The organism is Pararoseomonas baculiformis, assembly GCF_017813395.1.
GTDB lineage: Bacteria > Pseudomonadota > Alphaproteobacteria > Acetobacterales > Acetobacteraceae > Roseomonas > Roseomonas baculiformis.
Map to the genome: position 1 here is coordinate 167,080 of NZ_JAGIZB010000005.1, position 56,432 is coordinate 223,511.

51 protein-coding genes and 1 riboswitch (2 of these 52 only partly in view) are annotated in these 56,432 nt (G+C 69.9%); of the genes, 19 read left to right on the forward strand and 32 right to left on the reverse strand.

Going from position 1 to position 56,432, the window contains the following annotated elements:
* Nucleotides 1–155, forward strand: the end of a protein-coding gene (locus tag J8J14_RS06910; protein WP_209378738.1) for a GNAT family N-acetyltransferase. The gene continues 319 nt to the left of window position 1, outside the view; the window shows 155 of its 474 coding nt (coding positions 320–474); its start codon lies off the left edge, out of view; it ends in the stop codon at nt 153–155.
* Here the strand turns inward: J8J14_RS06910 and J8J14_RS06915 are convergent.
* A complete protein-coding gene (locus tag J8J14_RS06915; RefSeq protein ID WP_209378739.1) occupies nt 139–843 on the reverse strand; it encodes a hypothetical protein in 705 nt (234 codons plus the stop codon). The two genes, J8J14_RS06910 and J8J14_RS06915, sit on opposite strands and share 17 nt — an antisense overlap.
* A gap of 105 nt (nt 844–948) precedes the next feature.
* Here J8J14_RS06915 and J8J14_RS06920 point away from each other — a divergent pair, with 105 nt between their 5' ends.
* Nucleotides 949–1,821: an SDR family oxidoreductase gene (locus J8J14_RS06920; protein WP_209378740.1), complete on the forward strand. Its 873-nt coding sequence runs from the start codon at nt 949–951 to the stop codon at nt 1,819–1,821.
* Nucleotides 1,822–1,887: 66 nt separating this feature from the next.
* Nucleotides 1,888–2,676 carry an SDR family NAD(P)-dependent oxidoreductase gene (locus J8J14_RS06925; RefSeq protein ID WP_209378741.1) on the forward strand — a complete coding sequence of 263 codons (789 nt, stop codon included), beginning with the start codon at nt 1,888–1,890 and terminating at the stop codon, nt 2,674–2,676.
* A 10-nt stretch (nt 2,677–2,686) separates the two neighbouring features.
* Here the strand turns inward: J8J14_RS06925 and ligD are convergent, their stop codons facing one another.
* The 6 genes from ligD to J8J14_RS06955 all read right to left on the reverse strand — a co-directional run bounded on the left by ligD (nt 2,687) and on the right by J8J14_RS06955 (nt 10,566).
* A complete protein-coding gene (gene ligD, locus J8J14_RS06930; RefSeq protein WP_209378742.1) occupies nt 2,687–4,225 on the reverse strand; it encodes a non-homologous end-joining DNA ligase in 1,539 nt (512 codons plus the stop codon).
* A gap of 46 nt (nt 4,226–4,271) precedes the next feature.
* Complete coding sequence (locus tag J8J14_RS06935) at nt 4,272–5,303, reverse strand: LLM class flavin-dependent oxidoreductase (protein WP_209378743.1); 1,032 nt, start codon at nt 5,301–5,303, stop codon at nt 4,272–4,274.
* Between the two features lie 126 nt (nt 5,304–5,429).
* Nucleotides 5,430–7,061: an NAD(P)/FAD-dependent oxidoreductase gene (locus tag J8J14_RS06940; RefSeq protein WP_209378744.1), complete on the reverse strand. Its 1,632-nt coding sequence runs from the start codon at nt 7,059–7,061 to the stop codon at nt 5,430–5,432.
* 98 nt (nt 7,062–7,159) lie between these two features.
* Nucleotides 7,160–7,726, reverse strand: a complete 567-nt coding sequence (locus J8J14_RS06945) for an HD domain-containing protein (RefSeq protein WP_209378745.1) — start codon at nt 7,724–7,726, stop codon at nt 7,160–7,162.
* 303 nt (nt 7,727–8,029) lie between these two features.
* A complete protein-coding gene (locus tag J8J14_RS06950) occupies nt 8,030–9,214 on the reverse strand; it encodes a BaiN/RdsA family NAD(P)/FAD-dependent oxidoreductase (RefSeq protein ID WP_209378746.1) in 1,185 nt (394 codons plus the stop codon).
* Entirely contained in the window at nt 9,211–10,566 is a 1,356-nt protein-coding gene (locus J8J14_RS06955; protein WP_209378747.1) for an aldehyde dehydrogenase family protein, read from the reverse strand. Before J8J14_RS06955 ends, J8J14_RS06950 begins: the two co-directional genes overlap by 4 nt.
* Nucleotides 10,567–10,699: 133 nt before the next feature.
* Between J8J14_RS06955 and J8J14_RS06960 the strand changes: the two genes are divergently transcribed.
* On the forward strand, nt 10,700–11,035 hold the full coding sequence (locus J8J14_RS06960; protein WP_209378748.1) for a GIY-YIG nuclease family protein: 336 nt from the start codon (nt 10,700–10,702) through the stop codon (nt 11,033–11,035).
* A 361-nt stretch (nt 11,036–11,396) separates the two neighbouring features.
* Nucleotides 11,397–12,455, forward strand: coding sequence for an isocitrate/isopropylmalate dehydrogenase family protein (locus J8J14_RS06965; protein WP_209378749.1), 1,059 nt, complete (start codon nt 11,397–11,399; stop codon nt 12,453–12,455).
* 6 nt (nt 12,456–12,461) lie between these two features.
* Here J8J14_RS06965 and J8J14_RS06970 read toward each other — a convergent pair whose 3' ends face one another.
* From J8J14_RS06970 to J8J14_RS06980, 3 genes are all read right to left on the reverse strand, one after another.
* Nucleotides 12,462–13,385, reverse strand: coding sequence for a LysR family transcriptional regulator (locus tag J8J14_RS06970; protein ID WP_245215505.1), 924 nt, complete (start codon nt 13,383–13,385; stop codon nt 12,462–12,464).
* Between the two features lie 98 nt (nt 13,386–13,483).
* A complete protein-coding gene (locus J8J14_RS06975) occupies nt 13,484–15,046 on the reverse strand; it encodes an ABC transporter substrate-binding protein (protein WP_209378751.1) in 1,563 nt (520 codons plus the stop codon).
* Entirely contained in the window at nt 15,025–15,177 is a 153-nt protein-coding gene (locus J8J14_RS06980) for a hypothetical protein (protein WP_209378752.1), read from the reverse strand. The genes J8J14_RS06975 and J8J14_RS06980 overlap by 22 nt, the downstream gene beginning before the upstream one ends.
* Nucleotides 15,170–15,275, reverse strand: a riboswitch (TPP riboswitch). It overlaps the preceding gene by 8 nt.
* 105 nt (nt 15,276–15,380) lie before the next feature.
* Between J8J14_RS06980 and J8J14_RS06985 the strand changes: the two genes are divergently transcribed.
* Complete coding sequence (locus tag J8J14_RS06985) at nt 15,381–16,445, forward strand: NAD-dependent epimerase/dehydratase family protein (protein WP_342452406.1); 1,065 nt, start codon at nt 15,381–15,383, stop codon at nt 16,443–16,445.
* Nucleotides 16,446–16,521: 76 nt separating this feature from the next.
* Nucleotides 16,522–17,643 carry a hypothetical protein gene (locus tag J8J14_RS06990; protein WP_209378753.1) on the forward strand — a complete coding sequence of 374 codons (1,122 nt, stop codon included), beginning with the start codon at nt 16,522–16,524 and terminating at the stop codon, nt 17,641–17,643.
* Here J8J14_RS06990 and J8J14_RS24900 read toward each other — a convergent pair.
* Entirely contained in the window at nt 17,631–18,473 is an 843-nt protein-coding gene (locus J8J14_RS24900) for an acyltransferase (RefSeq protein WP_245215506.1), read from the reverse strand. The genes J8J14_RS06990 and J8J14_RS24900 overlap by 13 nt on opposite strands.
* A 158-nt stretch (nt 18,474–18,631) precedes the next feature.
* On the opposite strand from J8J14_RS24900, the gene J8J14_RS07000 reads away from it, so the two are divergent.
* From J8J14_RS07000 to J8J14_RS07015, 4 genes are all read left to right on the forward strand, one after another.
* A complete protein-coding gene (locus J8J14_RS07000; RefSeq protein ID WP_209378754.1) occupies nt 18,632–20,248 on the forward strand; it encodes a glycosyltransferase family protein in 1,617 nt (538 codons plus the stop codon).
* 164 nt (nt 20,249–20,412) lie between these two features.
* A complete protein-coding gene (locus J8J14_RS07005; RefSeq protein WP_209378755.1) occupies nt 20,413–21,054 on the forward strand; it encodes a DUF4214 domain-containing protein in 642 nt (213 codons plus the stop codon).
* Between the two features lie 20 nt (nt 21,055–21,074).
* Nucleotides 21,075–22,166, forward strand: coding sequence for a hypothetical protein (locus J8J14_RS07010; protein WP_209378756.1), 1,092 nt, complete (start codon nt 21,075–21,077; stop codon nt 22,164–22,166).
* On the forward strand, nt 22,163–23,257 hold the full coding sequence (locus J8J14_RS07015; RefSeq protein ID WP_209378757.1) for a glycosyltransferase family 4 protein: 1,095 nt from the start codon (nt 22,163–22,165) through the stop codon (nt 23,255–23,257). Before J8J14_RS07010 ends, J8J14_RS07015 begins: the two co-directional genes overlap by 4 nt.
* A gap of 39 nt (nt 23,258–23,296) precedes the next feature.
* Here the strand turns inward: J8J14_RS07015 and J8J14_RS07020 are convergent, their stop codons facing one another.
* The 3 genes from J8J14_RS07020 to J8J14_RS07030 form a co-directional block, all read right to left on the reverse strand.
* A complete protein-coding gene (locus tag J8J14_RS07020; protein ID WP_209378758.1) occupies nt 23,297–24,616 on the reverse strand; it encodes an NtaA/DmoA family FMN-dependent monooxygenase in 1,320 nt (439 codons plus the stop codon).
* A 65-nt stretch (nt 24,617–24,681) separates the two neighbouring features.
* Entirely contained in the window at nt 24,682–25,614 is a 933-nt protein-coding gene (locus J8J14_RS07025) for a LysR family transcriptional regulator (protein WP_245215507.1), read from the reverse strand.
* Nucleotides 25,615–25,693: 79 nt separating this feature from the next.
* Nucleotides 25,694–26,131 (reverse strand): DoxX family protein, encoded by a 438-nt coding sequence (locus J8J14_RS07030; protein ID WP_209378760.1) that lies wholly within the window; start codon nt 26,129–26,131, stop codon nt 25,694–25,696.
* A 175-nt stretch (nt 26,132–26,306) separates the two neighbouring features.
* Between J8J14_RS07030 and J8J14_RS07035 the strand changes: the two genes are divergently transcribed.
* From J8J14_RS07035 to J8J14_RS07045, 3 genes are read left to right on the forward strand one after another with little or no spacing between them, the layout of a single operon-like run.
* Nucleotides 26,307–27,275, forward strand: coding sequence for a ring-cleaving dioxygenase (locus tag J8J14_RS07035; RefSeq protein ID WP_245215508.1), 969 nt, complete (start codon nt 26,307–26,309; stop codon nt 27,273–27,275).
* Between the two features lie 56 nt (nt 27,276–27,331).
* Nucleotides 27,332–27,949 carry an alpha/beta hydrolase gene (locus J8J14_RS07040; RefSeq protein ID WP_209378761.1) on the forward strand — a complete coding sequence of 206 codons (618 nt, stop codon included), beginning with the start codon at nt 27,332–27,334 and terminating at the stop codon, nt 27,947–27,949.
* 13 nt (nt 27,950–27,962) lie between these two features.
* The gene (locus tag J8J14_RS07045) at nt 27,963–28,940 is read left to right on the forward strand and encodes a pirin family protein (RefSeq protein ID WP_209378762.1); all 978 of its coding nucleotides are present in this window, start codon (nt 27,963–27,965) and stop codon (nt 28,938–28,940) included.
* A gap of 7 nt (nt 28,941–28,947) precedes the next feature.
* Here J8J14_RS07045 and corA read toward each other — a convergent pair whose 3' ends face one another.
* The 6 genes from corA to J8J14_RS07075 all read right to left on the reverse strand — a co-directional run bounded on the left by corA (nt 28,948) and on the right by J8J14_RS07075 (nt 33,057).
* Nucleotides 28,948–29,937 (reverse strand): magnesium/cobalt transporter CorA, encoded by a 990-nt coding sequence (gene corA, locus J8J14_RS07050; RefSeq protein WP_209378763.1) that lies wholly within the window; start codon nt 29,935–29,937, stop codon nt 28,948–28,950.
* 152 nt (nt 29,938–30,089) lie between these two features.
* Entirely contained in the window at nt 30,090–30,797 is a 708-nt protein-coding gene (gene mtnC / locus J8J14_RS07055) for an acireductone synthase (protein ID WP_209378764.1), read from the reverse strand.
* Nucleotides 30,797–31,336 (reverse strand): 1,2-dihydroxy-3-keto-5-methylthiopentene dioxygenase, encoded by a 540-nt coding sequence (locus J8J14_RS07060; protein WP_209378765.1) that lies wholly within the window; start codon nt 31,334–31,336, stop codon nt 30,797–30,799. The genes mtnC and J8J14_RS07060 overlap by 1 nt, the downstream gene beginning before the upstream one ends.
* A complete protein-coding gene (locus J8J14_RS07065; RefSeq protein WP_209378766.1) occupies nt 31,333–31,980 on the reverse strand; it encodes a methylthioribulose 1-phosphate dehydratase in 648 nt (215 codons plus the stop codon). Before J8J14_RS07065 ends, J8J14_RS07060 begins: the two co-directional genes overlap by 4 nt.
* A gap of 78 nt (nt 31,981–32,058) precedes the next feature.
* Nucleotides 32,059–32,322, reverse strand: coding sequence for a twin-arginine translocase TatA/TatE family subunit (locus J8J14_RS07070; RefSeq protein WP_209378767.1), 264 nt, complete (start codon nt 32,320–32,322; stop codon nt 32,059–32,061).
* Between the two features lie 207 nt (nt 32,323–32,529).
* Nucleotides 32,530–33,057, reverse strand: coding sequence for a CHAP domain-containing protein (locus J8J14_RS07075; RefSeq protein ID WP_245215509.1), 528 nt, complete (start codon nt 33,055–33,057; stop codon nt 32,530–32,532).
* Nucleotides 33,058–33,241: 184 nt separating this feature from the next.
* Here J8J14_RS07075 and J8J14_RS07080 point away from each other — a divergent pair, with 184 nt between their 5' ends.
* Both J8J14_RS07080 and J8J14_RS07085 read left to right on the forward strand, forming a co-directional pair.
* Complete coding sequence (locus J8J14_RS07080) at nt 33,242–33,703, forward strand: carboxymuconolactone decarboxylase family protein (RefSeq protein ID WP_209378769.1); 462 nt, start codon at nt 33,242–33,244, stop codon at nt 33,701–33,703.
* Between the two features lie 2 nt (nt 33,704–33,705).
* Entirely contained in the window at nt 33,706–34,596 is an 891-nt protein-coding gene (locus J8J14_RS07085) for a sigma-70 family RNA polymerase sigma factor (RefSeq protein ID WP_209378770.1), read from the forward strand.
* A gap of 56 nt (nt 34,597–34,652) precedes the next feature.
* On the opposite strand, the gene J8J14_RS07090 is transcribed toward J8J14_RS07085, so the two are convergent.
* The 12 genes from J8J14_RS07090 to J8J14_RS07145 are packed head-to-tail and all read right to left on the reverse strand — an operon-like array spanning nt 34,653 to nt 48,308.
* Complete coding sequence (locus J8J14_RS07090) at nt 34,653–35,135, reverse strand: hypothetical protein (RefSeq protein WP_209378771.1); 483 nt, start codon at nt 35,133–35,135, stop codon at nt 34,653–34,655.
* On the reverse strand, nt 35,132–35,692 hold the full coding sequence (gene gspM, locus J8J14_RS07095; RefSeq protein WP_209378772.1) for a type II secretion system protein GspM: 561 nt from the start codon (nt 35,690–35,692) through the stop codon (nt 35,132–35,134). The genes J8J14_RS07090 and gspM overlap by 4 nt, the downstream gene beginning before the upstream one ends.
* Complete coding sequence (locus tag J8J14_RS07100; RefSeq protein WP_209378773.1) at nt 35,689–36,786, reverse strand: PilN domain-containing protein; 1,098 nt, start codon at nt 36,784–36,786, stop codon at nt 35,689–35,691. Before J8J14_RS07100 ends, gspM begins: the two co-directional genes overlap by 4 nt.
* Complete coding sequence (locus tag J8J14_RS07105; RefSeq protein WP_209378774.1) at nt 36,783–37,385, reverse strand: type II secretion system protein GspJ; 603 nt, start codon at nt 37,383–37,385, stop codon at nt 36,783–36,785. The genes J8J14_RS07100 and J8J14_RS07105 overlap by 4 nt, the downstream gene beginning before the upstream one ends.
* Entirely contained in the window at nt 37,382–37,756 is a 375-nt protein-coding gene (locus J8J14_RS07110) for a prepilin-type N-terminal cleavage/methylation domain-containing protein (RefSeq protein WP_209378775.1), read from the reverse strand. The genes J8J14_RS07105 and J8J14_RS07110 overlap by 4 nt, the downstream gene beginning before the upstream one ends.
* Entirely contained in the window at nt 37,737–38,171 is a 435-nt protein-coding gene (locus tag J8J14_RS07115; RefSeq protein WP_209378776.1) for a GspH/FimT family pseudopilin, read from the reverse strand. Before J8J14_RS07115 ends, J8J14_RS07110 begins: the two co-directional genes overlap by 20 nt.
* A 5-nt stretch (nt 38,172–38,176) precedes the next feature.
* On the reverse strand, nt 38,177–38,638 hold the full coding sequence (gene gspG / locus J8J14_RS07120) for a type II secretion system major pseudopilin GspG (RefSeq protein WP_209378777.1): 462 nt from the start codon (nt 38,636–38,638) through the stop codon (nt 38,177–38,179).
* Nucleotides 38,635–40,068: a hypothetical protein gene (locus tag J8J14_RS07125; protein ID WP_209378778.1), complete on the reverse strand. Its 1,434-nt coding sequence runs from the start codon at nt 40,066–40,068 to the stop codon at nt 38,635–38,637. Before J8J14_RS07125 ends, gspG begins: the two co-directional genes overlap by 4 nt.
* The gene (locus J8J14_RS07130; protein ID WP_209378779.1) at nt 40,056–40,667 is read right to left on the reverse strand and encodes an SCO family protein; all 612 of its coding nucleotides are present in this window, start codon (nt 40,665–40,667) and stop codon (nt 40,056–40,058) included. Before J8J14_RS07130 ends, J8J14_RS07125 begins: the two co-directional genes overlap by 13 nt.
* Nucleotides 40,664–41,272, reverse strand: coding sequence for an SCO family protein (locus J8J14_RS07135; protein ID WP_209378780.1), 609 nt, complete (start codon nt 41,270–41,272; stop codon nt 40,664–40,666). Before J8J14_RS07135 ends, J8J14_RS07130 begins: the two co-directional genes overlap by 4 nt.
* Before the next feature lie 14 nt (nt 41,273–41,286).
* A complete protein-coding gene (locus tag J8J14_RS07140) occupies nt 41,287–43,155 on the reverse strand; it encodes a YncE family protein (RefSeq protein WP_209378781.1) in 1,869 nt (622 codons plus the stop codon).
* Between the two features lie 23 nt (nt 43,156–43,178).
* Nucleotides 43,179–48,308 carry a cupredoxin domain-containing protein gene (locus J8J14_RS07145; protein ID WP_209378782.1) on the reverse strand — a complete coding sequence of 1,710 codons (5,130 nt, stop codon included), beginning with the start codon at nt 48,306–48,308 and terminating at the stop codon, nt 43,179–43,181.
* Nucleotides 48,309–48,760: 452 nt separating this feature from the next.
* Here J8J14_RS07145 and J8J14_RS07150 point away from each other — a divergent pair, with 452 nt between their 5' ends.
* The 3 genes from J8J14_RS07150 to J8J14_RS07160 all read left to right on the forward strand — a co-directional run.
* Nucleotides 48,761–54,112, forward strand: coding sequence for a M10 family metallopeptidase C-terminal domain-containing protein (locus tag J8J14_RS07150; protein ID WP_209378783.1), 5,352 nt, complete (start codon nt 48,761–48,763; stop codon nt 54,110–54,112).
* 275 nt (nt 54,113–54,387) lie between these two features.
* Complete coding sequence (locus J8J14_RS07155; RefSeq protein ID WP_209378784.1) at nt 54,388–54,927, forward strand: prepilin peptidase; 540 nt, start codon at nt 54,388–54,390, stop codon at nt 54,925–54,927.
* Nucleotides 54,912–56,432: the 5' portion of a GspE/PulE family protein gene (locus J8J14_RS07160; protein ID WP_209378785.1), read on the forward strand. It continues 174 nt past the right edge of the window; the window shows 1,521 of its 1,695 coding nt (coding positions 1–1,521); the start codon lies at nt 54,912–54,914; its stop codon lies off the right edge, out of view. The genes J8J14_RS07155 and J8J14_RS07160 overlap by 16 nt, the downstream gene beginning before the upstream one ends.

Below are 56,432 nucleotides of genomic sequence, written 5' to 3' on the forward strand. Positions count from 1 at the left end.
GCGCAGGGGCCGCGGGCCATCGCCGCTTCATGCTGCGGGCCTATCTCGGGGCGGTTCCCTTCTACGAAAGCCTGGGCTACCGCGCCGATCGCCCTGGGGAACGCTCCCTGGGGCATGGCATTTCCATGCCCGTGCTGTTCATGCGGAAGGACTGACCCCGCCGCGCACGGCGTAGGAAAGCCCGGCGAAGTCGCGCAGGCGCTGCTCCACACTGGCAAAGGCGGCCCGGCTCGTCTCCGGCACGGGCGCGTCCGGGGTGCGCGTCCGGTGATCCAGCCAGCGCGCCACCGTGCCGGCGCCGCGACGATGGGCGGCGGCGACCAGCCCTGCCTGGGTGATGGGAAGGGGTTGGCCGTCCATGGCTGTCACGGTCCGGCCCGCCGCGCCCAACGCGCCATTGGCGGATAGTTGCTGCTCCGTGCGCTGGAGATACCGCGTCATCGCCGCTTCCTGCGCCGCCGGGCTGGCCAGGAAATCAGACTCGCTCCGCACGCCCGATGCGGCCGCCTGCGCGGTCCAGCCGCCTTCCGCATCCTGCCAGCCGATGTCGCGGAGCGCGACGGGCAGCATCTGATAGCGGCCCAGCGCGCCGGAGGAGAGGTTGCGCGCCGCCCAGCCGGCCCCGGCGCTTTCCTGCGCGGCGATCCGGCCGCGGAAGCCGCTCTCGCCTCCCCGTGCGGCGGGCCGTGCCTCCGCCACGCCGGAGTTCCGGGCCGGGGCGGGATGAGGCTGGAACGGGGCCTGTGCCCGGGCCAGGGTGCCCTTGAAATCCGCCGTCTTGGCGATTGCCTTCACCCTGCGCGCGGGACGCATGGCCGCGCCCTGGACCGGTTCGATGCTCATGACCCGGACGTTGCCACACATAGGTTAATCAGCAGGTTAAATACTCCCTTGCGGGCAACCCCGGCGCCGCGCTCCCCGTTCAGCGGGCGCGCAAGGAGCCGACTTATGTCCGACAAGCCCAAGCCCCCCCAGCCGCCCCAGCACCAGGACCACCAGCCCGGCATTGAGGCCGAGATGACGCCGCGGCCTCGTTCCTCGATGGAGAACTGGAAGGCCTCGGGCAAGCTGGAAGGGAAGAGGGCGCTGATCACCGGCGGCGATTCCGGAATCGGCCGCGCCGTGTCCATCGGCTTCGCCAAGGAAGGCGCCGATATCGTCATCCTCTACAAGGACGAGCACCAGGACGCCGCGGAGACGAAGCGCTTGGTCGAGGCCACTGGACGGCGCTGCGAAGTCCTGGCCGGCGATGTCGGTGATTCCAGCTTCGTGAAAAGCGCGATCGAGCGCGCCGTCGGTTTCCTTGGCGGCCGGATCGATATCCTCGTGAACAACGCCGCCGAGCAGCACGAGTGCCAGTACCTGGCCGATATCAACGAGGCGCAGGTGGAGCGGACCTTCCGCACGAACATCTTCGGCTATTTCTGGATGGCGAAATACGCCCTGCCGCACATGCCGGATGGCGCCGCCATCATCAACACCACCTCCGTCACCGCCTATCGCGGCAGCCCGCAGCTGGTGGACTATTCCAGCACGAAGGGCGCCATCGTCGCCTTCACGCGCAGCCTTTCCGAGCAGCTTTTCGAGAAGCGCAAGATCCGCGTGAACGCCGTCGCCCCCGGCCCGATCTGGACGCCGCTGATCCCCGCGAGCTTCGATGAGAAGCGCACGGCGGAACATGGCAGTTCCTCCAAGATGGGCCGCGCGGGCCAGCCGGACGAGGTGGCGCCCTCCTACATCTTCCTCGCCTCGGAAGCGGACAGCTCCTACATCAACGGGCAGGTGCTGCATCCGAACGGTGGCGACGTGGTGAACGCCTAGCCCGACGCTCTCGCGCCGCGATGAGGCGGAACGGCCATTCACCGCCCCCAGAAAAGGAACTCCACCATGGCTGAGACCATCAAGCCGCTCGCCATCGTCACGGGCGCATCCACCGGCATCGGCCGCGAGCTGGCCAGGGAAGCCGCGCAGCACGGGTTCGACCTGCTGATCGCCGCCGACGAGCCGGAGATCGAGGCGGCCGCCACGGAACTGCGCACGCTTGGCGTGCAGGTGGATGCGGTGCAGGCCGATCTTTCCACCGAGGAAGGCGTGGACAAGCTCCTCGCCGCCACGAAGGGCCGCACGATAGAGGTCCTCATGGCGAATGCCGGGCGCGGCCTTGGCAAGGGCTTCCTGGACCAGGACTGGAGCGAAGTGCGCAAGGTGGTGGACACCAACATCACCGGCACGATCTACCTGATCCAGAAGATCGGGCAGGAGATGCGCGCGCGGAACGCGGGGCGGATCCTCATCACCGGTTCCATCGCCGGCTTCATGCCGGGCAGCTTCCAGGCCGTCTACAACGGCACCAAGTCCTTCCTGAACTCCTTCTCCTGGGCGATCCGGAACGAGTTGAAGGACACCAACATCACCGTCACCTGCCTGATGCCGGGCCCGACCGACACCGAGTTCTTCGAGCGCGGCGACTTGATGGACACGCCGGTCGGCCAGGCGAAGAAGGACGATCCCGCCATGGTGGCGAAGACGGGCTTTGATGCGATGATGCGCGGCGACGGGGACGTGGTGAGCGGCCTCAAGAACAAGCTGCAATCCGCCGTGGCCAATGTCCTGCCCGCTGCCGTGACGGCGGAGATGCATCGCGGCATGGCTGAGCCCGGCCACGGCAAGAAATAACTCCCTCTCCTCAGGGCAGCTTTCCTGGCAGCGGCTGGGCGGAGGCGGAGAAGTCCTTCCACGGATCCGCCTCCTTGAGCCGCATCGGCGCCGTGCGGATGGTGAAGGCCTTCGGGTCCAGCCCCGGCCTCACCTCGGACCAGTCCAGCGGCATGGAGACGGTGGCGCCAGGCCGCGCGCGCGGCGACCAGGCGGCCACCGCGGATGCGCCGCGCGCATTGCGCTGGTAATCCAGGAAGATCCGCCCGGGGCGATCATTCTTCGCGCTGCTGGTGGTGAAGCGGTCCGGCGCCTCCTCCTCCAGCCTCGCGCAGATGCGCCCGGCCGTGTCGTGCAGCGCCTTCCAGCTCACCCCCTCCACGGGCACCACGACATGCAGCCCCTTCCCGCCCGTGGTCTTGCAGAAGGGCACGAGCCCCAGCGCCGAGACACGCTCCCGCAGCATCAGCGCCGCCTCCACCACGGCGCCGAAGGGCAGGTCCTCCGCGGGGTCGAGATCCAGGATGAGCCGGTCCGGCCTGGTGATGGCGGCGCTGCGCGCGGGCCAGGGATGGATCTCCAGCGCGCCCCATTGCGCGAGCCCGACCAGCGCCTCCGGCCTGTCCACCTGCAACAGGGAGGAGGTTTCGCCGCGCGGTTTCACCTGGCTCAGCAGGCGCGAGACGCCGCGTCCGCCATGCCGCTGGAAGAAGCGCTCTCCCCCGATCCCGTCCGGTGCGCGCAACAGGGAGAGGGGGCGGCCCTCGATCCAGGGGAACAGCCGCGGCGCCACCTGTTCCATGTATTCCGCCAGTTCGCGCTTGGTGATCCCGTCCTCCGGCCAATAGAGCTTTTCCGGATGCGAGAGGGTGACGCCCGCCACCGCCACGCGGGATGATGAGGCCGGGCGCTTCGGGGGTGGTGCCGCGGCGGCGTCCTTCTTCCGGGGCGCGGCCCGCTTGCGCGGTGGCCCCGGCGTTGCGGCGGGCTTGCCTCCCAGCGCCTCCATGTCCCGCCCCGTGGCGACGGAAGTGGTGAGGTTCGCCAGCAACGCATCCCTGTCGCCGGGGCGTGCCTCCCCATCCTCGTCCTTGATGAGAAGCCAGTTATGCTTCGCCTCGCCCCCGCGCGGGCGCATCCGCACGAGATGCCAGGCACCCCGCAGCCGCTCTCCGTGCAGGGTGAAGCGCAGGCTTCCCCTTTCCAGATCCGCCGCCGGGTCCTCGGAAGCCGGTTCCCAGCGCCCGTGGTCCCAGAGCATCACGATGCCGGCGCCATAGCCCTCCGCGATGCGCCCCTCGAACCTGCCATACTCGACCGGGTGGTCCTCCACCTCGACCGCAAGGCGTTTGTCCGCAGGGTCCAGGCTGGGGCCGCGCGCCACGGCCCAGGATTTCAGAACGCCGCCCAGTTCCAGCCGGAAATCATAGTGCAGCCGCGTGGCATCATGCTTCTGCACGACAAAGGAGAGCATCTTCGCCCGGCGCCGCTTCGGCGCGGCGCCCTCGGGCTCCGGGCTGCTGCGAAAGTCGCGCCTGGCGCGGTAGGGGGCAAGGGGATCATCGGCCATGACGCCTTCGGAACGCTGATCCTGCCGCGCCGGTTCCGGCCGGTGCTCAGGCCAGCAGGTCGCGCACCATCGGCATCACCTTGCTGCCATAGAGCTCGATGCTGCGCATCATTCTCTCATGCGGCAATGTGCCGGCGCTGTACTTCATCTCGAAGCGGGCCAGGCCCAGCGTTTTCACCGTCGCGGCGATCCGGCGGGCGACGGTCTCCGGTGCCCCGGCATAGAGGGACCCGCCCTCGATTTCCCGCTCGAAATCCCGGCGTTGCGCGGGCGGCCAGCCGCGTTCCGCCCCGATCTGGTCGCGGGAGCGCTTCCAGTGCGGCCAGAGCTCCTCCTTCGCCTGCTCATCCGTTTCGGCGACATAGCCATGGGAATGCACGCCGATGGGCTGCGGCGGCTGCTCCAGCTTCTCCAGCGCCTGGTGGAACAGGTCCACATAGGGGCGGAAGCGCGCGGGATCGCCGCCGATGATGGCCAGCATCAAGGGCATGCCGTGGCGCGCCGCGCGGATGACGGATTGCGGGCTGCCACCCACGCCGATCCAGGCCTTGAGCAGCCCCGCTTCGACGGGCGGGAAGACGCGCTGGTCCTTCAGCGGTGGGCGGATGCTGCCCTGCCAGGTCACGGGCCCTCCGCGCCGCAGCGCCGCGAAGAGGTCCAGCTTTTCCTCGAAAAGCGTCTCGTAGTCCTGCAGGTCGAAGCCGAAGAGGGGGAAGGATTCCGTGAAGGAGCCGCGCCCCAGGATCACCTCCGCCCGGCCGCCGGAAACGGCGTCCAGCGTGGAGAAGCGCTGGAACACCCGGATCGGGTCGTCCGAGCTCAGCACAGTCACCGCCGTGCCCAGGCGGATGCGGCTGGTGCGGGATGCGATGGCGCCCAGCAGCACCTCGGGCGAGGAGACGGCGAAATCGGCGCGGTGGTGCTCGCCCACGCCGAAGAAGTCGATCCCCAGCCCATCCGCCAGCACCGCCTCCTCTACCAGGTTCCGGAGCACCTGGGCATGCGGCAGCAGCGCGCCATCCGGCCCGGCCGTGACATCGCCGAAGGTGTCGAGCGCGAATTCAAGGGAAGCGGCCACGTGATGTCCTTCGTCCGTGGGGTGCGTCATTCGCCCGCTGACCTATTCACCGCCCATCGCCGGGTCGAGACGCCTCTGCCCCGGTGGCGTCAATCACCCTCATTGACGCAGGTGATGCGGGCGTCCTCAGGCGGCCAGGACGCCCGCCGAAAGGCTCGCCGCCACCGCTTCCGCGATGCGGATGCCGTCCACCCCGGCCGAGAGGATCCCGCCCGCATAGCCCGCCCCCTCGCCGGCCGGGAACAGGCCGGGCGTGTTCAGGCTCTGCCCGGTCTCGTCGCGCCGGATCCGGAGCGGCGAGGAGGTGCGGGTCTCCACCCCTGTCAGCACAGCGTCGCCCATGGCGAAGCCCTTGATCTGGCGGTCGAAGGCCGGCAGCGCCTCGCGGATCGCGGCCACGGCGAAACCGGGCAGGCACTGGGAGAGATCCGTCGGCGTCACGCCCGGCTTGTAGGAGGGGATGACCTCGCCCAGCCCGGTGGAGGGGCGCCCGGCCAGGAAATCCTCCACGCGCTGCGCGGGTGCCCGGTAATCGCCACCGCCGGCGACGAAGGCGCGTTCCTCCCAGTGCCGCTGGAAGGCGATGCCGGCGATCGGGCTGCCGGGATAGTCGCGCTCCGGCGTGATGCTCACCACGATGCCCGCATTCGCGTTGCGCTCGTTGCGCGAATACTGGCTCATCCCGTTGGTGACGACGCGGCCGGGCTCGGAGGTCGCGGCCACCACCGTGCCGCCGGGGCACATGCAGAAGGAATAGACGGCACGGCCCTCGGCCGCGGGCGTCTTGCAATGATGCACGATCTTGTAGTCGGCCGCGCCCAGCAGCGGGTGCCCGGCCTGCGGCCCGAAACGGCAGCGGTCGATCAGCCCCTGCGGGTGCTCGATCCGCACGCCGATGGAGAAGGGCTTCGCCTCCATGAACACGCCGGTCTCATGCAACATGGTGAAGGTGTCACGCGCCGAATGCCCGACCGCGAGCACGACATGGTCCGCCTCCAGGAAGGAGCCGTCCGAGAGGTGCAGGCCGCGCACGCGCCGGTCCGGCCCCAGCTCCAGCCTTTCCGCCCGCGTGCCGAAGCGGTACTGCCCGCCGAGGGATTCGATATGCGCGCGCATCTTCTCGACCATGGAGACGAGGCGGAAGGTGCCGATATGGGGCTTGGAGACATAGAGGATCTCCTCCGGCGCCCCGGCCTTCACGAACTCCTCCAGCACCTTGCGGATGCGGTTCGCATTGTCGCCGATGCCGCTGTAGAGCTTGCCGTCCGAGAAGGTGCCTGCCCCGCCCTCGCCGAACTGCACGTTGGACTCCGGGGTCAGCACGGAACGGCGCCACAGGCCCCATGTGTCCTGCGTGCGTTCACGCACCACCTTGCCGCGCTCTAACAGGATGGGCTTCAGGCCCATCTGCGCCAGGATGAGCATGGCGAAGAGGCCACATGGCCCCGCGCCCACCACCACGGGCCGCAGCCGCGGCGGCGCCGGCGGGGCGGGCGGCAGGCGGTAGGCCGTCTCCGGCGTCGGGGCCACGTGCTTTTCCCCGGCCATGCGCGCCAGCACCGCGGCCTCGTCCCGCACCGCCACGTCCAGCGTGTAGATCAGCGTGATCGCGCCGCGCCGGCGGGCATCATGGCCGCGGCGGAAGACGGTGATGTCCAGCAGATCCGCGGCAGGGATGCGCAGCCGTGCCAGCACGGCATCGCGCAGCGCATCGTCGGCATGGTCGAGGGGAAGCTTGATCTCGGTGAGGCGCAGCATGGCAGGGCGGGATATAGGGCTTGCGGGTGTGGAATAACACTCGCGCGCCGGATCCGGGGCCGCGCATTTCCCCGGACCGGCGACGAGGGCGGCTGGCCTCAACTGGCCGGGACGCTCCCGGCCAGCGCGTGCATCTCGGCCACGGCATCCGCGATCATCCGCGGCAGTCCTCCATCCAACCGGCGGGACATGACCCGGGAGATGGAGGCGTAGTACCAGAGCGTGCCCTCGCGCCCGCCCGTGAAGCGGGAGAACACGGCCTCCGCGCCATGGACCCGGATATCGGCGACGATGGCGCGGGCGTTGTGAAGCTTGTCACAGCCCGAGACGAGGAGCGCGTCGGGGCTCACCTCCTCCAGATGGGCGAGATAGGCCTCCTTCCGGGCGCGCCAGGGCGGCTTGGGCTGGGTATCCGCATCGGTGCAGGCCCGGACGATGCCCGCGACGCGCGGCCCGAAGCGCTCGCGGATCTCGGCCTCGTGCTCGGCCCCGCAATCCTCGATGAGGTCGTGCAGCAGGCCGGCGCAGGCCTGCTCCTCGTCCCCGCCCTGTTCCATCACCAGGGCCGCCACCGCGAAGAGATGGCTGGCATAGGGGATGGCGGTTCCCTTGCGCAGCTGGCCGGCATGGAGCCGGATGGCGAGCATGGCGGCCTCGGCCAGCATGGATGATGCCTGATTTGAGCCTGTCAGCGTCAAAGCTTCCTCTCTTTTCGTGTTGATGTTCTGGGATCGGTTCTGGTGCGGCGCTGCGTCCCAAGGTCCCGGGCCACTGGCCTCGCGGGCTTCCCCGCCGTTCCGTGCGGCTGGGGAAAGTGGGATGGAGCGTTCCGAATCGGCATCGCGTACCGGATTGTCGTCCCGCCACGACCATGCCGCCACCGCATGGCCGGCATGGCGGGATTGCCGCCATCGCGCGGCCCGGGGCGGAGCGGGATAGCTGCCGAAAAGAGGCGCCCCTGGAGCCGCCTAGACCGACATCCCCGCGCACCATCCGGACGACCAGGCCCATTGGAAATTGTATCCGCCCAGCCAGCCTGTGACGTCCACCGCCTCCCCGATCACATGCAGGCCCGGCACATCCTGGGCGGCCATGGTCTGGGAGGAGAGGGCGGCGGTGTCCACGCCGCCGGCCATCACCTCGGCCTTGGCATAGCCTTCCGTGCCCGTGGGGGTCAGCGCCATGCCCTTCAGCAGGGTGGCGACCTCCTTGAGGGCCTTGTTGCCCAGCTCGCCGATGGGGCGCGTGTGCTGGGCCAGCCGCACCTGCCCGAGCGCCGAGGCCAGGCGCTGGGGAAGCTGCTCGGCCAGCACCGTGTGCAGCGCCGCCTTAGGGCGCTCGTTCTTCCGGGCCAGCAACCAGGCGGTGGCATCCACATCCGGCAGCAGGTCCAGCGTCACCGCCTCTCCTGCGCGCCAGGGGGTGGAAACCTGCAGGATTGCCGGGCCGGACAGGCCGCGATGGGTAAACAGCATCGCCTCCCGGAACCGCGTCTTGCCCGCACGGGCCTCGACGGGAAGGGAGACGCCGGAAATGGGCCGCATCAACGCCAGATCCGCCTCCCCGAAGGTCAGCGGCACCAGGGCCGGGCGGGTCTCCACGATGGGCAGGCCGAAGCGGCGCGCGACCTCCAGGGAAAGCCCGGTCGCGCCCATCTTCGGGATGGAGAGGCCGCCGGTCGCCAGCACCAGGGCGGGCGCGGTGAAGGTGCCGCGATCCGTTTCCACCCGGAAGGCCTCGGCGCGGCTCACATCCACGACCCGGTGCCGCAGGCGAAGATCAACCCCCGCCGCCTCGCACTCATCCAGCAGCAGGCCGACGATGGCGCGCGCCGAGCCGTCGCAGAAGAGCTGGCCCAGCGTCTTCTCGTGATAGGGAATGCGGTGCTTCTCCACCAGCGCGATGAAGTCGTGCTGCGTGTAGCGGGAGAGGGCCGAGCGCGCGAAATGCGGATTGGCCGAGAAGAAGCGCGAGGGCTCCGTGCCCGTGTTCGTGAAGTTGCAGCGCCCGCCGCCGGAGATCAGGATCTTCGCCCCCGGTGCCTCGGCATGGTCCAGCAGCAGCACGCGCCTGCCGCGCCGCCCCGCCGTGAAGGCGCACATCATCCCCGCCGCGCCGGCGCCCAGGATGATCGCGTCGAAGTGGTTGTTCATCCCATCAGGCGTTTAATGATGGAGAGCGGCGCCTTGTAGGGCGGATAACGCATGGCCGGATCGATGCCCGCGGGCTGCCGGAAGACCGCGCGCGCGTTGGAGAAGGCCTCGAACCCGGCCTGCCCGTGGTAGCGCCCCTGCCCGCTCGGCCCCACGCCGCCGAAGGGCAGGTCCGGCACGGTGCAGTGGACGAGGTTCTCGTTCACGCAGAACCCGCCGGATGGCAGCGCGGCCGCCACCGCATCGGCCAGGCCCTGGTCGCGGGTATGGACATAGAGCGCCAGCGGTGCCGGCAGGCCAGAGAGCCCCGCCAGAAGCTCCGCCCGGTCCCGCCAGGTCACGATGGGCAGGATGGGGCCGAAGATCTCCTCCCGCAGCAGGGCGGGGGCGGGGTCGGCCAGGAGCGTCGGCTGGATATGCAGCGCGTTTTCGTCCACCGCGCCGCCATGCAGCACGCGGCCCCGCGCCAGCAGCGCCTTCAGCCGCCCGAGATGGCGCGCATCCACCACGCGTTGCATCCCGCGCCCGTCTGCGCCGTAGAAGCGCGTGATCGTCTCGCGCAGGGCGGCGATGAGCGGCTCGGCGCGGCTCTCATGCACCAGCAGGTGGTTGGGGGCCAGGCAGGTCTGGCCCGCATTCAGGAACTTTGCCCAGGCGATGCGCCGCGCCGTGACCACGGGCTCTGCGCTCTCATCCACGATGCAGGGATTGGCCCCGCCCAGCTCCAGCGTGGTGGTGGCCAGGTTGCGCGCGGCGGCCTCGGCCACCTTTCGGCCGGTTTCGGTGCTGCCGGTGAAGAAGATGTGGCCGAAGGGCTGCGCCGTCAGCGCCGCGGCCATGTCCGGCCCGCCCTGCACGACCTGCACATGGCCGGGGGCGAAGCAGAGCGCCGCCAGCCGTGCCAGCGCCGCCGCCGTGGCCGGAGCCACTTCCGAAGGCTTGAGCACCACGGCGTTTCCGGCGGCGATGGCGCTGACCAGGGGCACGAGGCAGAGCTGCACCGGGTAGTTCCAGGGGCCAAGGATCAGCACCGCCCCTCGGGGCTCCATGCGCAGCGCGGCGCGGCCGGGGAAGTGGAACCAGCGCCCCCTCACCCGCCGCTCCGCCGCCCAGCGGGGCAGGCGCTTGAGGGCGAGCGCGATCTCCTGCCGCACGAGCAGGATCTCGGAGGTCCAGGCCTCGAATTCCGACTTGCCGAGATCGGAATGCAGGGCGGCGAGCAGTTCCGGCTCCATGGCCTCAAGCCCGTCCCGCAGGGCGATCAGCGCGGCACGCCGTGCGTCCAGGGGTCTTGTCTTGCCCGTGGAGAAATGGGCACGGGCGGCGTCCAGCAGGGCGGGGGCTTCGGCCATGCCCTGCTGTAAACCGATCGGCCCCTGAAGGCGATGGAGCGGCACGCAGGATTTTACCCGGGTTTATTCTTGCGCAGATTTTCTTCCGGGTATAATGCGGGTACCCACCCCGGACGCGATCAAGGAGCAGCCCATGCTCGGGCAGGAGAGGCGGGCCGCCGTTGCGGCCTACAAGGAGCGCAAGATCCCGGCAGGCGTCTACGCGCTGCGCTGCGCGCCCACAGGGGAAGCCTGGGTGGGCGCCGCGCCCGATCTCGGCACCATCCAAAACCGGATCTGGTTCCAGCTGAGGATGGGCGGCTGCCCCTTCCCCACGCTCCAGGCTGCCTGGAACGCGCATGGCGAGGACGCGATCGCCTTCGAGGTGCTGGAAGGGCTGCCGGAGGAAACCCTGCCCTATGCCCGGAACGCGGCATTGAAGGAACGCAGGCAGCACTGGGCCGGGCAACTGGGCGCGCGGATCATCTGATATCCGGACGTGCTTCCTGCTCCTGGAATGCTCGTGCTTCCCGGGGAGAGGAAGAAGGAATTCTTCCTCTCCCCGGACCCCTCACCATCATCTTCTTCTATCAGTTGGGGCGGTTCGGCTGGCGGTGCGCCTCCGGTCCATGACCGGAGGCGACTGCAGGGGCAGGATGGGGAATAAGAAACCCCGTGTTGCACCGCATCCGCGGCAGCCAGACGGGGTTCCAAGGGCCTCAGGCCCTTGGCGGGCGAGATCCGGAGAGGGCAGAGCCCTCTCCGGGAACCACGAACCCCGGCAGATCCCCCGGTGGACGCCCTGCGCCGCCCGTCCGATAGAGGAAGCAGCCAAGCAATGAGGGGATGCCATGCACATCATCGTGCTGCCGGGCGATGGGATAGGGCCGGAGATCACCGATGCCGCGTTGGCCGTGCTGGATGCCGCGGCCAACCGCCACGGCCTGAACCTGAACCTCACGCATGATGTCGCCGGGCATGAAAGCCTGCGCCGTTATGGCACCACGCTTCGCCCGGGCCTGCTGGAGATCGTGAAGCAGGCGGACGGGCTGCTGATGGGCCCCATGTCCACCTATGACTACACGGATGAGAGCAAGGGCGGGATCAATCCTTCCGCCTATTTCCGCAAGCGCCTGGATCTTTTCGCCAATATCCGCCCGGCCCGCACCTATCCCGGCGTGCCCCACCCGGCCATGCGCGACTTCGACCTGGTGGTGGTGCGCGAGAACACCGAGGGCTTCTACGCCGACCGCAACATGGAGAAAGGCGGCGCCGAGATGCTGGTGACGCCGGATGTCTGCATTTCCCTCCGCCGCATCACCCGCCCCTGCTGCGCCCGCATCGCGAAGGCCGCCTTCCGCCTGGCCACGGCGCGGCGCGGGCGCGTGACCGCCGTGCACAAGGCGAATGTGCTGGCCCTGGGCGACGGCATGTTCCTGGAGGAATGCCGCAAGGCGGCGGAGCGCTTCCCTGGCGTGGTGCTGGAGGAGGTGATCGTGGATGCCATGGCCGCGCTGCTGATCCGCGATCCCTCGCGCTTCGACGTGATCGTTACCACCAACATGTTCGGCGACATCCTCTCGGACATGACCGCCGAGCTTTCAGGTAGTATCGGCCTGGGCGGGTCGGTGAATGCCGGGATGGAGCATGCCATGGCCCAGGCCGCCCATGGCTCCGCGCCCGATATCGCGGGGCAGGACCGGGCGAACCCGCTCTCCCTCATCCTTTCCGTCGCCCAGCTGCTGGACTGGCACGGCGGCCGCCGCGGCGGGGATGCCTATATGCGCGCCGCGCGCTCGATCGAGGCCGCGGTGGCCGAGGCTGTCTCGGCCGGGGATATCACGGCCGACCTGGGCGGCAGGCTGGGCACGCGCGCGGCCGGGGAGGCTGTCGCGGCGCGGCTGCGCTGATCCGTCCTATCGCCGCGCCAGGTGGTGGATGAGCTGCGCGCGCAGCCAAGCCTCACCCGGATCCTGGTCCACGGCCGTGCGCCAGGCCATGTAGGTAACGGCCTCCGGGCAGGCGAAGGGAGGCGGATCGGCCGCAAGGCCCTCCATCCCACCCAGCGCCGCCACCGCATCCACCACGGCCTCGCTGACCAGGCAGAGCAGGTCCGTCCCGATCAGCGTGCGCGGCATCAGCCCGAAATCCGGCACGCCCAGGACGATCTGGCGGCTGCGGCCCAGCTTCGCCAGCTCCTCATCGGCGATGCCGGACAGGTCCCCGCGGGGCGTGACCAGCATATGCGGCCGGGCGCAGTAGCTATCGAGGTCCACCGGCCCAGGCGACTCCGCATCCCGCAGCACGCGCCAGCCGCAGCGGCGAAGCACGCGCTGCTTGGCGGCTGCCGGCAGGTCCTCGACATGGCCCACCGCCATGTTGATCTCCCGCGAATCCAGCATGCGCGGGATGGTGCGGTAGGTGGCCGCGCGGATGATGATCCGGCAACGCGGCGCCGCCTTCCGCAGCCGGGGCAGCACCGGGATCATCGCCATCTGGATGTCCTCGCTCATGCCGATGCGGAAGGTACGGGTGTCGGTCGCGGGATCGAAGGGAATGGAACCGGCGATCGCCCCGGCCACGGCCTGCATGGCGGGGGCAAGCTGATCCATCAGCGCCTGCGCCCGGGGTGTGGGCTCCAGGACGCGCCCGTTCCGCACGAAGAGCTCATCCCCGAAGAAGGCGCGCAGCCGGCCGAGGGCGGAGGAGGTGGCTGGCTGGGAAAGGAACAGGACCTCCCCGGCACGGGTGACACTCCGTTCCCGCATCAGCGCCGCGAAAACGGGAAGCAGGTTCAGGTCCAGCTTCCGCAGCCCGCCATCATCCGTCCTCTGCGCCAAGCCCGGCCTCCCGCATAAATCCATTCACGGGACGAATATGGGCGGGCAGCCCCTGCGGCGCGAGACCGTGAGGAGCCGCCCTTCCCGCAGAGGCAGCCTCAGCCCCGCCGCAGGTTCCACATATAGGGGTTGGGGCCCTGCAGAACGCCTGAGAGGTCGGACCGGAAGCCGGTCTTGAGCACGAAGAGCCCGCTGGGCGCGAAGCCCACATGGTCCCAGGCGGAACGCTGCACATCCGCGAAGGCCTGCGCCTGGGCCCGGGCATCGACCGCGTAGAGCCAGCGCTCGATGTTCCTCTCCGTTTCCGGATCGGTCGGCCAGCCGAACCAGGCCGTCGGGCCATCGCCGCGGATGCCGGAATTCACCGCGGGATTGGCGATGGAAGCGGCGGGGAAGTTGGTGGGATAGATGCTCCACCCGCCATGATCCGCATCTTCACGCGAGTTGCGGCGGCTGAGCATCGCGGCCCAGTCCATCTCCTGCAGCTCCACCCGGAAACCGAGCTGGCGGCAGACATCGGCGGCCAGCCGCCCCTGCGGCGCCACGGCGGCAAAGTCCGTGGGGTTGATCACCACCACCTTCGCCCCTTCCACTCCGGCGGCACGGATCACGGCGCGTGCCTTGTCGAAATCGCGGGGCGGGGCCGGGAACTCGGCCACGCCCGGCAGGGTGCAGGGGAAGAGGGCGTGGCACTCGCGCCAGTCGCCCGGGGCGGCCACGGCCGTCATGTGGTCGGGCTGGCTGATGCAGTCCCGCACCGCGCGCCGCACCTCCACCTTGTTGAAGGGGGCGTGGAGGTGGTTGAAGCGGATGACGCCGAGAAAGCCGATCGGGTCGTAGATCTGGGTGCGGATATTCCGGTCCCGCTGCAGCAGCGGCAGCAGGTCCGGCAGAGGGTATTCCACCCAGTCCACCTCGCCGCGCTGCAGGGCTGCGCCGGCCGTCGCGCCATCGGGGATGATGTGCCACTCCAGCCGGTCGAAATGCACGCGCTTGCCGCCCGAGGCGCCCTCGGCCGGCTCGTCACGCGGGACATAGGCCTCGTTCCGGGCATAGGCGACGAAGCTGCCGGGGTTGAACTCGCCTGCCAGGAACTTCCAGGGCCCGCTGCCGATCATCTCCGGCACGGGCTTGTCCGGCGCGGTGGAAGCCAGGCGCTCAGGCATGATGAAGGGGGGCACGCCCGCCGGCTTGCCCAGGGCATATAGCATGGCGGGGAAGGGCCGGTTCAGGCGGATGGTCAGGGTGCGGTCATCCGGAGCGCCCCATTCGGCCACGGCCCGGCCCAGGATCTGCCCGAACAGGTCCCGCACGCACCAGCGCTTCAGGCTGGCCACGCAGTCCCGGGCGCGCACGGGCTCACCGTCATGAAAACGAAGGCCATCCCGCAGGCGAATGGTCCAGAGCAGCCCATCCGGGCTCATCTCATGCCCCGCCGCCATCTGCGGGCGGGGGTTCAGCTTTCCATCCGTGCCAAAGAGCGTGTCGAAGACGCAGAAGCCATGGGTGGTGCTGATCGTGGCGTTCTGCACGATCGGGTCCAGCGCCGTCAGCGCCGCCTGGGGCACGAAGCGAAGCGTGCGGGCCCGGGCCGGTTGGGCCAGTGCGGGTAGTGGGAGCGCCGCAAGAGCGGCGCCCGTCAGCAGAGATCGGCGATGCACGGGGCTTCCTCCATCCCGCGATCGGGGGAAGGAAGCGGGGCCGGACCCGGGCCCCCGGCACGCGGCAGCACCGCGCGCTGCCGGGGCAGGCGGTAGGGCCGCTTCACGCGCGAGGGGCGCCTGGTCGTCATGGTGCACCGATCCCTACGCCGGTCCGAACCGGGTCAGGTTCCAGGGGTCGCGGGTCTCCCCGCCTCTCAGCCCGGAATGGGCTCCCCCCGATGTCCGCCGGCGGTATGGAACAGCCGCCCGCCCGAAGCAAGAAGGGCGGGCCGGAGGGTGGATGGTGGGGCCGGCAGCCCGGCGCTATACGGTTCCCGACAAGCCACCGCCCATGGAGCGCGCTGATGCCCATCTGCCCTTCCGCGCAGCGACCGGAGGCCTGCCACCCCGCCGGCCTGCGCGCGGCCTGATCATGGGGCGCATTCTCGTCACCGGCGCGGCCGGCTTCATCGGCGCGCATCTCTGCCAGGCCCTGCTGGCCAGGGGCGACGAGGTGATCGGGATTGACAACTTCAATCCCTATTATGATCCCGCGCTGAAGGAGGCCCGGGTGATGGCGCTGACGGGCAATGCCCGCCCAGGCGCCTTCCGGATGCACCGGATCGACCTGGCGGATACGGAGGCGCTGCTGGCGCTGATGGCGGCGCATCCCGAGATCGACCGTGTCGCCCATCTGGGCGCCCAGGCCGGGGTGCGCTGGTCCCTCCAGGCACCCTTCGCCTACACGGCGGCCAATGTCACCGGCCATCTCGGCATTCTCGAGGGCGTGAGACGCAGCGAGGGGCGGATCGGCCACACCGTCTATGCCTCCACCAGCTCGGTCTATGGCTCCCGCACCGATGGCGGCTCCTTCCAGGAGACGGACCGGGTGGATCATCCCGCCTCGCTCTATGCCGCCACCAAGCGCGCGGGCGAGCTGATGAGCAGCGTCTACACCGATCTCTACCACCTGCCGCTCACCGGGCTGCGCTTCTTCACGGTCTACGGGCCCTGGGGCCGGCCGGACATGGCTTATTGGCTCTTCACCGAGGCCATGCTGAAGGGCCGCCCGATCGAACTGTTCAACGAAGGGCGCATGCGCCGTGACTTCACCTTCGTCTCGGACATCGTGGCCGGGGTGATCGCTGCCCTGGACCAACCCCCGGCCGATGGCGGGCACCGCCTCTATAATATCGGCAACAGCAACCCGGAGGAGCTGCTCGACATGGTCGGCCTCCTCGAGGAGCTGCTGGGCGTGCAGGCCCATCGCGTTCTCAAGCCCATGCAGCCCGGCGACGTGCCGGCCACCTTCGCCGACGTGTCCGCCATGAAGCGGGACTTCGGCTGGGAACCCACCACGGATCTCCGCACCGGCCTCTCCCATTTCGTGGCCTGGTGGCGGAACCATTTCGGCTAGCATGGCTTATCGCCACCGGCCGGCATGGCTGCGTGCCGCCCTGCCCCTTCATCCCGACCTTCAGGAGGCGTGAGCGATGCCCACATCCTCCTCGCCCGTCGATGCGCCCATCATCATCTTCTCCTTCACGCGGCCGGATTATCTCCGGAAGCTTTGCGAATCCATGAAGGCGCAGCAGGGCGTCTCCATTTCGGACGAGCAGGTGCATCTTCTGCAGGACGGCTCCCGGTCGCGCCGCTCCGGCATCGTCTATGGTGAGCCTGAACTGATCGAGGCGAGCATCGCCACCTTCCGCGAGATCTTCCCCCGCGGGCATGTGCATGCCTCACCCGAGAATCTCGGCATCGCGCTGAACCTGCATCGCGGCGAGAAGCTGGCATTCGACACGCTGAAGGCCGAGGTTGCCTATTTCTTCGAGGAGGATCTCGAGCTAGGCCCCTGTTACCTGGCCATGCTGGAGCAACTGCGGCGCCTGCTGATGCCGCACAAGGATATCGGCTATTTCGCCGCCTATGGCGATCATCTCCGCGCCTCCGATCCACAGGCGCCGAAGCTGGTGCCCATGGAGCATCACTGGGGATTTGCCCTCACGCGGCGCTGCTGGCGTGCGATGCAGCCCTGGCTCAAGCCTTTCCATGAAGTCTATGCGCAGGTGGACTATCAGGCCCGCCCGCATCTTCGGATCGTGGAGCTCTACGACGCGAAGGCTGTCTCCAGCACCGCATCCTCGCAGGACGTGGCCAAGACCATGGCCTGCGCCGATCTCGGCTTCGCCCGCATCAACACCGACGTCTGCTACGCGCGCTATATCGGGGCGCAGGGCGAATCCTTCAAACCGGCCAACTTCGAGAAGCTCGGCTTCGGCAGCATGGCTTATGTCGGCTCCCTGCCGGCCACCCTGCCCGCGGCAACGCCGGACATCATCGCCGAGATCATCGCGACGAAGCGCGCGGCCTGCGCCGCCCACCGCCAGACCGCCTATCCTGCCCAGTTGGAGGAGATGCGCAGGCACCTGTTCAACCCGGACCGGCCGGTAACGCGGGAGGAGATCGACTGGCTCTGGCGGCTGGTGATGGACCGCCTGCCCAATGACGAGGCCTATTACACACAGAACGTTGGCCAGCGCACTCTGCGGCAGATCCGCCGTTCCCTACTGCGGAGTAAGGAAGCGCAGGGAAAAGGCTTCTACCTGGCCTGAGAGTCCGCTCCCGGCAGGGCGCCGATCATCGCCTCGATCTGGTCCGGGCGCGGCCTGGAATGGCGGCTCCAGCTGACATTCTCGCGCAGCACCCGCGCCGGAACGCCGGCCACCAGCACGCGAGGCCCCACATCCCCGGTCACCACCGCCCGTCCCGCCACGATTGATCCCGCGCCGATCGTGACTCCCTTCATCAGCAGCGCGTCCTGCCCGATCCACACATGGGGCTCGATCACCACCGGCGCCGGAAAATTCACCTGACTGCGCGTGCCGAGATCGATGATGGCGTGCGAATCCGAGGTTCGGATCGTGATCCCCGTCGCGAACATGGCGTCATCGCCCACCAGCACCGCGCCCTCGGGCCCCTCCGCCAGCATGTTGGTGCGGTTCGAGGTGAGGCCGTGGCCGAGGAAAATGAGAGAGCGCTCCCCGCGCATGGTGCAATGGACCATGGCGATCGAAGGGTTGTCCCAGCCTGTGGAGGCCAGCAGATGGCCGCGCCCGACCGCCGAGATCTCGCCGGCCAGCCGCGCATGGCGCCCCAGCAGGATCGTGCTGCCGCTCGCGCGGGAGAGATCGATGGACAGCCGCTGCTTCGGCGTGCGCGCATCCAGCAGAAGCCGGTTCCCCTTCCCCAACCCGTTTTTCACGGTCACGCCACGTTCGGCGAGAACCGGAAGCGCCGCTTCGTCAAGCGCGATCTCCAGGACTTCGCTGATCTCCGGGGGTGTCCAGCCCTGGCCGAAGCGCAGGGCTGTCGGCCAGGCGGGATGGGCGCCGAGCAGGGCGGCCGGCGTGTTCTCGGGAGAGAAGACAGGATGCACGCTCATGTCTCCTCCAAGGCTGCGCCCATCCAGGCCGGGTGGAGACTCCTCAGCCCCGCCGGATGCGTCAAGGCGGCCATCCCTTGGCTTGACACTCATTGAGGCGCGCGCGCCTTATGCGCCCGCCCTTGAACATCGGGCATCCGCAGGACCACAGGGACGGAATGCGCCATCCTCCGATCGCCGTGATGTCGTTCAACCGGCCGGATTACCTGCGTCAGGTCCTCGCATCCCTCGCCGCGCAGCAGGATGCGCGGATCGAGGAGCGCCAGGTCTTCCTCTTCCAGGACCACTGGAACAACCGCCGCAGCGGGCGGGTGAAGGCGGACGCGAAGGACATCGATGCCAGCATCGCCACCTTCCGCGAGATCTTTCCCCGTGGCGAGGTCCTCGCCGCCGAGGAGAATCTCGGCGTCGCCGAGAACTTCCTCCGCGCCGAAACCCTGTTCTTCCGCGAGATGAAGGCTGATTGCGCCTATTTCCTGGAAGACGACCTCGTTCTTGCGCCGCGCTACCTTCGCATCATGGACATGCTGCGCACCGGGGCGGAGGGCACGCCGGAGATCGGCTATTTCGCCGCCTATGGCCATCTCACCGCCAGCGCGGCGGACCAGCTGAAACACCGCAGGATGCTGCGCCGGATCGGCCATCTGTGGGGCTTCGGCCTGTTCCGCCGCCATTGGGAGGCGATGCAGCCCCTCATGGCCGACTACTACGAGATGGTGCTCGGCCGGGACTACAAGGATCGTTCCACGCCCGATATCCGGCGGCGCTACCGGGAGCGCGACATCCTGGTCGGCGTCACCTCGCAGGACGATGTGAAGAAGGCAGTGACCTACGCTCTCGGCCACGTCGCCCTGAACACGCATCTCGTCAGCGGGCGCTATATCGGCGCGGTCGGGCTGCATATGAGCCAGGAGCGCTTCGACCAAGCCGGATATGCCCGGACCGTCTGGATCGACCCGGAGGAACTGGCCTTCGACTTCCCCGATGCCCCGGCCCTGGCAGCCATGCAGGCCGAGGAGACGGAACGGCGCCGCCAAGCCATCGAGAACGAAGCGAAGCCGCAGCCCAAGTCGCCCGCACCCAGGCCGGCCCCAAAGCCGGCAACACCGCCAGCGCCCTCCCGCCGCCCGGTCCCGGAAGGGGACACCAAGGCACGCCCCTTGCTGCGTGGCCCGCATATGAGCGCGGAGGAGCGGCAGCTCCTGGAGCGGATGCTCGCTTCCGGCCGGCGGCGCTACGCGGAGTTCGGCACGGGCGGTTCGACGCTGCTCGCGGCGCGGCAGGGCTTCGATCTGATGGTGGGCGTGGAGTCGGATCCCGCCTGGGCCAGAACCGTGCGCGAGGATGAGGAAGTGGCCGCCGTCATCGCGGCGGGGCGCGCCTCCATCCTCCACGCCGATATCGGCCCCGTGGGGGCCTGGGGCTCGCCGGTGGACCGCAACGCGATTCGTCCATGGCCGAACTACATCGCCCGGATGTGGGAGGAATGGGACCGGCTCGGGACATTTCCGGACCTCGTCTTCGTCGATGGCCGTTTTCGCGTGGCCTGCTGCCTTTCCACCGCCCTGCTGGCCGCGGCACATCGCGGGCAACACCCACCACCGCTCGTCATGATCCATGATGTCGGCGAGCGCCGCCCCAATTACGACCGCGCGCTCGACTTCTTCCATATCGAGGAACAGGTGGGCACGCTGCGGGTGATGTCGCCACGCCTCCTGCGCTCTCCCGAGGCGATCCTCGCCGCTTTTCTTGGACGGATCTTCGAGGTCGTCTGACTCATGCGGTTACGGATGATTGCCGAAGGGCATCCTTCGTGGTGAAATGGCAGGGTGTTACACGCGCTTCGGGTGGGCCTTCCATTGAGGGTGCCTCGCCTTCAGCACCTTGATGGGTCAAGTCCGAGAATCTGCATGCCACTCCGGCTCGGGACGATCGGAACGTGATCCGCGGACATCTTGATGCCCTGACGGCTGCCGGCTTCGTCGAAGGATGGGCCTTTGACCGTGAAACCCCGGCACGCCCGGTTCAGGTGCGCGTGGTGGATCCGGAGGGGGCAGAGCTTGCTCTCGGTCACGCGCATCTCTTTCGTGCGGACCTCGCCAATGTGAATTTCGGATATGGCTGGTGCGCCTTCCGCCTCCGGCTGGGGCGGCCCGTCCAGGAGGTCGCCGGCATTCCCGTGAGCCTCCAGGCCGCGGAAACCGGGGAAGAGATCCAGCCCGCGCGCGTGCTGAAACTGCGGGATGGCGCCGAGCCCATCGGCAACAGCCTGGCCCGGGTGGTAGCCGCCGATCCGCTGGTTGCCGGATCGATCGAGCAACTCCGGGGCTATGCGCCCGTGCTGCAGGACTTCATGTCCCGGCGCGGCATCCCGGAGTTCATCCGCACGGCCTATCTCTATGTGCTCGGCCGCCCGGCCGACGAGGATGGGATCCGCAGCTATGCGCCCCTGCTCGGCATCGGGGCTCTCACCCCTTTCGGCCTGCTGGCCGTGCTCGCCGCCAGCGAGGAGTTCCGCGCACGCCCCCGCGCGCTTCTGGCCCCCAATACGCCGGCCTTCGTCTTCGGCATCCATGACTGAGAGCGGTTCGGCCATTTCCCATGCCTGACGACGCACCGCCCGCTCAGTCCGTTTTCGGGCCACGGATCTTGGTTTCCCTGCCCGGCTCCTGGCTTCCGGCACTGAAAATTCCCGGCTCCCTCTTCGGGCGGGACGCGCTGCGCGACGTGGTGATGCCCATCGAGTTGCGCGCCGCACTCGCCCTGCTGACCCAGGAAGCCACGGCGCACCTCATCACCATGCAGTTCGTCGCGCGGCCGGAGATCTTCACGCATGGCCGGGCCCGCGCATGGCTCGACCAGCGCATCGGGGATACGCAGGACCATGTGGCGCTTACCGATGGTCACACCCTGCGGGCCATCCCTGGCCTCAGGAACCACATGTTCTTCTATCCCCGGGGCAATCCGGGGAAGGAGGCGGCGCTGCGGAACCTGCTGCGCCTGGCGCCGGAGCTGTTCTCGGGCCTTGCCTCGCAGATCAATGGCGGGATCGGCTATCGCTGCGGCGATGCCTGGCACCGCCCATCCGCGATGCATCTGCGCCTCCGCCAAACACCGGCCATGGGCGTGGTTGAGCGTTTTCCTTTCTCCTGCGCTCCGCTGGGGCCACTGGGCACGCGCGACATCGAACCCGCCCCGCCCGACACACCGCTCCCGGCCGACCGTCCGATCCGCTACATCCCGCTGAGCGAGACGGCGCTGGCCGATACCGCTTTCCTGCGCATGGTGGCCCAGGAGGTGCTGCGGGCGATCTTCGGCGGGCCCGAGCTTGTGCTCCTCGAGCTGCCCCGTCCTGAGGGCGGCGCCGAGGTGGCCGGGCGGATCGCGGCGGCCGTCAAGGCCTTCAATGCCATCGGGGTAACCTTTCCGCGCACCGAGTCCTGGGCCGCCCAGTTCGTCACCGCCCCGCCACGCGACACGCCGCTGGGTTCCATCCTCCTGCATCCCGGCATCCCATTCTGGTGTTACGGACTGGATTTCTACGCAATGGCGGAGCGCATCGAGGTGGCAGGCAGCGGCATGGCCAGCCGGTTCCGCGCCCTTCTCTCGGCCTGGCTGGAGCGGGACGTGACGCTGCTTCGCCTGGGCAGCACCGGATGGGCAGCGCGCGTCACTTTGAGCGACACGCCATGACGGAGACCACCCCGAAACCGCGCCTGACCTTGGACATCACGCCGCTGCTCGAGGATGAGTGGACCGGCATCTCGGTCTTCACGCGCCGCCTTGCCCAGGCGCTGGAGCGGAGCGGCCGCGTCGAGCTGGACTACGGCATCCGCATGACGCGCATCGCCGCACCCGAGGTGCGGGAAACCATCCGGCACGGGTCCGGCTCCTTCCTGCGCGGCCGGATCAATGGCCGCCCGTCCGACGCTTTCGAGCCGATCGATTCCTCGCTGCCGCTCCTGTACCCCTCGGTGAAGGAGAATTTCGGCCTCGCGCGTCGCGAGGCGAGCACCATCCACGACATCAGCACGCTGGTGATGCCCGAGACGCATGACCAGGCGAATGTGGCCTATCACCTGGAGCCGCTGCGCGATCAGATCACCAGCGACGAGGTTGTCTTCTGCGTTTCCGAGGCCACTCGGGCCGCGCTGTCCGATACCTTTCCCTGGGTCGCGCCCAAGACCCGGCTGCTGATGCAGTATGCGGACTGGCCCGAGCATTTCCCCCTGCTCGACCGGAACCAGCCCACGGTGGAACTGGGTCGCTACGCGGTGGTGATCGGCACGATCGAGCCGCGGAAGAACCTCGATCTCCTCCTGCGCGCGCTGGAGCATCCCTCCGTCATCGCGTCGGACCTCACCTTCATCGTCATCGGCCGCCGCGGCTGGCTGGCGGACCAGGCACTCGCCAGGCTGCGCCCCCAGGCGCAGCAGAAGGTGAAGTTCACCGGATTCGTCTCGGAATTCGTGAAGTACCGGCTGCTCAAGGCCGCCGAATTCCTCATTCTCACCTCCGTCTACGAGGGCTTCGGCATTCCCGCGGTGGAGGCGATGAGCCTGGGCAAGCCCGTCCTGGCTTCCCTCACCTCCAGCTTCCCCGAGGTGATCGGGGATGGCGGCGTGTTCTTCGATCCCTTTTCGGTGGATGAGTTCGCCGCGGGGCTGAAGGAGATTTCCGATCCTCGCCGCATCGCAGAGCTTGCCCCGCTGGCGCTGCAGCAGGCCGCCTCCTTCACGCCGGATCGCATGGCCGCGCCCGTTCTGGAATGGATCGGGGCCTGAGGCCCGCTGGCCGGGGCAGCGCGCCCCGGCCGCCGCCGCTCAGAATTCCAGCAGGTTCTCGCGGAAGGTGGCGTGCCCATAGGCTTTCCGCACCAGGCCGCGCGCCTGCAGGGCGGGCACCAGCCCCTCGGCCACCTCGGCCACCACGCGGCGGCTCACATCACCCATGGAGAGGAGGAAGCCGTCCCCGCCGACCTCCTGCATCACCTCGGCCATCTGCCCGGCGATGCTGTCCACCGTGCCGCAGAGATCCACCGAGAGGCCGGTCGCGCTGTAATCGGTGAAGGCCTGGCGCAGCGTCTTCCCGCCGGCGCCCAGCTTCTTCAGCGTGTCCAGGTTCTGCTGGTGGCCGTTGGTGCGCAGGTTCTCGTCGATCGGCTTGTCCAGGTCGAAGCCGGCGAAGTCGATATTGGTTACCTTGCTGAAATGGGCGAGGCGCTGCGCGATCTTGCGGTCCGCGATCGCGATGCGCTCCAGGCGCCGCAGCTCGGCATGCTCCGCGCTCTCGCCGATGATCGGGTTGACGAGGAAAAGGACCTTGATGTGGTCGGGGTTCCGGCCCACCGCCGTGGCGCGGGCACGGATGTCGTTCCGGTAGGCCTTCATGGCCTCGATGCCCTTGGGGTTTGCCACCACGGTCTCCCCATGGGTGGCGGCGAATTGTCGCCCGCGCGGGCTGCCGCCGGCCTGGGCGATTACCGGGCGCCCCTGGATACAGGGGCCGGAATTCAGCGGCCCGCGGGAGGAGTACCACTTGCCCTTGAAGTCCACGGCGTGAACCTTAGTGTGGTCCACCAGCACGCCGCTTTCGGTGTCGGCCAGGATTGCGCCCGGTTCCCAGCAATCCCACAGCGCGTTCACGCAGGCCATGTATTCATCGGCCATGTCGTAGCGCAGGTCATGCTCGGGCAACCCGTCCAGGCCGTAGTTGCGCGCGGCCATGTCGCTGCTGCCCGTCACCATGTTCCAGCCCGCGCGCCCCGCCGAGACCTGGTCCAGCGTGGCGATGATCCGCGCGAGGAGATAGGGGTGATGCGTGAAGGTGGCGAGGGTGGTGGCCACGCCGATCCTCTTCGTCGCAGCGAAGAGCAGCGTCGCGATGATCGAGGGGTCCTGCCGCGGCACGGAGAGCCCGTTCCTCAGGTAGATCTCGCGCGAGCCGCCATAGGCCTCACCGACATAGGAGCTGTCCTCGAGGAGGATGTAGTCGAAGCAGGCGCGCTCCAGCGCCCGCGCCATGTCGATGAACAGGTCCGGATGGCGCCAGTCCCGGCCGATCTGGCCTGTCCAGGGCTCGCCCCAGGCCTGCACGCTGGAACCCTGCAGAAACCAGCCGAGATGGAAGGGTCGCGCCGCCATGCACCGTCTCCGATTGCCAATGTCCCGGAGCCTCCGGGAAGGTCACCCAGAGGCTCCCCCAGGGATCATGCCCTAGCAACATCCCCGCCAGGAGCCCTGGCAACATCCCCGCCAGGGCGCGGCGCCTGCCCTTCGATCAGCGGGCGCCTGGCCGCGATCTGCTCGCCCAGGCTGTCCATCAGCACGCGCACCCGCGGCGTATGGCGCAGGTCGGGATGGGTGAGCAGCCACAGGTCGGAGGCATAGTCCGGCTCAGGTGCCGCGAGGCGGCGCAGCCCCGGCCAGGCATCCCCGATGAAGCAGGGCAGATGCGCCACCCCGATGCCCGCGGCGACGGCATGCGCCAGCCCCAGCACCGTGTCGAAGCGGCCGGCCAGCCGATCCGGCGGCACGGCGGCACGGGCGAAGCGCACCACCTTCAGCCCGGCGAGATTGTCGCCCAGGCAGACCCAGTCCCCCTCCTGGTCCGCCCCCTCCACGCCGTAGAGCGCCCAGGCGATGCGCGCGGCGCGGCGGCCCACCAGGGTTTCGGGCGGGCTGTCCGTGGCGCGCACGGCCACGTCCGCGTCACGGCGGGACAGGTTCAGCGCGGCGTTGCCGGTGACAAGGTCCAGCCGGATGGCCGGGTTCGCCTCGCGGAAGCGCGCCAGCATGGGCATCAGCAGGTCGGAGAGAATGCTGTCGCTCGTCGCGATTCTCACCTCGCCCGAGGGGGCGGGCGCCTGGCCGGAGAGGCGGCGCGTGACGGCGGTGATGTCCTCGTCCACCCGCGCGGCCAGGGCCGCCATCTCCTCCCCGGCGGGGGTGAGGGTGTAGCCGCTGCGATGGCGCTCGAAGAGCGGGGTGCCCAGCAGGGCCTCCACCGCCTTGAGCCGGCGGAAGACGGTGGAATGGTCGATGCCCAGCCTTGCCGCGGCGGCGGGCAGGTTGCGCGTGGCCGCCACCGCGTCGATCAGCCGGAAATCATCCCAGGCGAGGGTGCGCGCGGCTTCCTTCAACGGCTCTGTCCCTGGCGAACGCGAAGCCGGCGGCACGGGAGGACCGTGCCGCCGGCGGGTCGCCAGGATTCTAGGCCCTTCAGGCCGTGGCAGCGAGGCCATCGCGCCCACCCATGGCCGGAACCGGGGTGGCGCGGAGCGCGAGCGCACCATCGCCGGCCAGCGCCTGCACCAGCGCCGCCAAGGCGAGGAAGGCGGGATATTCCCAGCCGCCATTGGGGGCGTTGAACACCCAGCCATTGCCGGCATGCACCATCAGCGCGCCCAGCAGCACCGGTAGCAGCGCCAGGGAAACGGCCCGGGAATAGAGGCCGAGGATGAGGGCCAGGCCGCCCAGCGCCTCGGCCAACATGATCGGCCAGGCGAGGAAGCCGGGAAGGCCGATCTGGCCGAGGAAGGCCGTGAAGCCCGGCATGGTGAAGACGCCGAACTTCAGCCAGGCATGGGCCAGGAACATGACGCCGAGCGAGACCCGCAGGAGGGTCAGGCCATAGGGGGCAAGGCGAGGATCGATCATGGGAGGATTCTCCGGTCGGGGACCCCGGGATGGGATCGTTGGGCCGGAGGTTGGCCACGCGGCCGCCGCAAGGCCACGGCGAAGACGGCAAGCCCCGCATTGCACGAACGCAATCGCCTTTCGCTGGCATTCGCGCCGCGATTGCCCAGATGCTGCGCCAACACCGGAGCGCCGGATGCGCCCCGCCAAGCCGGAGACAGCGACCATGACCCAGGCCACCAACACCACCCATGGCATCCACCACGTGACCGCCATCGCCGGCAGCGCGCAGCGGAACCTGGATTTCTACACCCGCACCCTCGGGCTGCGGCTGGTGAAGAAGACGGTGAACTTCGACGACCCCGGCGCCTACCATTTCTACTATGGCGACGAAGCCGGCAGCCCCGGCACCATCCTCACCTTCTTCCCCTGGGAGAATGCGGCGGAAGGCCGTGCCGGCGCGGGCGAGCTGCAGGAGACGGTCTTCCGCATCCCGCAATCCGCCATCGGCTACTGGACCGCGCGCCTGGTGAACCACGGGCTGGAGCGCAGCACCCGCTTCGGCGAGACGGTGCTCACCTTCCGCGACCCGGACGGGCTGCGCCTGGCCCTGGCCGGCATCCCCGGCATCGAGGCGGAGCCCGCCTGGGACAATGGCGAAGTGCCGGTGGAGAACGCCATCCGCGGCTTCCACAGCGTCAGCCTGATGCTGGAGAAGACCGCGGCGACGGGCGCGATCCTCACGGATGTCTTCGACTTCCGGGAAGTCGCGAAGGAGGGGAACACGACCCGCTACGCCGTGGAGGGCACCTCCATCGGCGGCATCGTGGACCTGAAAGCGGTGGGCGGCTTCCTGCCCGCACGGCTCGGGCGCGGCTCCGTCCACCACCTCGCCTTCCGCGCGGCGGACGACGCGGCGGAGATGGAGATGGTGCGGAAGCTGGCCACGAATCACGGGCTGCGCACGACCGAGCAGAAGAACCGCGACTACTTCCGCTCCGTCTACTTCCGCGAGCCCGGCCATGTGCTGTTCGAGATCGCGACCGACATCCCCGGCTTCGCCGTGGATGAGCCGGCCGGGCAGCTCGGCACCGCGCTGAAGCTGCCGGCCTTCCTGGAGGGCCATCGCAAGCAGATCGAGGCGACCCTGCCCGTCCTCGCCTGAACCCGCAGCGCGGGCCGCGCCATCCCGGCGTGGCCCGCCACCGGAGCACCGCTGCCATGAGCATCACCGAGACCGACTTCATCCACCGCTTCGAGCCGGGCGCCGATGCCACGCGCCCTCCCCTTCTGCTGCTGCATGGCACGGGGGCCGACGAGAATGACCTGATCCCCTTCGGCCGCCTCGTCGCGCCCGGCGCAACCCTGCTCTCCCCGCGCGGGAAGGTGCTGGAGAACGGCATGCCGCGCTTCTTCCGCCGCCTGGCCGAAGGCGTGTTCGACGAGGAGGACCTGCGCCGCCGCACGGATGAGCTGGCCGCCTTCATCCGGGAATCACAGGCGCGCCACGGCCTGGCCGCCCCGGTCGTGCTCGGCTTTTCCAATGGCGCGAATATCGCGGCCAGCCTGCTGCTGCGCCATCCCGGCCTGCTGCGGGGCGCCGCGCTGCTGCGGGCCATGGTGCCCTTCCGCGATCCACCGCGCGCGAGGCTGGAGGGGACGGAGGTTCTCCTGCTCTCGGGCACGGCGGATCCCATCGTGCCGGCCGCCAACAGCGCGTCCCTGGCCAGGATCCTGCAAGACGCCGGCGCCGCCGTCGCGCATCATGCGCTGCCGCTCGGCCACGGGCTGTCGCAGATGGATGTTGCCCTCACCCGCGACTGGCTCGCGGCCCTTTGAAGGAATCGCACGAATGAGCGTTGAGCGTGATCCGGCGGGCGTGATGCCCGAATGCATCGCGGGGCAGGCGATCGAGCAGGTCATCATTCCCCGCACCCACGACATCGGTGGCTTCGAGGTGCGCCGCGCCCTGCCGGCGAAGGAGCGCCGCATGGTGGGCCCCTTCGTCTTCTTCGATGAGATGGGCCCGGGCGAGTTCCTGACGGGCAAGGGTATCGATGTGCGGCCGCATCCGCATATCGGCCTCTCCACCGTCACCTATCTGTTCGATGGCGAGATCCAGCACCGCGACAGCGTCGGCTCCAACCAGCCGATCCGCCCGGGCGACGTGAACTGGATGACGGCCGGCCGCGGAATTTCGCATTCCGAGCGCACGGCGGACGATGTGCGGCAGCACCCGCACAAGCTCTTCGGCATCCAGTCCTGGGTGGCGCTGCCCCGCGCGCAGGAGGAGATCGCGCCGGACTTCGCGCATCATCCCGCCGCCACCCTGCCGGTGATCGAGGATGCGGGCGCGAAGCTGCGCCTGGTCGCGGGCTATGGCTGGGGCGCGCGCTCCCCGGTCGCCACGCCGTCCGACCTTTTCTACGCGGATGCCGTGCTGGCGCCCGGCGCATCCCTGCCCCTGCCCGATCACCATGAGGAGCGCGGCGCCTATGTGGTGCAGGGCGAGGTGACGGTGGCCGGGGACCGCTTCGAGGCCGGCCGCATGCTCGTCTTCCGCGCGGGCGACGGGCTGGCGCTGCGCGCCGGACCGCAGGGCGCGCGGCTGCTGATGCTCGGCGGCGCGGCGATGGACGGGCCGCGCTACCTCTTCTGGAACTTCGTCTCCTCCTCGCGCGAGCGGATCGAGCAGGCGAAGGCCGATTGGCGCGAGGGCCGCTTCGCGAAGGTGCCGGGCGACGAGAAGGAGTTCATCCCCCTGCCGGAGGAGCCGGTGAAGACGCGCCCCGCGGTGCAGGCGCCCTCCGCCGGTTCACCGACGAGCTGAGGGCCGGCTACAGCCAGCCCTTCCGCTTGAAATAGAGGATGGGCAGCACGGCGCTGACCACCATCAGCATCAGGGCCCAGGGATATCCCAGCGCCCATTTCAGTTCGGGCATGAACTCGAAGTTCATGCCGTAGATGCTGGCCACCAGCGTGGGCGGCATCAGCGCCACCGAGGCCACGGTGAAGGTCTTGATGATGCCGTTCTGGTCCATGCTGATGATGCCCAGCACGGCATCCAGCAGGAACTGCGCCTTGCTGTTCATGGTGTTGGCGTATTCCACCAGCGACCGCACGTCCCGGACCAGGGTCTTGATCATCGCCTGGTTTTCCTTGCGCACGGCATTCGCCTTCTCCGCGCCGACGAAGGTGAGGATGCGGGAAAGGCCAAGCAGCGTGTCGCTCGCGCGGCTCGTCACCTCGCCCACCTGCCCCAGGGCGATCAGCGCCTGGCGCAGGTCGATGTCGCGCTTGTTCGCCTTCACCTGCATGTTCCGCGCATTGCGGAAGGTGGTCTGGCTCGCGCGGTCCATCTCGCTCGCGGTCCGTTCGAGGATATCGGCCAGCCGGTCCACGATCTGCTCGAACAGGTGCAGCATCACCCCATCCGCCGTGCGCAGGAGGGGCAGCGCCTGGCGCTGGGCGCGCACCGCGAAGACGGAAAAGGCCTTGGGCGTGGCGTAGCGCACTGTCACCAACGCGTTCGGGGCCAGCACGAAGGTGATCGGGGTAGACCCGAACTCCCCCTCATCCGCGCCATAGAGGAAGGAGGCCGTGAGGAAGAGCACATCGCCTTCCTTGTAGAGGCGCGAGGAGCTTTCGATCTCCTGCATCTCCTCACGCGTCGGCACCTCGATCTGCAGCGCATCCTGGACCGCGCGCTCCTCCTCCGGCGTCGGGTTCAGCAGGTCGATCCAGGTGGCGGAGGCGATGGATTCGGCCGTGTCGAGGCCCCCATGGACGGAGCAGGCGCCGTCGCGAAGGGCATAAGTGGTCATCATGGGCAGGGCCTCCCGGGATCCGGGCGAGGGGTCGGCAGTGCTACGCGCGGGCCGCGCCCCGGCCGATTCGGCAACCAGGCGCCCCACGCTCCTAGCCCCGCGCGCGGCAAGCCGCCAGCGCGGGGGCGTGACAGGGTGTCAGGAACCCCGCCTCAGGCGGGGGGAGGCTCATCCGGGGCGGGCAGGCCGAAGCGGGTGGCCACCTCCGGGAAGGTGGCGCAGGCCGGGTGGCGGCCGCTCTCCACCGTGCCATCCGCCGGGCGGACGATCTGGCAGACCTGCATCCCCGCGGCCCTGGCCGCGTCCAGTTCCTCCGCCACGTCGGAGAGGAAGAGCATCCCGCCCGGCGGCAGGCCGGCGGAACGGGCGATGGCGGCATAGGATTCCGCCTCGCGCTTCGGCCCGGTGCGCGTGTCGTCGAAGCCCGAGAGGATCGGCGTCAGGTCCCCAGCCTCGGAATGGCCGAAAAGCAGCTTCTGCGCTTCCACCGAACCGGAGGAGTAGATGCGCAGCTTCACCCCGGCCGCCGCCCAGGCCCGCAGGCAGGGCGCCACATCGGGCCAGAGATGGCCGCGGATGAGGCCCGATTCGAAGCCCTGGCGCCAGATCATGCCCTGGAGCGCCTTGAGCGGCGTCACCTTCTCGTCCCGCGCCATCCAGCCGCGCAGCGCCTCGGCCGGTTCCTGGTCAGGGGCCAGGGCACGCACCTCGTCCAGGATGGCGGCCACCGCGGGCTCCGCGCCATGCTCGCGCAGGAAACCGTCCAGCGCGCGCTCCGCGAAGGGGAACAGGGTCTCCTTCACGAAGGCGATCGCGCTGGTCGTGCCCTCGATGTCGCAGACGACAGCCTCGGGGGGCATCAGGCCGTCGTGGCCGGGAAGCGCTCCGACATGTCGGTGCCTGTGTAATGCGGGGTCCAGCCGGTCGTGTCGGTGAAGATGCGCAGCGCGGTCACCTTCGGGTTCACACCCGCATCGAACCAGTGATGCGTGTTGGCCGGCACGGAAATCAGGTCGCCCCGGGTGCAGTGGGCGTCATACACCTTGCCGCCGATATGAAGGATGAAGTTGCCCGCGCCCTCATGGAAGAAGCGGACCTCATCCTCGGTGTGCAGGTGCTCGGCCAGGAACTTGCTGCGCAGGGCATCGGCCTGGGGGTGGTCCGCGGTCAGGCGGATCACATCGGCCGTGCCAGCGCCGGTCTCGCCCATGAAGGCGTCCAGGCGGGGCTTGTAGGCGGCCAGCACCGTCTCGGCATCGGCGCCCTCCGGCAGGTCGGCCACGTCCCAGCGCTCGAAGCGCACGCCGATCTCGGCCAGGGACCGGGCGATCTCGCCCACATCCTGCGTGTCCTGGAGAACGGTGTTGGTGGTGGCGTCGTGGATGACGAGGCGGCTCATGGGGCGTAACCTCCGATGGACAGGTTGGCCATCTCGCAGGCCAGCATGAATTCCAGCCCCTCCAGGCGCGCCAGGGCGGCGTCCATGTCGGGACCCCATACATAGACACCGTGGCCCCGGATCAAATACCCGGGAAGGATCGGAGCCGCCATGCGGGCCCAACGGGCCTCGACCGCCGCCTGCAGGCGGGCGATGTCCTGGTCGTTGTCCAGTATGGGCAGCTCGATCGCGGCGTCATGGGTGGGCAGGCCGGGAAAGGCCTTCAGCAGCTCGTAGCCCTCCAGCCGGATCGAATCCCCGGCCCGGCGGGAAAGGACGGTGTTGGCGATGGAATGGCCATGCACCACCGCCCCCACCTCGGGGAAGGCGCGATAGGCGCCGCAATGCAGCCCCGTCTCGGCCGAGGGGCGCAGCGCCGGGTTCTCAGGCCGCCCATCCATTCCCACCGCCATCACGGCCCCGGAATCCAGATGCGCCTTGTGGAAGCCGGAGCGGGTGATCGCGATCCGCCCCCCCTCATTCTGATGGCCGGGCAGGCGCACCGAGATGTTGCCGGCGGTCGCGGGTACCCAGTTGCGCTCGGCCATGCGGCGCCCGGCCTCAACGATCGCACGGATCGCCGCATCGGGGATGGGATCAGCCATGGAAATGTAACCTGTGCTCAAACGCAGCGCGCCGGCCCCTTCCAGGGCCGGCGCGCCATCAGACCGTGAAGGCTGGGTTCAGACCGGCCCGGGGGGCTGGCGCACCACGGTGCGGTTCGGGTCGTTGGTGGCCTGCGTGCCCGGCGGGGGCAGGTTGCCGGCCGGCGGATGGGCCGTGCTGTCCGCCATGGAGGCGTCCGGCTCGTCCTCCTTGATGTTCTTCTTGAAGGACTTGATGCCCGTGGCGAGGTCACCCATCAGACCGCTGATCTTGCCGCTGCCGAAGAGCAGAAGCACGACCAGCAGCACGACGAGCCAGTGCCAGATGCTGAACGAACCCATGTGACGCCCCGATATCCTTGCGTGGTTTGGCGGGCCGGTGCCGGTGAGGGCGGCCTTCGCCACGTTCCCTGGTTGAGACTAGGGCGGCGCCTTCCGGGGGTAAACCGGCCCACGCCATCCCCGTGGAATTCCTTTAGGGACATGGGCCATGCGGGGCCCGGACGCAATGGGCAGATGACGGCTCCGTCATCCCCCCATCGCCCCCGCTCAATCCACCAGCGCGGCCGATGCCCAGCGGCGAGTGGGGTGGATGAAGCCATAGGCCGGAAACACCGTGTTCCCGACGGCGGAAATGGGCGGGTACCAGACCCGGACGGCGGACCAGTCGTTCCGGGGGGAGACATCGACCACCAGCTGCTCCCGCGCCACCCGGCCCTTCAGCCCGCCCGAGGCCCAGTTGGCATGGTCCACCCGGATCTGGCGCGGCCCCTCCACCCGGGACACCACCGCCACATGCCCGTCCCGCAGGCGGGAACTGCGCTGGAGCACCAGCACGGCGCCCGGCCGGGGCTGCTGGCCGCGGTCATACCGGCCCAGCGCCGCATCCCACCACTGCCAGCCATCCCCGCGCAGATCGATGCCGGAACGCGCCCGGGCATAGGGCACGCAGGATTGGTAGCCGTCGCTTGCCTCATAGCCATGGCCAGCCGAGATCGGCCCGCGGGTGGACCCGCAGGCGGAAAGCAGGCCGCCCGCCAGCGCGAGCAGCCCGAAGCGCAGGATGAACCCCGCCAAGTCCTGACATCCCCCTCGGGCCTCCCCCGAGGCCCGCGGGCCCAGGCTAGCGCGGCACCCCCGCCGCTGTCTGCGCCGGCACGGCCACGGCGCCCGGCGAAATATTTCCCCGCCCGGTCCGTCACATCCGCCAGGGCCGCCTCGTCCTATGGGCGACAACCCCCTTTGAGAGAGGATGCCTCCCATGACTCCCCGCATGAACTACTTCGCTGCCGCCCCCAAGCTGCTGCCGGCCATGATCGGCCTGGAGAAGGCCGTGACCTCCAGCGGGCTGGAGCACGGCCTGATCGAGCTGGTGAAGACCCGCGCCTCCCAGATCAATGGCTGCGCCTTCTGCATCGACATGCACACGCGTGACGCCATGAAGGCCGGCGAGAGCCCCGCCCGCCTCTTCCTGCTGGATGCCTGGCGCGAAGCGCCCCACTACACGGACCGCGAGCGCGCCGCCCTGGCCTGGACCGAGGCGCTGACCCTGGTCGCCGAGACCCATGCGCCGGACGAGGTGTATGACGGGCTGCGCCCCCATTTCACCGATGAGGAGATGGTGCAGCTTTCCTTGCTGATCGGCGCGATCAATGTCTGGAACCGGCTCGCCATCGGCTTCCGCGCCGTGCCCGGCCAGCTTCCCGCGACGGCGGCCGCCTGACCATGGCGGGCGAGCCCGATCCCACGGAGCACTTCACCCCGTTGCGCCCGGAGCTGATCGGGCTCGCCTATCGCATGACCGGCTCTTTGGCGACGGCGGAGGACATCGCGCAGGAAGCCTTCCTGCGCTGGAACGCCGCCGATCGCCGCGCCATCGAGATTCCCCGCGCCTGGCTGCTGAAGGCCACCGCGCGGCTGAGCCTGGACCACCTGAAATCCGCCCGGCACCGGCGCGAGGCCTATGTGGGCCCCTGGCTGCCCGAACCCGTGCTGGATACGGAGGAGCCGCCCCAGCAGGTGGCGCATGAGCGTGCCCAGGACATCTCGGTGGCCTTCCTGCTCACCCTCCAGCGCCTCTCCCCGGCGGAGCGGGCGGTGTTCATCCTGCACGACCTGTTCGAGACGCCCTTCGCCGAGATCGCCGCCCTCCTCGGCCGCAACGAGGCCGCCTGCCGCAAGCTCGCCACCCGCGCGCGCGAGCACCTGGGCGAGGCGAGGCCGCGCCAGGCGGTGGAGGAAGCGGAAGCACGCCGCATCGCCCAGGCCTTCTTCGCCGCATCCCGCGACGGGGACGAAGCAGGCCTGCGCCGGCTTCTGGCCGGCGATGTCGTGCTGCACACCGATGGCGGCGGCATCCGCAACGCAGCCCGCAACCTCATCCAGGGCGCGGAGAAGGTGGGGCGCTTCTTCGCCGGCATCGCGCGCAAGCGGCCCGAACCCCCGCCCCTGCTGCATCTCGGCAGCATCAACACCTTGCCTGGCTTCGTGACGCTGGAAGCCGACGGGCTTCCCCAGACGACGGCGCTGGAGGTGCGGGACGGACGGATCGTGGCCATCTACATCGTGCGGAACCCCGAAAAGCTGGGCTCCGTGCGGGCGCGGCTCTCACCCTGAGCCCCGGGCCGCGTGACGCCGCGCAACGGGTGCCGCGGCGGCTTGCTGGCGAGCGGCTAGTTCGCCGGGGCCAGGCCCTCCGCCGTCGGAACCCGCGCGTTGAGCGACACGGTCTCGCGGCCGCGCCGCAGCTCCGCGCCCTCCGCCGTGATCCGCACCACCTGCCAGCCATCCACCTGCTCGCCCTCCGTCACCCGGGCGATGCCTCCATCCGCGAGGCGCAGCAGCGCCACGCCACTGCCGCCCCGGACGACGATGCCCGCGGCGCCGAGCGGCGGTGGCTGGGGCGGCTCCGGCGGAGCTGCCTGGGCCGGCGCGGCCGCGCCGGGCGGCCGGCGCCCCGCGACGAAGAGGGGGCGCGAGACCTGCTCCTGCCACAATCCGGCGGGCGGTCCGGGCGGGGGCGTGACGGAAGGCGCCGCTCCCCGCTCGGCCATCGCCGGCCCCGGCGGGGGCGGCAGGCTCGCCCTGTCCTCGCGGAAGGACAGATAGGCCAGGCCGGCACAAAGGGCGATCAGCCCCGCAAGGCGCAACCTCATCGCGTGGCCTCCTCCTGCCGCGGGGCGCGCAGTTCCACCTGCACGTCGAGCACGCGGCGCGCGCCGCTCCCCATGGTCGCCAGCGTCAGGGAATGGACCTGCAGCAGGGCCCGGCCCGCCTCCAGCTCCGCCAGAAGCCTCTGCAGGCCCTCGGCATCGGTCTGCAGGCGGCCGCGCACACCGACCATTCCCGGGCCGGCGCGCCCTTCCAGCAGCGTCTCGACACTGCTCACCGGGGCGCGCTGGCGGCCCGCCGCCTCACGCAGCCGCCGCTGAAGCTCCGCGCCGGCCAGGGCGTAGCTGCCGCCCGGCAGGGGATCCACCACGCCGGACAGGGCCTGGCGGAGCGACTCCCCTTCCGCCTCGATGGCCGGCTTCCGGGCGGCCAGGGCGAGGGACCGCGCCTCGATCATCAGCGCATCCGCCATCCGGGCCGACAGCGCCGCGCGCTGGTCCAGCCAGGGCCCGATCAGGACACTCCAGAGCAGCAGCGGCGGAAGGGAGAGCAGGGCGAGGGCCAGCAGCCTCCGCACGGGGAGGGAAAGGTTCGTCATCATCGCTGCACCAACCGGGCTGCGGGGCGCTGCGCCTCGGGGGGCGGGACCACCCGCAGCGCCACCTGGAAGCGGTCCGTCGTGTCGCGCTGCCCGCGCGTGACAGGGGCGGCGAAGCGCACATCGCGCAAGATCCCGGAACCATCGAGCTGCTCCAGCAGCGCGTCGGACCGGGCCGCGAAGCCGGAGAGGAGAAGCTGGTCACCCGTGAGCCGCAGCTCGGTCAGCCAGACATCGTCGGGCAGGCGCTGCGCCACCTCCTCGATGATGACGAGGCTGGCCGGCCGTCCGCCCCGCAACGCCGCCGCCGCGGCCAGGCGCGTGCGCAGCGCCGCCACCCCGGCCTCAAGCGCCAGGACGCTCTCGGCCTGCCGCCGGGCCTGCGCCGCCCGCGCCTCCAGGGCGAGGGTCATCTCCTCCTGCCGCCGCAGCTCCGCCTGGCCAAATTGCAGGGCCAGCAGCAGGGCCGCCACGCCCAGGCCCGCCTCGATCCGGCGGCGCCAGCGCGTCTGCGGGGGCGCCAGGGCGTCGAGAGGCACGGAAGGCCATTCCTCCGCCGGATCCGGCCGGGCGACGAGGCGGGCGGTCCGCGCGACGCGGCGCAGCCCGGCCGCCACCGGCGCCAGCAGGAAGCGCGGCATCACCGCCACCTCCACCTCCACGCGCTGCGCCTCCGGAAGGCGCCGGAGAATGCGGGCGTCCCAGACCATCTCCTCCGGTGCGAAGGGAACATGCTGCTCGATCTCGAAATTCAGCACGGCCTTCAGCCTCGGCTCCGCCGCCGCGGGCAGCTGCAGCACGCGCCGCAGGATCCAGGCGGGGGGAACGACCAGCACCACCTCGTCCTGCGCCGCCAGGCCCCGCAGGGCGCGGCCCTTCCCGGCCGCCTCACCGCCGCCCGGAAAGGGCGCGACGGGCTGGAGGCGCTGCCCGGCGGCCCTTGCGATGCGCGGCGCGCCGTCGCGCAGGTCGAGCACGAGGCGCGGCCGCGCGAGGCGCAGGCGGCGGGGCACCATGTCCCGCAATTCGCGCCGCCACCATCGGAGGAACTCCGCGCCATGGGCGCCCAGGCCGGAAAGGCTCAATGAACCGCTCATTCCGCCGCACCTCCCGTTCTGCCGGCGAGGCGCGGCACGACCACGAAGGGCGGCCAGCGCCGCGCGTCCTGCTCGTGGAACTGCACGCTCACCTCGATCGCCCCGGGCAAGGCCGAGGCATCGCTCCAACTCTCACGCCAGACCGCGGCATCGGCCGGGCGGGGCGAACCGAAATAGCGCAGCCGCAACCCGGCGATCCGGTCCATCAGCACGCGCCCGGCCTGCCCCTCGCCCGCCGCATCGCCGGAGAGGGGGCGCCAGAACAGGCGCAACCCTTCCTCCTGCGCCCGGAGCTCGACCACGGCCGGGCCGGCCAGGCCGAAGCGCCGGGGCAGTTCCGCCACGAAGGCCATCCGCTCCGGCTGCCCCTCGAAGAGGATGGCGGGGCGGCCGGCCGTACCGCTGGCGACGAGAGGCAGCACGCCGGCCAGCCGCAGCCGCAGCAGGTCCTGCACCGCGCCCGTCACGGCCAGGTCGGCCGCCGTGACCTGCGACGCCTGCCCGACGAGGTGCAGCGAGGAGAAGCCGAGCGTCGCGACCATCCCGAGCAGCACCAGCCCGACCAGCACCTCCACGAGGCTCATGCCGCGGCGGGTCATGGCCGCCTCTCCTCCACGGGGCCCGGGCGCAGCGTCTCCAGCGTCACCGCGCCCAGCACCACTCTCACGGGGCGGAGCACCACCCCGCGCGCCCCTTCCTCGCCCTGCCCGATCTCGATGATCCAGGGCCCGGCGGCGGATTGGCCCTCGCGCCGCCCCGGCCGGGCGGCGCCGGGCGGGGCATAGGCTTCGAGCAGGGATTGGGCGGTCAGCACCGCATCCAGGCCCGCCTCGCGCTCGGTCTTCGCCCGCAGTGCATGGCCGAGCGCCGGCAGCACCGCGGCAGCGGCCGCGGCGATCACAAGCAGCGCGATCAGCGCCTCCACCAGGGTGAAGCCGGGCGCATGGAGGTCAGCGCGCGAGGCGGACATGGCCGGTCATCCAATCCACCTCGACCGCCGCGACGGCGGTGCCCCGCAGGACCGTCACCCGGCCCCCGGTCGATCCGCCCTCGGCATCGAACTGAAGGGCGATGCGCCCCTCCTGGTCCGCCTCCGACGCCACGCCCTCGATGACCAGGCTCGCGCCGGCGGGGATGTTGCCGGTGCGGCCCCCATCGGCCCGGCGGAAGCGGCCCAGCGCGGTGTCAAAGACCACGCGCGTCTCGCGCCCGGTGCGCCGCGCCTCCGCCCGCGCCTCGCGCAGCATCGCGGCGGCATCATTCGCCGCGGCCCGCACCAGCCCGCCCTGCCCCGTGCCCCAGAGCCGCGGCACGGCGGTGGAGGCGAGCGCCAGCACCAGCAGCACGACCAGCGTCTCGAACAGCGTGAAGCCGGGGCTTTGCATGGCGGCTACCAGCTCGTCACGTCCCGGTCCTCGCCGCTGCCGCCGGCGCGGTCATCGGCGCCGAGGGTGAAGAGGTCGTAGGGACCGTGCTCGCCCGGCGCGCGGTAGCGGAAGCTGCGCCCCCACGGGTCCAGCAGCTGGTCGGCCTTGCGCACATAGGGGCCGTTCCACCGCTCCACGCCGGGCGGCGCCTGCACGAGCGCGTTCAGCCCCTCCTCGCGCGGCGGGTAGCGGCCGACATCCAGACGGTAGAGATCGATCGCCGTGGCCAGGCCGCTGAGCTGCAGCTTGGCCGCGTCATGCTTCGCGCCGCCGAGATAGCGCATGGCCTGCGGCGCCGCGACCGAGGCCAGCAGGCCCAGGATCACGAGCACGACCAGCAATTCGATCAAGGTGAAGCCCCGGCGGCTGCCGCGCCGCCTCCTGCCTCCTCCGTTCACCGAAACCCGCACGGGATCCTCCCTCATTCAGCCGCGACAGGCCCGGCCCATTCGGCGGGCCGCCCGTCGCCATGGATCCGGAGGACGGCGATTTCCCCCGCCCCGGATCGCGCATTGCCCAGAAGGCGCTGCGGCGGCAGCGCCCCCGTCTCGAAGGCGTCCGGCGCGCTGAAGGCCGCCACCAGCCGCTCGCGCGTCACGCGCCGGCCGCTGCGCCGGAGCGCCTCCACCATCACCTCTCCCGCCGCATGGCCCAGCCGGCCCGCCAGGCCCGCCCGGGCTGCCTGGCCGGCGGCGAAGCGGGCCCCGGCCGTGCCCTCGCCCCCGGAGGGGGGGATGCCGAGCCCCACCAGGACCGGCCGACCCGCGGCCGTCGCGGCGGCCCGGATCCCTTCCCCGCCCACCGATCCCGGGATGAGCAGCGGCACGTCCTTCAGGCGCAGCGCCTCCGACACCAGCCGGATCTGCTGGGGCGGCAGGAGAAGCAGGATGCCGGTTGCTTCCGGCACCGCGCCGGGCAGTTCGCCCGGCGTCACCACGCGCGGATCTGCCTCGGCCTGGCTGCCGACGCGCTCCACGATGGCCTCGGCCAGGCGCTGCTCCGACGGGCGGCCCCCGATGAGGATCAGGGCGCGCCCAGGCTCACGCAGTCGGCGCAGCAGCGCGACCGCCTCGTCCACCACGCCGGGGAGCAGGGCAAAGCCCTCGGGCGATGCCGCCAGGCCGGCGCGCATGGAGAGAACGGGCACGCGGTCCCTCGCCGCGGCCTCGACAACGGCGTCGTTCGCCTCGCCCGGCAGGGCCGAGACCAGCGCGAGCACCCCGGCATCGAGAAGGCGCGAGACCTCCTCCGCGGCGTCGCGCTGCTCGGGCAGGTTCGCGCGCAGCACGGAGACGCGGCGGCCGAACACGCCCTCCGGCGCGGCCGCGGCCAGTGCCTCCTGCAGGGCGGCGGCGAAGGCATCGCCCATCCCACCCTGCGGCACCACGACGCCGATCCGGACGAGATGCTCCTCGATCCCCGGGACGGATACGGTGCCGAGGGCCCGGAGATAGGCGAGCAGGGCCTGCCCGTCCTCCAGCGTCAGGTCGTAGCGGGGCATGATGGGATCCAGCGCCCGCCCATCCGGCCCGATCCCCTGCGCAATGGCCCGCAGCACCGATGAATCACTGTAAGCCCGGCGCCCCGGCGCGGCCTGGGTCAGGGCTGACCAGAGGATGGAAGGCGGCCTGACGCCGGATTCCATGCGCCCGCCGCCGCCATCCGCCCCGTGGCAGTTGCCGCAGGGCATGGCCGTGGCGGGCAGGACCGTGCCCGAGGCGGCGGTGGCGCGCGGTGGGGGAGCGCCGGGCCGCGCCCCCCGGAGGAACAGCACCTGTCCATCCTCCACCAGCCCGGGCTGCGCAGCCCCGGCGGCCGAGAAGAGCAGCCATGCGGCGATGGTCAGCCGGAGCATCGGGTGGCATCCACCACCGCCGGTGCCGCCGCGAGATCCGCCAGCTGGCGGCCCGCCAGCTCGGGCTGCATGTCCGGGCGCAGCTTGGCCCAGCGGCGCGCCGGGACATTGCCGGCCAGCAGCAGGGTCGTGTGACGGTCCGGGCGCTCCTCGTCCACCGTCTGCCCCAGGCGCTGCGCCACGTGGCGCAGATCGGCCGGCGCGCCGGTCAGCAGCACCCAATCGGAATAGGTGCCGAAGCGGGCGGCCCAGCTCTTCAGCCGCGCCGGCTGGTCGCGCCGCGGGTCCGTGGTGAGGTGGACGATGCGCGGCGGTGCTTCGAGCCGGGCCGCCGTATCGGCGATGTCCAGGCTGCGTGCGGCGAGCAGCGGGCAGGCATCCGGGCAGCTGGTGAAGATCCAGCCGATCAGGACGGAGCGCCCGCGGAGCACGTCGTCGTAGAACCGGACCTGCCGACCCTCCTGGTTCGTCAGCACGCGGTTGCTGAAATAGCTCCGCTCGCGCTCGTCGCATTCCATCGCACCGGCTGTGCGCGAGCCGAGAAGCAGCGCGGGAGCGGCAAGCAGCAACCCACGGCGCTGCATGATGAAGGAGGTCATGCCTGTGCCCTCCGTGCCGAAAGGGCGGCGTCGATGGTGCGGACGATCGCCTCCGGCTCGGGGATGCCGAGGATGCGGCGGATCTCGCCCCGCGCGGTGTCCAGCACCAGCACCATGGGCGTGTGGTCGCCACCGGAAACCGGCCCGCCGATACCGCGCAGCACGTTGTCGAGCGGCGCGGGCGGGATGTTCACGAAATCCCAGCCCGGCCCGGCGCTGAAGCGGTGCGCATAGGCCTTCAGTTCGTCCGGCGTGCCTCCGATCGGATCCAGGGCCAGGCTCACCAGCCCCACCTCCCGGGACAGGCGGGGGCCGAGCATCTCCTGCGCGCCCGCCATGGCGGCGGAGATGACGGTGCAGAAGCTGGCGCAATCCGTCAGCACGAAGTCGATCGCCACCACCCGCCCCGCGAAGACCTCCGAGACGAGCCGGCGGCGCCTGCGCTGGGCATCGGTCACGCGCACATCCGGCAGTGGCGAGCGCAGCCGGATGACGGCTTCGGATGATGCGGGGCGCGGGGCGGGATCATGCGCGTCATGTGCCCGGACCAGCCGCGGCATCGCGCAGGCCGCCGCCAGGCTGAAGAGCCCGCGACGGCCAGGCATGACGAAAGGCGTCCTCATGGTGATTGAGCCCTGAGAAGGATGTGGGGAAGCGTCCCGGGCTCCAGCCCGAGCGAGGGGGATTCGACATAGACCTGCACGGGGCCGGCACGCGGCGGGGTGATACCCTCCACCTCGTAGAGCCCGTCCCCGAGCGGCTTCAGCGGCAGCGAGACCTGCCAGTGGCCCACGAACTGCACGACGCGCGCCCTCAGGTCGCCTGCCTGGCGCCAGGCCTGGAGGTCCTCCGGGCCGCGCAGCCGCAGGCGAAGCGCGCTGGGCGCACCTGCCGGCAGGGTGCGCCCGTCCGGATCGAGGAGTTCGAGGCTGAGGCGCCGGCTCATCGGCACAGCCTCCGTGCCGCCGATCTCCACCTCGAAGCAGTGCAGGAAGCCCGTGCCCTGCAGCATCACGGGCACGACGTAGCGGCCCGCCCCGGGGAAGACCGCCTGGGTCTCGTAGCGGCCAGGCTCGGTTTCCCGCAGCCCGTGGTCCACCGCGGTGATGGCCAGGGGCCGGCCGCGCGGCGCGCGCAGCAGGCCGGAGGGCGCCGCCATGCCTTCCATGTACACATGGATCGCCTGCTCGCCCGGCGCGGCGATCAGCATGGCTTCCTGCCCCGGCGCGGGTGTGATCATGGGGCCCAGCGCCTCGCCCGGCTCCAGCCCGGCCTCGCCGGCGGCGATGGTGGTCACCGCCGGCGTCCCGGCCTCGCCGAGGCTGCCAAGCGCGATGAGCGAAACGGACGCGCCCGCCCCGGATTGCACATAGGCCTGGGTGCCGCTGAACCCGACATGCAGCGGCGTGCCGCCGACCGGCACACGGTGCGCCACGGCCCCGCGCGCGAGGTCGATGACGGTCACGCGCCCCTCCCCCGGCTCCGGCACGAAGAGGAGGCGCCCGCCCGGATCGGGGAAGAGGCCCGCCGCGCCGGGCGCCACCGTCCAGTGCCCGGTGACACGTCCATCGGGCGCCACCGCCAGCACCCGCCCTTCCGCGGCATCGAGCAGCAGCGCCGCATCCGCCAGGGCCGAATGGGCGGCATCGGAGAAGCCACCCCCGAGCCCATCGAGCTTCTTGGCCGATGCATCGCCGAGGATCGTCGCGCCGGCCGGCGAGGTGGCCAGAGCGCGCCCCCCGCCCAGCGCGGCCAAGGCATGCGGCCCGGGCCCGGCGGCATGGCGCGAGGAGACCTGCGCCGAGCCGCGCTCGAGCACCGCGACCTCCTCGGTCGCGCCCTCCCCGCCTTCCTGGCCGATCCAGAGCTGCTGCGCATCGGGATGGAGGGCGAGGCGGCCGGGGCGGCCGCCCACCTCGATCCGCTGGCGCAGCGCCCAGCGTGCCGTGTCGATTTCCGCCACTTCGCCCTGCTCAGGCAGGGAGACATAGAGGCGGCTGCCGGCGCGATCCTCCGCCCAGCCGCCGGGGCGCCCGCCGAGATTGACCGCGGCGAGCACCCGGCTGCGCGAGGTGCCGCCGACCGGATCGAGCACATAGACGGCGCCGTTGCTGCCGAGATAGGCAAGATGCCAGGCGTTGAAATCCACCTCGGCCTTGCGGCCCAGCCGTGCCTCGATCAGGCCGCGGACCCGCTCCTGGCATGACAGGGCGCGGCCGCCGCTCCGCTCCGCCCAGGCCGCGGGCTTGAGGCCACGCGCGGCGGCGCCTTCCGCCGTCGTCAGGTTCAGCCGGAACCGCGCGGGCTGCCCGGCCAGGAGCGGGCCATCCGCCACGGGCCGCAGTTCCAGAACCGCTTCCACGCCTTGCTCCGCGTGCCGGGCGGAGAAGGCGGCTGGCTCCTCCGCCCTCGCCCCCTCCGGGCCAGCCAGGACGAGGGCGAGAAGCCCCGCCCAGCGCCAGGACCGTGCCGGCACGATGGCCGGCATGGCCTTTCCCCTATGGCATCCCATCAGGGCGTCACCCTCAGGATGCCCCAGACGCCGCCATCGAACACATCCGGCATCTGGTTGCGGAACAGGTAGTCCCCGGTCACCCCGGCCGGCCCGCCGGCCTGCTCGATCACGACGTTGTAGTGCAGCGCCGGGCCGATCGCATCGCGCGAGCCCGTGGCCGGGGAGGGCGCATAGCCGGTGGCCGTGCGCACCCCCTCGATCCGCTGGGACGGCACGGTGTCCGAGGCGTAGGGCAGCATGGACCAGTTGTGCCCATGCAGGTTGAACACGCCCGAGCGCCCATGCCCGCCGGGCTGCAGCAGGCGGAAGCGGATCTCCTGCCTCGCCTTCGCGGTGAAGACAGGGGTGTTTGGGTCGCCACCAACCTGGCCGTTCGAGAGCGCATTCGCGAAGTTCAGGTTGCGGGTGATTTCCGGGTTCTCCCCAGGCGCGTGGCCCAGCCGCGCCCAGAAGGGCTCCGTACGGTAGTTCACGGCGGCATTGCCGGAGTCGATGGAGTCGCTCAGTCCCTTGCAACCCGTCTGGATGATGCTCTCGGGCATGCCGTCCGCATTCGTGGGCTCCAGGCCCTCGGCAGCGCCCACCGGGCAAACCGGCCTGCCGCCCGCCCGGAGGTTCAGGTCGTCCTGGAACATCAGGGTGAAGTCCCGGAACTGCCGTCCTCCCGGCAGGGTGACGGTCGCCGCCAGGCGGGTGTTGCTGTCCGTGGTCCAGGTCGCGCCCTGCGGCAGCACCACGAGCCCCGCGATCAGGCCCTTGTTGCTGTGCCGGAGCCTGTCCGCGGGCATGAGGTTGACCGCGCCGAACTCCACCGGCGTCGCGATCAGGTCGTTCGTCGCGCTCTGGGTCAGCAGGCCCGCATACCAGCGATAGGTCGTGCTGTCGCCGGGAGCGACGGTCTGCTTCACCGGGCGCGTCGTGTTCGTGGGTATCCGGTTGAGGCCGACATTCAGCCCGTCGTTCCGCGTGACATCGGTCGCGATGAGCTGCGGGTTGAGGCCCACCTCCATCGAGGGCCGGAGCTGGTTGGCGTTGAAGCGTTCCACCAGCAGCGGGAGCATGTAGAAGCCCTGGTTCGCCGGCGCGATCACCTGCTCCGCCCAATTGGCGGGCAGGCGGTTCGTCAGCGTCACCTCGATGCAGTCGCCGGCCGCGGCGCGGAGCAGGAGCGGCTCCACCGGCACGCCCGCCTTCAGCTTGCCGCCGATCAGATCGCTGTCGAGCACATACATCGCCCCCGTGGGGTCGGTGATGGGCCCGCGCTGGCCGGCATAATTCCCGGGACGGTTGTTATAGATGATGCCCTGCGCACCGATCGCTTGGCTCGCCGCGACCGCCGACACGGCGTAGCGCCGCATCGGCGCCCCCACGGGGCAGACGCCGTTGAAGTTGGGCAGGTTGCGCAGGTTGCCCGTGACGCCGAGCTGCACCGTCTCGCCATTGTTCAGGCGCTGGTTACGCGGGTTGGTCGGAACCTGGTTGTTGGGCAGGGCCCTGAGATCGCCGCGCTGGTACTCATAGGCGCGCAGCAGGCCCCAGACGCCGTGCCAGTAGCCGTCAACGCTCGCGGAGACGGAGTAGAGATGGTCCGTATGCGGCCCGATATCGCCCTCGGGGGCAACGATCGGCACTTCGAACTCGAAATGCTCCGAGATCGCCTGCATCTGGGCCGAACGCCAGCCCGAGTTCCGGTCGTGGTTGTTCATCAGCCACCGCAGCCCGCTGAAGTGGATCGGGTGCGGCTCCTCATGCGCGCCGGCCAGCATGCGGATCTGCACCCGGTCACGCCGGTACACGCGCAGGAGCGGCGTCCAGGGATCGCCGGGCTGCACGCCCGAGGTCAGCGCAGGAATGTTGCTGGGCTGGCTGTTCAGCGATGGCATCGCACGCTGCACGTCCGAGCGGAAGGCATAGGCCGGATCGCCGGCCCGGCCCGCCGCCTGAGCGCCGCGCCCGCTGCCATCCGCCCGCGCCGCGTTCGGATCATAGAGGCGCAGCGCCAGCGGCTCGTTGCGGTAGTTCACGAGGAAGGTGCCGGGATCCTGCGCCGAGACGGCCTCCGGGCAGGGTGGCGCACCACCGCCGGGGCATGTCCTCGCTCGCTCCTGCAGATAGGGCAGCCCGATCCGCGCGCGGTGCGGCGGGTTGATGGCGCGCGACGGATCCGCCGTGGTCTGCCCGGTCGCATCAATGCCGCCGCCCGCCTCATAGGCGCTGGCGAAATCGGCGACCTGCAGGACGAACTCGCGATAGGCATCGGCAGGATTGGCGGGGATGACATTCGCCATCCAGCTCGTCGGCCCGCCATCGGCGCGGCCCCGAGCGTTCAGCGCCCGCCCCGTCTCGGGGTGCTGCCAGCTCGTCCCCTCGGGAGCGACGACGAGAGCGGCGTAGAGGCCGTTCTGCTGGTGCGTCGAGGGGCCGAAATGGTCATGCGTGAAGACGGTGCGCAGCGCGTTGTCCCGCTTCTGCTGGTTCACGAGGCGATCGGCATACCAGCGCTGAACCGAGGTCTGCGCGCCGATCCACTCATTGTTGGGTCCGGCCCCGAAGAAGGGATGGGCGCGCGCCACGGGGCAGCGGCCATTCTCCTCGTCATCCCGGCAGGCATAACGGTACCGGATGGCGTGGATGCGCTCGCGCACCTCGGCCGGCGCCATGGTGCCGTCCTCGTAGTTCCACCCGTTCCCGCTACCGTCGGAGCTGGTGACGTCGAACTTCACGAGGTGGATATGCTGACCGACGATGTCGGTCGGGGTACGCACCTGGTAGTCGTCGAGGCTGCTTACCGCCGGCATCAGGTTGGTGTGGTGGAATTCGATGCAGTCGCCCGAGTTGGCGCGCATCACCAGCGGTTCTGGCGCGCGGGTGCCCTGCAGCGTGGGCAGCACATCGGACCAGAGGGAGAGGAGCCGGCCCTGCGGGTAGTGCCATCCCGCCCGGTTGATCCTGAGATCCATCTGGAACGCCGCACCCTTGTAGACGCGCATCTGCTGCGACGCGTCCCCGCCCGTGTCGGTTACGCAGGGGTCGGCGAAGGGAGCGCCGCGCACGGGCGGGCGGCCATTGGTGATGAAGGCCCGCGGCGTGCCCTCCGGCGTCACGCTCGGATGGGCACGGCGGCTGTGGAACGCCATCGCGGCCTGCTCGATCGGAGCGCCATCCTCCGGCAGCCAGCGGATCTCGAGGGACTCGCTGATCTTGTCGAGGCTGTGGCGGCTCAGATCCGCGGTCGCCTCGCCGGCGGTCACGATATGGCGCCGCAGCCCGCCATTGTTGATCATGTCCATCGGCGGCCGCGGCGGCCTGTTACCGGCCCGGCCGGGAACGAAGAAGGGAAAGCCCGGATTGTCCTCCGCGCTGACGCCCTCGGCCAGAACGGGCTGGCCGTTCTGGATGTGCACCGGCGCCGGCAGCGGCGCGAGGGCCATGGTGGGGATGGGGACGACCGCAGGGATGGGGGTTCCGGCCTGGATCTCGCCATCCGGCAGCGCCCGGGAAAGAGGCGCCACGCGCCCGTCAGTCTCCAGTTCCGTGCCGTGCTCGAACACGTCATGGACCCGCCACAGCCCCCACATGCCCTGCGCGAAATGCGGGTAGAGGTGGCAATGGAAGATGCTGTCGCCCACGGTCTGGTTGCGGTTGCCCGATCCGTTGAACGCGATCTCGTAGGTGTAGCCGGAACCAGGGGCGATCAGCTGGCTGTCGAGGTAGGAAGAGTTGGACTCGTCGGGGTTGTAAAGCCACTGATGCGCGTGCAGGTGGAAGATATGCGCTTCCTTGCCCATATGCACGTTCCGCATGATCACGCGGTCGCCGAGATAGCTGTTGTAGACGTTCGAGGGATCATCCGGGTAGAGCGCGCGCGTGGCCGCCGGGGCATTCGGATCCCGCTGGTTGTTGGAACCGAGCTGCGTGTTCGCGGGGTTGTCCACGACCAGCGCCGGATCGCCGCCCGCCCATGAGCTGAGGAAGAACTCCTCGTACTTGCACTCGGCGCATTGCGCCGTGGGGCCGAGCTGGAAGCGGTTGGCCAGGATCTGCGCCCCGGCACCGTTGATGCCGTAGTTGATGCCGAAGGCGTCGCGCACGCTGTGCAGCGTGTGCCCCAGCTCGGCATCCTCGAATTGCGGGAAGGCCTGGATGGACTTCACCTCGTCATGGAACTGCAGGACGAACTCGCGGTAGGGATCCCGCCTGTCGCGCGTTCCCGAAGGTACGCCGCCCTCCGTTGTGCCCTGCATTTCCGTCGCGTTGGGCTCGAGGACGCTGTTCGCGAGGAAGGTCCCCGCCTCGAAGCGGCCACGGCCAGGCCCCGTGATGATGGCGTTGGTATCGCCATGCACGATCTTGCCGCCCTGCAGCATGGCCAGGATCGGGCGGCCGGCCAGAGGGTGCCCGGCGGGGTACACGGCATCGTAGTCGATGTCCGGATGACCCGTCGAAAGCTGGGCAAAGCTGCCATCGGCATTGCGCTTGGTGGCCCGGTCGAGATCGGCGCGGCTCAGCTGGCTGCGATACCACTCCGAGTTCCGTGGCTGGACGGCAAGGGCGCCGAACATGCCGAAGGCGGCGGAGCCGATATTGCTCTCGCCGCCCGTCTGCACGGCCGGGTTGTAGAAGCTGAAGACGCCCTCTCGCGAGGCGAGGACCCGGTAGGTCCTCGTGGCGCCCGGAGCGGCAAGGCTGGAGGCGTTGGCGCCCACATTCGCGCCGTCATCCGAGATGCCGCTTATGTAGTTCACGCCGGCCACATGCAGGCCCGCGGCGCGCGTCGCCGGCTGGTCCACAGACACGCCCGGGACCGACAGGGGCGAGGAGCCGAGCAGGTTCTGGAATTTGATGGTCAGGCAGTCGCCGACATTGGCCCGCAGCACCAGCGGGCGCGGGCGCTTGTCCTCGCGCAGCTTCACCCGCCCGGCCGACAGGTTCTGACTGCCATCCAGGCCGACCACGTCGCCGCGGAGCGCGTAGATCATGTAGCCCGGGTGATGGGCGCCGTAGCGGTTGAACAGCACGGCCTGGTCGAGCGCGACAACATCGGCCGTGAGTTCCCGCTGACAGGCCACGCTCTGGGCCTGCGCCTGCGGTGCGACCATTGCGGCGACGATGAGGGTGGCAGCCACGGCTCGCGGCCCGATTGCCGCGCCGATCCCGCGCCATGGGTTACTTGGAAACCCGTCGAACATTTCTAGTCCCTCGCCTGTTGATTCTTCCGCGTATCGGTCGAACAACCTCGACCCGTGCTTAGCAGGCCTAAATCCCAACTCGCCGTTTTCTTGAATCGTTACTTTGTTAAACTTTCGTATAACTTGAAACCCGAAGAAAAAGGGTTGCTTCGGTGACGTGCTGCAGCAATGATGAACGAAGAAGCGAGCTCATTTCCACTGCGAATTACGCGGTAGAATTCATGCAAGTTGTCAAAGATCTTTACATCGCCGCACAGAAACGGGCGAATCAACGAGTTACGAGAGGGAAGGCGAAGAGAATGCCGCGCTACAACCCGCCAAATCACGTCAACGTGAATCACCTGCCCTGCAACCGACACGCCTTCGGCATCTCTGGGGAGTTCTGAGCCGTGCCGTCACCGAGCAACTGGGGCAATTCGTTTGCCGACCTGATGGGGATCCCCGTCAACACGCCGACCTTCGGCGCTGGCACTGTCCAGTCCAGGCCTGTCGTGGGCGACAATTCCGGCGAGAACTTCGGCATCGCCTATCTCACCACCACCACCGGCCTGCAGCCCGTCACCCGCGTGCAGTTCCAGGCCTTCGACCATGTGCTCGGCCCCATGAACGAGATCCTGCCGGGTCCGGTCGTGATGGATGATGGCTTCGGCACCATCCTCGGTGGGCCTTCCATCGTGGGATGGGGTGATGGCTATGCCGCGGTCTGGCAGGAGCAAGCGTCGGCGGGCGGACCGATCCTGCTCAAGGCGCGCGTGACCGGTCCGGTCGGATTGCTTGGGGACGAATTCGCGCTGTCGATCCCCGGCACCCAGGCCCCGGGCTTCCGGCAGCACAGTGTTTCCATCTCGGCTTATGAAAAGGTTCTGGGCCCGGATCCGGCCGATCCGGAGCGCGACCTGGCCACGGCCGGCTTCACCGTGGTGTGGGTCGAGGAAGCCGACGGCGTTGCGCCGCGCGTGAAGATGCAGCGCTTCCAGATCGTCAACAACGATGCCGGCGAACCCCATGCGGTGGCGGCTGCCGGCCAGGATGGCGAGGCCAGCCAGGGCGCCAATGGCGTGCTGGATCTCGGCGCAGGAACCAGCCCTTCCGTGGCCGTGCTGCATGATGGCGAGACGGCCATCATCTGGATCGACCCGACCGGCCGCCTGCGCGGCGAGCTGCGGGACGCGGCCAATGGCGACGTGATCCCGCCGCCCGGCCTCCAGATGAACGACGTCCTGGGCACCCACACCGTCGCCCCGGGCCATGCCGCACAGGTGGTTCCGCTCGGCGCAGGCAATTTCGGCGTCTTCTGGGTGGCCCCCAAGGGCGGCGGGGCCCCGGCCACCGACCTCGTCATCATGGGCCAGACCTTTGCCCTGGCGGATGGCGCGGTAACCTGGGTGCCGAGCGCCGCCAACATGATCGTCGACCTTCCCGAGGGCCCCAACGGCTATGCCGGGCACTTCAAGGCGGCCGGGCTCGGGGAGGCCAATGAAGGCGGCATCATCTCCTACGGGACGACCGATGGGCGCCTCTTCGCGCAGAACTTCGATGCCGCGGCCCTTCCGCCAATGAATGGCAGCACCGCGCTGCCGCCTCATGAGATCACCCTGGGCATCAACTCCGCCGGCGCGGGCCAGCACGGCCTCGCCAGCCTGGTCAGCGACCGTGCCGTGCTGGTGACGCAGAACGCGTCGGGCGACATCGTCGCGCAGATCGTGGACACGCGCTCGCCCGGCCAGCACCTCGTCGGCGACCGTGTCGACCTCAACGGCAACGGCACGATCGATGAGGTGGATGCACGGCCCGATCTCATCGTCGGCACGATCGGGAACGACCTGATCGTGGCCGACCGCGGCGACACCGAACGCAGCCGCAGTGACGACGACACGGTCCACGGCGCGCTGGGCAACGATACCCTTTATGGCGGCGGCAGCAACGACATCCTGGATGGCGGCGAGGGGAACGATGTCGCGGCCTATCGCGGCAGCCAGGACCGCTACTCCATCACGCTGAACGGCGATGGAAGCTACACCGTCAAGGACATGCGGCTCCAGAACCGCGACCGTGACCCGGGCCCGGACGGCCAGGACATCATCACCGATATCGAGCAGCTTGCCTTCGGCGCCTCCATCGGCACGGTGCTCGGGACCGGAGGCGCGCTGGACATCAGCAACGCCGTCCGGGTCTCGACGGAGCTGTTCGCCCAGATCCTCCCGCCCGCCCAGCACTCCGTGCCCGAGGGCACACCGCAGCCATGGGGGCTCTCCAGCACGGACGGCTTCACCGTCAATGCACCGGCCGCCAATGCCTTCCCCGATTCCTACACGGGGGCGCAGGCCGCACCCATCGCCGTGGCGATGGAGAACAGCTTCAGCTTCGTGTGGCAGTCCGGGAACAACGTCTATCTGAAAGCCTATGACCCGCTCGGCCGGCACGACACCGCGTTTGGCGGCGCCGCCCAGGTCTTCCGTCTCAGCATCGATCCGGAGGATAGCGTCACCGAGCAGGTTTCCGGCCTTGAAGCCGCAATGGCCGGCGATCTCGGCGTGGTGGCCGTGTGGCAGGAGAGCGATGGTGCCGGTGGCGCGAGCGTCATCAAGGGCCGCCTGAGCTCGGCGGTCGGTGGCGTGACGGGCGCTGGCGAATTCCAGGCGGATGCGCCGGCCGCCGGCCGCTCGCAGCGGGATGCCGCGGTGGTCGGCTACGAGATCGTGGATGCCGCCAACGACACGATCGAGTTCGGCTTCAACCTCGTCTATACGGAGGCGTCCGGCACGGGCAGCTCCGGACGCATCCTGCTCGACCGCTTCGTCATCCCGGTGGATGCCACCGGGCTGGAGCAGGCGCCGGTCTCCCGCCCTGTGAACGGGACGGATACCGGCCAGTTCGTCATTGCCGAGAACGGCCGGAATGCTGACATCACCGTCCTGCATGACGGCGAGATGATCGTCAGCTATGTGGACGGAACCGATCTGAAGGTGGCGGTCCTCACCACGGTCACCGACGCGAGCGGCAATACGACCTTCGAGAACATGGTCACCACCGGGTCGCTGGGAACGGTTCCCGCCGGGGTGAAGCCCCAGGTGGCCAGCCTGACCACAGCCTTCCTGGTGGCCTACACTGACGCTTCAGGGGCCATCCGCGCCCATGTGATGGCACCGGGGGGCGGGGGCTGGACTATCACGGCCAGCATCGCACCCATCCCTCTGCCTGCGGGCGCCACGGGCGTCTTCCAGATCAGCCCGACGGCTGAGGATGACTTCGGCACCGGCTTCGCCATCTACTACGAGGTGGGTGGGGGCGCCGGAACCAGTTCCATCCGCGGCCAGGTCTATGGCTATGATGCCAAGCCGATCGGCGGCACCTTCAACGTGTTCAACGAGGGCTCCACCCCCTCGGCCAGCGGCTTCTCGGCGGCTGGCCTCGGCGACGGGCGGCTCGTGATCGCGGCGGCCGGCCAGGCGGTCGATGGGCTCGACACGGATGGCGCCGTCATCGCCAAGGTGCTCGATACCCGCGTGCCGGGCGAGCAGATCATCGGACCCCGCGAAGGGGCGCCGAACGACCTGCTCATCGGCACCGCCGGCAATGACGCCATCGATGGCCGGGAAGGCGAGGACGAGGCGCATGGCGGCCTGGGTGACGACGTCGTCATCGGCGGCAGCGAGAACGATGCCCTCTTCGGCGAAGCGGGCAACGATACGCTGATCGGCGGCAGCGAGAATGACCTGCTCGATGGCGGCGATGGGAACGACCTGCTCCTCGGTGGTTTCGGGGCCGACAGCATGGATGGCGGCAACGGCACCGACACCATCTCCTACCAGGGCGAGTTCGCGCGCTTCAGCATCAACCTGCTGAACGGCATCACGAGCAGCACCCGCAACCCCGCCACGGGAGCGGCCATCGCGCTGGCGATCGAGGACGTGTTCACGGGTATCGAGAATGCCACCGGTGGCGAGGCGAACGACACGATGACCGGCAATGCGCTGGACAACGTGCTGGATGGCCGCGCCGGGAACGACGTGATCGATGGCGGCGATGGGCGTGACGTCCTGGCGGGCGGAGATGGCGCCGATACGCTGAGCGGCGGCGCGGGGGATGACACGCTGTCCGGAGGTATGGGCAACGACAGCATCCTCGGCGGCGATGGAACGGGCGACGAGGTTATGTTCAGCGGCACGCGCGCGGCCTATCGCGTGACCTACAACCGGACGACCCTGGCCTTCACGATCGAGCACATGAATGGCGGGGAGGACGGGACCGACATCATCCAGGGGGTGGAATGGTTCCACTTCCAGGGGGAGCGGGTTTCGGCGACCCAACTGGCGAACAACCCGACACCCCCGCCACCTGCCGAGGGCATCATCGTCCGCGGCACGGCCAACGCGGACACGCTCCGTGGCTCGATCGGGAATGACGAGCTGCTGGGGCTGGGAGGCAATGACTCCCTGATGGGCATGGCCGGCGATGACACCATCGACGGCGGCGCCGGTGACGATACGCTCGATGGTGCGGGCGGGAACGATCTTCTGGTGGGCGGAGCCGGTTTCGACCTCCTTCTCGGCGGGGCAGGCAACGACATCCTGGATGGTGGAGGAGGGCTGGACACGCTGAACGGCGGCGCCGGGGCCGACACGCTGAACGGCGGTTTCGGCACGGATGTCCTGAACGGCGAAGCCGGGAACGACCTGCTGGATGGCGGCGCCGGGGCCGACACGATGAGTGGCGGCCTTGGGAACGACATCTTCCTTGTCGATCACATCGGCGACGTGCTCATCGAACTCGCGGGGGAGGGCATCGACACCGTCCGCTCCTCGGTGGGCTTCGTGCTGACAGAGGGCAACAATATCGAGAACCTGGAACTGGTTGAGGGAGAGGCTGGCGCGCCGAGCCTCGACCTGAACGGGACCGGCAACAGCCTGGCCAATCGCATCTCCGGCAACAACGGGAACAACTTCCTCCAGGGCCTGAACGGCAACGACACGCTGGTCGGCAACGGAGGAAACGACACGCTCGACGGCGGAGCGGGGATCGACAGGATGGAGGGCGGCCTGGGGGACGACTTCTACATTGTCGACAACGTGTCCGACCAGGTGGTCGAGGCGCTGAACCAGGGCACGGACACCATCCGGGTCACCATTTCCGGGACGGTCACCGTCACCCTCAGCAACACGATCGAGCACCTGATCCTCGCCGGTAATTCCAACCTGAGCGGCACCGGCAACGCCCTGGACAACAGCATCACGGGCAATGCCGCCGCCAACACGCTCCTGGGCCTCGGCGGTGCGGATACGATCGACGGCGCGGGGGGCGCGGACTCGCTCGATGGTGGCGCCGGAAATGACAGCCTCATGGGCGGGAACGGGGCGGACACCATCCTCGGCGGCATCGGGAACGACACCATCGAGGGCGGCGCCGGGGCGGATCGGCTGACCGGCGGGGCCGGGGCGGACGTGTTCGTCTACAACCTCCTCACGGACAGCCGGGCCGGTGCGGCAGGGCGCGACACGATCACCGATTTCGAGAGAGGCATCGACAAGATCGATCTCCGGGGCATTGCCCTGGTGGGCGATGCGGACGGTGACTTCACCTTCATCGGAAACGCCCTTCCCCCGGGGAACGGCCAGGCGACCGTGCGCTACATCACCGGCAGCAACCTGGTCTCGATCGATATCGGCGATGGAGGCACGGCCGAGATGACGATCCAGCTGAATGCCGGATCGGCGCTCACTCAGAACGACTTCCTGTTCTGAGGATGAGGGCGGCGCACCCGCCCGGCATGTCCGGGCGGGTGCGCCCCTGACTGGACTGCCGCAGGGTGTGGCCGCGCTTCCGCTGCAACCGACATGGCGCGCGCCGCCAGTGCGGATGCGGATCGGCATGCCGTTTCCCTGGGCAATATTCCTCTCGTCACCCGAGTGAAACATGTTAGCGTCTCGATCGGGGATGGACGGAAACGGCTGAGTGGGGTCCGTTTGTTATGACACAGCCTGTGGCTGACCGATTCCCACCCGCTCCGAGGCGAGCGGTGGAATCGACGCAGTGGGTGTTCCTTGCCGGAACCGGCACTGCCCTCATGCCGCTGGCCCTGCTGCTCCCCTCCCCGGCCCTGCCCTTTGCCGCCGTGCTGGGTGGCCTCCTGCTCGCCCTTGCCTGGCTCGACCTGCGCTTCGGCATCGTCCACGCCGGGCTGGTCCTGCCGCTCCTGGCGGCAGGCGCCGCGGCAGCCATGCTGTCCTCGCCGGAGAGGCTGGGCGCGGCGGCCGCCGGGGCGGCAATCGGCTATGCCAGCTTCCGGATCATCGAGAGTGCCTTCCGCAGGCTCCGGGGGCATGAAGGGCTTGGGCGTGGCGATGCATGGGTTCTCGGCGCGGTGGGCGCCTGGGTCGGGCCTGGCGGCCTCGCGCCTCTCGTCACGGTCGCCGCGGCGCTGGGCCTCCTCATGGCCCTCTTCCGCAGCCGGCGTGTCGATCCCCGGGCGGAAATCCCCTTCGTGCCCGCCCTGGCCGTGGCTTCCTGGATCACCTGGATCGCGATCGGGGGAGCGCCGTCTTGGACCTGGCCCTGACGGATGATGCCGAGCGATGCCTGACGGACCTCCTTCTGAGCCGCGGCCTCGTCACGCCCGCCACGCTGGCCCGGGTGGAGGAAGCGCGGCGCGTTGCCCATGAATCGCTGATCCCGGCGCTGCTCGCCCTCGGCCTCGTCGGGGAGGACATCCTCGCGGCCACCGCCGCGGAAGCGCTCGGCCGGCCACTTCTGGCGCGCGACGACCTGCCGGCCGAACCCCCGATGATCGAGCGGCTCCCCTCGCGCTTCCTCCGCCGGGTGCGCGCGTTCCCGGTGCGGATCGAGGACGGGAAGCTGCTCCTCGCCCTTGCCGATCCGCTGGATGCCTTTGCGGTGCAGGCCGCATCCCTGGCCACCGGCATGTCCGTGACGGTCGCCGTCGCTCCCCCCGCCGCCATCGAGGCGGCGCTTGCAGGGCTGGAGACCGCGCCCGCGCCGCCCGAGGCGGTCACGGCGGACCTCGCCACCGCCGCGCCGGAGGATGCCGCAAGGCTGCGCGACCAGGCGAGCGAGGCGCCTGTCATCCGCCATGTGAACGCCCTCATTCTGCAGGCCGTGGAGAGCGGGGCCTCCGACATCCATCTCGAGGCCACGGAGGCCGGGCTGCGCACCCGGATGCGGGTGGATGGCGTGCTGCATCATCTCAGCACCGTGTCGCCCGCGCTCGGCACCGGCGTCATCTCCCGCCTGAAGATCATGGCGCGGCTCGACGTGGCGGAGCGGCGCCTTCCGCAGGATGGGCGCATGCGGATCGCGGTGCGCGGGCGCGACATCGACCTCCGCGTTTCCGTCATCCCCGCGATGGATGGCGAAGGGGTGGTGCTGCGCATCCTGGACCGCGGTTCCGTCGCGCTGGATTTCGACGCGCTCGGCTTCACGCCCGACGAAATCGCGGCCATGCACGGCCTCCTGGCCCAGACCAGCCGCATGGTGCTGGTGACCGGCCCGACCGGCAGCGGCAAGACCACCACCCTCTATGCCGCGCTGGGTTCGCTGGACCGGCAGCGCCTGAAGATCTGCACCATCGAGGACCCGATCGAGTACCGGCTTGAAGGGGTGAGCCAGGTGCAGGTTCGCTCCCAGATCGGCCTGACCTTCCCGAACGCCCTCCGCGCCATGCTGCGGCACGACCCCGATGTGATGCTGGTGGGCGAGATCCGCGACCCGGAGACGGCGGAGGTCGCGGTTCAGGCGGCGCTGACCGGCCATCTCGTGCTCGCCACCCTGCACACGAATGACGCGCCATCCGCTGTCGCGCGGCTGATGGATCTCGGCGTGCCGGATTACCTGATCTCCTCCGTGCTGCGGGGTGTGCTGGCACAGCGCCTCGTCCGCACCCTCTGCAAGGCCTGCCGGGAGCCCTATGAGCCGGCCCCGCCCTTGCTGGAGCGGCTTGGCCTTGCCCGGCTGGCCCAGGGCGCCCCGATCCGCCTCCACGCGCCGCGAGGCTGCCCGGCCTGCGGCGGCACGGGGTATCGCGGGCGCACGACCGTTCTGCAGGTG

Bases quoted from the DNA above. Each gene is read 5' to 3' on its own strand.
- J8J14_RS06915 (WP_209378739.1), bottom strand. From the start codon at position 843: ATGAGCATCGAACCGGTCCAGGGCGCGGCCATGCGTCCCGCGCGCAGG.
- J8J14_RS06920 (WP_209378740.1), top strand. From the start codon at position 949: ATGTCCGACAAGCCCAAGCCCCCCCAGCCGCCCCAGCACCAGGACCAC.
- J8J14_RS06925 (WP_209378741.1), top strand. From the start codon at position 1,888: ATGGCTGAGACCATCAAGCCGCTCGCCATCGTCACGGGCGCATCCACC.
- ligD (WP_209378742.1), bottom strand. From the start codon at position 4,225: ATGGCCGATGATCCCCTTGCCCCCTACCGCGCCAGGCGCGACTTTCGC.
- J8J14_RS06940 (WP_209378744.1), bottom strand. From the start codon at position 7,061: ATGCTGCGCCTCACCGAGATCAAGCTTCCCCTCGACCATGCCGACGAT.
- J8J14_RS06945 (WP_209378745.1), bottom strand. From the start codon at position 7,726: ATGCTGGCCGAGGCCGCCATGCTCGCCATCCGGCTCCATGCCGGCCAG.
- J8J14_RS06950 (WP_209378746.1), bottom strand. From the start codon at position 9,214: ATGAACAACCACTTCGACGCGATCATCCTGGGCGCCGGCGCGGCGGGG.
- J8J14_RS06955 (WP_209378747.1), bottom strand. From the start codon at position 10,566: ATGGCCGAAGCCCCCGCCCTGCTGGACGCCGCCCGTGCCCATTTCTCC.
- J8J14_RS06960 (WP_209378748.1), top strand. From the start codon at position 10,700: ATGCTCGGGCAGGAGAGGCGGGCCGCCGTTGCGGCCTACAAGGAGCGC.
- J8J14_RS06965 (WP_209378749.1), top strand. From the start codon at position 11,397: ATGCACATCATCGTGCTGCCGGGCGATGGGATAGGGCCGGAGATCACC.
- J8J14_RS06980 (WP_209378752.1), bottom strand. From the start codon at position 15,177: ATGACGACCAGGCGCCCCTCGCGCGTGAAGCGGCCCTACCGCCTGCCC.
- J8J14_RS06985 (WP_342452406.1), top strand. From the start codon at position 15,381: ATGGAGCGCGCTGATGCCCATCTGCCCTTCCGCGCAGCGACCGGAGGC.
- J8J14_RS06990 (WP_209378753.1), top strand. From the start codon at position 16,522: ATGCCCACATCCTCCTCGCCCGTCGATGCGCCCATCATCATCTTCTCC.
- J8J14_RS24900 (WP_245215506.1), bottom strand. From the start codon at position 18,473: ATGAGCGTGCATCCTGTCTTCTCTCCCGAGAACACGCCGGCCGCCCTG.
- J8J14_RS07000 (WP_209378754.1), top strand. From the start codon at position 18,632: ATGCGCCATCCTCCGATCGCCGTGATGTCGTTCAACCGGCCGGATTAC.
- J8J14_RS07010 (WP_209378756.1), top strand. From the start codon at position 21,075: ATGCCTGACGACGCACCGCCCGCTCAGTCCGTTTTCGGGCCACGGATC.
- J8J14_RS07015 (WP_209378757.1), top strand. From the start codon at position 22,163: ATGACGGAGACCACCCCGAAACCGCGCCTGACCTTGGACATCACGCCG.
- J8J14_RS07020 (WP_209378758.1), bottom strand. From the start codon at position 24,616: ATGGCGGCGCGACCCTTCCATCTCGGCTGGTTTCTGCAGGGTTCCAGC.
- J8J14_RS07030 (WP_209378760.1), bottom strand. From the start codon at position 26,131: ATGATCGATCCTCGCCTTGCCCCCTATGGCCTGACCCTCCTGCGGGTC.
- J8J14_RS07035 (WP_245215508.1), top strand. From the start codon at position 26,307: ATGCGCCCCGCCAAGCCGGAGACAGCGACCATGACCCAGGCCACCAAC.
- J8J14_RS07040 (WP_209378761.1), top strand. From the start codon at position 27,332: ATGAGCATCACCGAGACCGACTTCATCCACCGCTTCGAGCCGGGCGCC.
- J8J14_RS07045 (WP_209378762.1), top strand. From the start codon at position 27,963: ATGAGCGTTGAGCGTGATCCGGCGGGCGTGATGCCCGAATGCATCGCG.
- corA (WP_209378763.1), bottom strand. From the start codon at position 29,937: ATGATGACCACTTATGCCCTTCGCGACGGCGCCTGCTCCGTCCATGGG.
- mtnC (WP_209378764.1), bottom strand. From the start codon at position 30,797: ATGCCCCCCGAGGCTGTCGTCTGCGACATCGAGGGCACGACCAGCGCG.
- J8J14_RS07060 (WP_209378765.1), bottom strand. From the start codon at position 31,336: ATGAGCCGCCTCGTCATCCACGACGCCACCACCAACACCGTTCTCCAG.
- J8J14_RS07065 (WP_209378766.1), bottom strand. From the start codon at position 31,980: ATGGCTGATCCCATCCCCGATGCGGCGATCCGTGCGATCGTTGAGGCC.
- J8J14_RS07070 (WP_209378767.1), bottom strand. From the start codon at position 32,322: ATGGGTTCGTTCAGCATCTGGCACTGGCTCGTCGTGCTGCTGGTCGTG.
- J8J14_RS07080 (WP_209378769.1), top strand. From the start codon at position 33,242: ATGACTCCCCGCATGAACTACTTCGCTGCCGCCCCCAAGCTGCTGCCG.
- J8J14_RS07085 (WP_209378770.1), top strand. From the start codon at position 33,706: ATGGCGGGCGAGCCCGATCCCACGGAGCACTTCACCCCGTTGCGCCCG.
- J8J14_RS07090 (WP_209378771.1), bottom strand. From the start codon at position 35,135: ATGAGGTTGCGCCTTGCGGGGCTGATCGCCCTTTGTGCCGGCCTGGCC.
- gspM (WP_209378772.1), bottom strand. From the start codon at position 35,692: ATGATGACGAACCTTTCCCTCCCCGTGCGGAGGCTGCTGGCCCTCGCC.
- J8J14_RS07100 (WP_209378773.1), bottom strand. From the start codon at position 36,786: ATGAGCGGTTCATTGAGCCTTTCCGGCCTGGGCGCCCATGGCGCGGAG.
- J8J14_RS07105 (WP_209378774.1), bottom strand. From the start codon at position 37,385: ATGACCCGCCGCGGCATGAGCCTCGTGGAGGTGCTGGTCGGGCTGGTG.
- J8J14_RS07110 (WP_209378775.1), bottom strand. From the start codon at position 37,756: ATGTCCGCCTCGCGCGCTGACCTCCATGCGCCCGGCTTCACCCTGGTG.
- J8J14_RS07115 (WP_209378776.1), bottom strand. From the start codon at position 38,171: ATGCAAAGCCCCGGCTTCACGCTGTTCGAGACGCTGGTCGTGCTGCTG.
- gspG (WP_209378777.1), bottom strand. From the start codon at position 38,638: ATGAGGGAGGATCCCGTGCGGGTTTCGGTGAACGGAGGAGGCAGGAGG.
- J8J14_RS07125 (WP_209378778.1), bottom strand. From the start codon at position 40,068: ATGCTCCGGCTGACCATCGCCGCATGGCTGCTCTTCTCGGCCGCCGGG.
- J8J14_RS07130 (WP_209378779.1), bottom strand. From the start codon at position 40,667: ATGACCTCCTTCATCATGCAGCGCCGTGGGTTGCTGCTTGCCGCTCCC.
- J8J14_RS07135 (WP_209378780.1), bottom strand. From the start codon at position 41,272: ATGCCTGGCCGTCGCGGGCTCTTCAGCCTGGCGGCGGCCTGCGCGATG.
- J8J14_RS07140 (WP_209378781.1), bottom strand. From the start codon at position 43,155: ATGCCGGCCATCGTGCCGGCACGGTCCTGGCGCTGGGCGGGGCTTCTC.